This window comes from Herbidospora solisilvae (assembly GCF_009901565.1).
Classification (GTDB): domain Bacteria; phylum Actinomycetota; class Actinomycetes; order Streptosporangiales; family Streptosporangiaceae; genus Herbidospora; species Herbidospora solisilvae.
The window spans coordinates 166,750-224,420 of the sequence record NZ_WXEW01000012.1 but is presented as its reverse complement, the minus strand read 5'-3'; the positions used below and the strand labels follow the sequence as shown (position 1 = coordinate 224,420).

General features: G+C 73.6%; 13 protein-coding genes (2 of these 13 only partly in view). 4 read left to right on the top strand and 9 right to left on the bottom strand.

The window, feature by feature from the left end; all coding sequences use genetic code 11:
- The 4 genes from GT755_RS35130 to GT755_RS35115 all read right to left on the bottom strand — a co-directional run.
- A protein-coding gene (locus tag GT755_RS35130) for a non-ribosomal peptide synthase/polyketide synthase (RefSeq protein ID WP_235968119.1) crosses the window boundary here: on the bottom strand, positions 1-12,533 show its 5' portion. The gene continues 12,808 nt to the left of window position 1, outside the view; only the first 12,533 of its 25,341 coding nucleotides appear in the window; it begins with the start codon at positions 12,531-12,533; its stop codon lies off the left edge, out of view.
- On the bottom strand, positions 12,533-46,399 hold the full coding sequence (locus GT755_RS35125) for a non-ribosomal peptide synthase/polyketide synthase (RefSeq protein WP_161483873.1): 33,867 nt from the start codon (positions 46,397-46,399) through the stop codon (positions 12,533-12,535). The genes GT755_RS35130 and GT755_RS35125 overlap by 1 nt, the downstream gene beginning before the upstream one ends.
- 184 nt (positions 46,400-46,583) lie before the next feature.
- Positions 46,584-48,881, bottom strand: a complete 2,298-nt coding sequence (locus tag GT755_RS40250) for an ABC transporter permease (RefSeq protein WP_161483872.1) — start codon at positions 48,879-48,881, stop codon at positions 46,584-46,586.
- A complete protein-coding gene (locus GT755_RS35115; RefSeq protein WP_030455527.1) occupies positions 48,866-49,579 on the bottom strand; it encodes an ABC transporter ATP-binding protein in 714 nt (237 codons plus the stop codon). The genes GT755_RS40250 and GT755_RS35115 overlap by 16 nt, the downstream gene beginning before the upstream one ends.
- A 99-nt stretch (positions 49,580-49,678) precedes the next feature.
- Between GT755_RS35115 and GT755_RS35110 the strand changes: the two genes are divergently transcribed.
- Positions 49,679-50,473, top strand: a complete 795-nt coding sequence (locus GT755_RS35110) for a sulfotransferase domain-containing protein (RefSeq protein WP_161483871.1) — start codon at positions 49,679-49,681, stop codon at positions 50,471-50,473.
- Positions 50,470-51,279, top strand: a complete 810-nt coding sequence (locus tag GT755_RS35105) for a sulfotransferase domain-containing protein (RefSeq protein WP_161483870.1) — start codon at positions 50,470-50,472, stop codon at positions 51,277-51,279. The genes GT755_RS35110 and GT755_RS35105 overlap by 4 nt, the downstream gene beginning before the upstream one ends.
- A 5-nt stretch (positions 51,280-51,284) precedes the next feature.
- Here the strand turns inward: GT755_RS35105 and GT755_RS35100 are convergent, their stop codons facing one another.
- The 5 genes from GT755_RS35100 to GT755_RS35080 all read right to left on the bottom strand — a co-directional run bounded on the left by GT755_RS35100 (position 51,285) and on the right by GT755_RS35080 (position 56,874).
- Entirely contained in the window at positions 51,285-52,478 is a 1,194-nt protein-coding gene (locus GT755_RS35100) for an ABC transporter permease (protein WP_161483869.1), read from the bottom strand.
- Positions 52,475-53,176 carry an ABC transporter ATP-binding protein gene (locus GT755_RS35095; protein ID WP_161483868.1) on the bottom strand — a complete coding sequence of 234 codons (702 nt, stop codon included), beginning with the start codon at positions 53,174-53,176 and terminating at the stop codon, positions 52,475-52,477. Before GT755_RS35095 ends, GT755_RS35100 begins: the two co-directional genes overlap by 4 nt.
- Positions 53,173-54,315, bottom strand: a complete 1,143-nt coding sequence (locus tag GT755_RS35090; RefSeq protein WP_161483867.1) for a peptidoglycan-binding protein — start codon at positions 54,313-54,315, stop codon at positions 53,173-53,175. Before GT755_RS35090 ends, GT755_RS35095 begins: the two co-directional genes overlap by 4 nt.
- Positions 54,316-54,474: 159 nt before the next feature.
- Positions 54,475-55,275 carry an alpha/beta fold hydrolase gene (locus GT755_RS35085; protein ID WP_161483866.1) on the bottom strand — a complete coding sequence of 267 codons (801 nt, stop codon included), beginning with the start codon at positions 55,273-55,275 and terminating at the stop codon, positions 54,475-54,477.
- Positions 55,276-55,281: 6 nt separating this feature from the next.
- The gene (locus tag GT755_RS35080; RefSeq protein WP_161483865.1) at positions 55,282-56,874 is read right to left on the bottom strand and encodes an MBL fold metallo-hydrolase; all 1,593 of its coding nucleotides are present in this window, start codon (positions 56,872-56,874) and stop codon (positions 55,282-55,284) included.
- A gap of 201 nt (positions 56,875-57,075) precedes the next feature.
- On the opposite strand from GT755_RS35080, the gene GT755_RS40245 reads away from it, so the two are divergent.
- Both GT755_RS40245 and GT755_RS35070 read left to right on the top strand, forming a co-directional pair.
- Entirely contained in the window at positions 57,076-57,288 is a 213-nt protein-coding gene (locus GT755_RS40245) for an MbtH family protein (protein ID WP_030455519.1), read from the top strand.
- 81 nt (positions 57,289-57,369) lie between these two features.
- A protein-coding gene (locus GT755_RS35070; RefSeq protein WP_161483864.1) for a TauD/TfdA family dioxygenase crosses the window boundary here: on the top strand, positions 57,370-57,671 show its start. The gene runs 634 nt beyond the window's last position; only the first 302 of its 936 coding nucleotides appear in the window; its start codon is at positions 57,370-57,372; the stop codon falls past the right edge of the window.

Sequence of the window (57,671 nt, the reverse complement as noted above, 5' to 3'; positions counted from 1 at the left end):
TGCTCGCGGGCCGCCGCCACCGCCGCTGGGTCGAAGGGCTGCACGTTCAGCGTCCAGTCGAGCTCCGCCGGGTCGAGGATGTGCTGATACGGCTCGCCGTCGACCGCGGGGAAGACCGTCCGGAGCGACTCGTGGCGGGTGACGACGTCGCGCAGGGCGGCGTCGAGAGCGGCCACGTCCAGGTCACCGGCCATGGGGATGGTCGTGGGCATGTTGTACGTCGGGCTCGGCCCGTCGAGCTGGGCGAGGAACCACAACCGGCGCTGGGCGAACGACAGCGGCACCCGCTCCGGCCGCGTCTCCGCCCGCAGCGGCGCCCGGGCCGGTTCGGCCTCGGCCAGGTGGGCGGCCAGTTCGGCCACCGTGGGGGCCTCGAAGACCATGTGGAGGGGGATCTCCGCGCCCAGGACCACCCGGACGCGGGACACCAGCCGCACGGCGAGCAGCGAGTGGCCGCCGAGCGCGAAGAAGTCGTCGTCGACGCCGACCGACTCCAGCCCGAGGACGTGGCAGAAGGCGCCGCAGAGCAGCTCCTCCCTGACGTCGGCGGGGGCGCGGCCCTCCCCGGCCGCCGCGCCGGGCACGGGGAGCGCGCGGCGGTCGAGCTTGCCGTTCGGGGTGAGCGGCAGCGCGTCGAGGGTGACGAAGGCGGCGGGCACCATGTAGTCGGGCAGCCGCCGTGCGGCGAACTCGCGCAGGCCGTCGGTCTCGCCGACGACGTACGCGACGAGTCTCTCGCCGTGGGCGGCCACGGCGGCCTGCACCACCGCGGGCGAGGCCAGGAGCACGGCCTCGACCTCGCCGGGCTCCACCCGGAACCCGCGGATCTTGACCTGCTCGTCGACCCGGCCGGCGAACACGAGCCGCCCGTCGGGGGTCCACTTCGCCAGGTCCCCGGTCCGGTACATGCGCTGCCCGGCGTCGAAGGGCGAGGCGGTGAACCGCTCCGCGGTCAGCCCGGGGCGGCCGACGTAGCCCCGCGCGAGGGGCGTGCCGGCGACGTACAGCTCGCCCGCGACGCCCGGCGGGACCGGCCGCAGGTCCTCGTCCAGGACATAGGCGCGGCTGTTGGCGATCGGCGTGCCGATGACCGGTTCGGCGCCGGGGTCGAGCGGCGGCGACATCGACGCGCACACCGTGGTCTCGGTCGGGCCGTAGGCGTTCACGAACCGCCGTCCCGCCGACCACCTGGCCGCCAGACCGGCGTCGATCGCCTCGCCCGCCGAGACGAGGGTGGTCACCGAGGCGAGGTCCTCCTCTCGGAGGGTGGCCAGCACGGCGGGTGGCAGGGTCGCGTGCGTCACCCCCGACAGATCACCCGCCAGCACCTCATCGGTGGACGTCATGACCAGCGTCGCGCCCGAGCACAACGCCATCACGATCTCCGACACCGCCGCGTCGAACCCGATCGAGGCGAACTGCAACACCCGCGAACCTGGCGTCACCGCGAAATGGTCCATCTGCGCGACGGCCAGGTTGAGCAGCCCGGAGTGCTGGACCGACACGCCCTTGGGCGTCCCGGTCGAGCCCGAGGTGTAGATCACGTACGCCGCCGACGCGGGCAGCGGCCCACCCAGTTCCGCCGAGGCGTCGCCGATCTCGTCGAACCAGACGACGGGCCCGGTCAGTGCCGCGCCGGTGTCCCTGGCCGCGACGACCAGCGACGCCCTGCTGTCGGCCAGCATGAACCCGATCCGCTCCGGCGGCAGATCCGGGCCGATCGGCAGGTAGGCCGCGCCCGCCTTCCACACGCCCAGGATCGCCGTGACCAGGTCGAGGCCGCGCGGCAGGCACAGGCCCACCACCGTTTCCGGGCCCGCGCCCGCGGCGCGCAGGTGTCGGCCGACGCGGTCCGCCGCGGCGTCGAGTTCGGCGTAGGTCAGCGTGGCGTCTCCGGCGGCGACCGCGACCGCCTCGGGGCCGGCGGCCACCCGCCGGGCGAACAGGTCGAGGACGGTCCCGGCCGGGAGCGTGGTCCCGGGGCCGTTCCAGGCGCGCAGCAGCAGGTCACGGTCGGCGTCGTCGAGGACGTCCACGGTCCGGAGTTCGCGGTCGCCCGGCAGCGCGGCGAGGAGGTTCTCCAGCGTGACGAGGACCAGCCGGGTGACCATGTCGGCCGCGACGTGGCCGCCGGCGTTGACGTTGACGCTCAGGTCGCCGGTGCCGGGGTCGTTGACGGCCACGCTCAGCGGATAGTTCGTGTGCTCGTGGGTGCTGAGGGTGCGGACACCGGTGACCTCCCCGCCCTCGGCGCGCTCGGCCCGCCCGCCGCCGGTGTGACGGTAGTTGAACAACGAGGTGAAAAGCGGCGTTCCGCCCTCGAGTCCGGCCGCCTGCTGCGCGAGGGCGAGGGGCGCGTGCTCGTGTTCGAGCAGGGCCGCGAGTTGTGCACGCATGTCCTCCACGGCCTGTTTCGTTCTGGTGCGGCCGGATCGCACCCGTACCGGAAGGGTGTTGATGAACGGGCCGACCACCCGATCGGAGCCCGCGCCCGCGTTCATCCGCCCGAAGAGCACCGTGCCGAAGACGACGTCGTCGCGGCCGGAGACGGCGGCCAGCACCCGCGCCCAGACGACGTGCATGATCGTCGCCGTCGTCACGCCGAGCCGCCGCGCGGCCTCCCGCAGCGCGGCGGCCGTCTCACGCGGCACGGGGACCAGCGAGGTGGTCATGCCGGTGCCGTCGCCGTGCACGTTCATCAGGCCGAACGGCGCGGTCGGCTCCGTCACGCCGTCGAGCAGGGCGGCGAAGAACTCCTCGTGCGCCGCCCGCGAGACACCGCCACGCGCCTGCGCGACGAAGTCACGGAACGGCGGCGCGGGGGCCGGCTCCCCGCCCAGGAGAACCGTCCGCAGATCCCTGACCAGCACGTCCATGCCCTGGTGGTCGGAGACCATGTGGTGCATCCGCAACACGCCCAGCCAGCGGCCGTCGGCGCCGGGGGCGACGTGCAGGTCGGTCAGCGGGGCCCGGCTCAGGTTCATGGCGGTGCCGACGACCTGGGCCAGCGCCTCGCCCGACTCCTGTGGCGCGTGTTCGGCGACCGGCAGGTCGGCCCGCCGCCACACGACCTGGACGGGCTCGCGCAGGCCGTCCCAGACGATGCCGGTGCGGTAGATGTCGTACCGGTCCACGACCTGGCGCAACGCCGCGGCGAAGGCGTCCAGTCTGGTTCTGGAGTCGAACTCCAGGACGTGGACGGTGACGTAGGCGTCGACGCCGTCTCCGGCCAGCAGGTGGTGGAAGAGCATGCCCTCCTGGAGGGGGGCCAGCGGGTAGACGTCCTTGACGTTGGCCGCGCCGCCGTCGACCGAGGCGACGACCCGGGCGAGTTCGGCCTCGGTGAGGTCGATCAACGGGAGCATGTCCGGGGTGATGTGCTCCGCGCCCTCGGGGATGCGGTTCGGGGGAACCTCGACCGTGGCACCGCCGGTGGTCAGCGCCAGGCGGGCGGGGGTGGGGGCTTCGAAGAGTGCCCGTACGAGGACCTCGACGCCGCGCCGCCGCAGCAGTTCGACGAGGCGGACCGCCAGCAGGGAGTGCCCGCCCAGACGGAAGAAGTCGTCGTCGACGCCGACCCGCTCCAGGCCCAGGACCTCGGCGAACGCCGCACAGAGGACCTCCTCTCTGAGCGTGGCCGGAGGACGGCCCTGGCCGGCGGCGAACTCGGGGGCGGGCAGGGCCCGCCGGTCGAGCTTGCCGTTCGGGGTGAGCGGAAGCTCGTCGAGCGGGACGAAAGCCGCGGGGACCATGTAGTCGGGCAGCCGCTCGGCGGCGAACTCCCTGAGGCCCTCCACTCGGCCCACCACATAAGCGACGAGGCGGTCCTCGCGGGCGACCACGGCGGCCTGCGAAATACCCGGACTCTTCAGCAGGACAGCGGCGACCTCACCCGGTTCGACGCGGAACCCGCGGATCTTGACCTGGTCGTCGGCGCGGCCCTGGAAGATCAGGCGGCCGTCGGCGGTCCACTTCGCCAGGTCGCCGGTACGGTACATGCGCTGACCGGTGTCGAAGGGTGAGGCCACGAACCGCTCACCGGTGAGATCAGGGCGGCCGAGATACCCCCGCGCCAGACCCAGACCGGCGACGTACACCTCCCCCGCGACACCAGGCGCGACCGGCGCGAGCCGATCATCAAGCAGATACAGCCGCGAGTTCGCGATGGGCCGCCCGAACGAGATCGGCCCCTCATTGTCAGCCTCGACCTCACCGGCGGCGACGATCACCGTGGCCTCAGTGGGTCCGTAGGCGTGCACCAGCCGCCGGCCTTGAGCCCAGCGGCGGGCGACGGTCTCGGTGATACCTTCCGCGCCGACCACGATCGGCCCGATGTGCGAGAAGTCGGCCGGGTCGAGCACGTTGAGCAGCGAGGGGACGACGCTGGCCGCGCCCACACCTGTCAGGTGCTTCAGCGCCTCCGGTTGGTGGCGCTCCTCCTCGCCCGGCACCCACAGGGTCGCCCCGGTGCCGAGGGCCACCACCACGTCCAGCACCGAGGCGTCGAACCCGAACGAGGCGAACTGCAACACCCCCACACCCGGCCCCGCACCCAGCAGAGGGCCGAACACCTCGACCAGGTTGACCAGACCCCGATGGCTGACCGCGACACCCTTCGGAGTCCCCGTCGACCCCGAGGTGTAGATCACATACGCCAGCGAGTCCGGCTCCACCCGAACGCTGAGCGGACCCTCCTCGCCCGACTCATCCCCTGCAGAGGTCGACACCACGGAATCCCACATGCCCGCGAGCTCAACCACCTCCATCCCGGCGGGGACCAGATGCCGGGTTTCCGCACAGGCCAGCACACACGCCACCCCGGCATCGGCCAGCACCGCCCCCACCCGCTCAGCGGGATTGCCGGGGTCGACGGGCAGGTAGGCCGCGCCCGCCTTCCACACGCCCACGATCGCCGTGATCATGTCCGCGCCACGCGGCAGACAGACCCCGACGATCGACTCCGGACCGACGTTCAAGGCCTGAAGGCGCCGCGCCAGCCGGTTCGACCGACGATCCAGCTCGCCATAGGTCAGCTCGCCCTCGACCGCGAAGGCGTCAGAGGCCTGCCGGCTGATCAGGTCCACGATGCTCAAAAAGGGCACCTCGCGGGCCGTGTCGTTCCAGCCGCGCAGAACCCGCTCCCGCTCGCCCTCCTCCAGCACGTCCACCGCGTGAACCCGCACGTCAGGGTCGGCCGCCACCTGCGCGAGCACCGCTGCGAAGCGGCGGGCGAGCAGTTCGACGGAGTCGGTGTCGAACAGGTCCACGGCCGCGTTGACCGCCCCGCGCAGCCCGGCCGGACGGCCGTGCTCGTCGAAGGTCTCCACGAGGGCCACGTCGAGGTCGAACTTCGCGGTCGACGGGCCGCCCACGTCGGCGCGGTCGTCGGCCGGTTCGGCGCGTTCGATGTTCTGCATGGTCAGCATGACCTGGAACAGCGGGTGCCGGGCGAGGGACCGGACCGGCGCCAGGGTCTCCACCAGGCGTTCGAACGGCACGTCCTGGTGCGCGAGCGCCCCCAGGCTCGCCTCCCTGACCCGGTCGAGCGCCTCCCGGAACAGCGGATCGCCCGAGAGGTCGGTCCGGATGACCAGCGTGTTCACGAAGAAGCCGACCAGGTCGTCGAGCGCCTCGTCGGTCCGGCCCGCGACGGCCGAGCCGATCGGGATGTCGGTCCCGGCGCCGAGCCGCGACAGCGTCACGGCCAGCGCCGCCTGGACGACCATGAACACCGTCGCCCCCTCGGCACGGGCCAGGTCGGCCAGCCGTTCGTGCACGTCGGCGGGGATCCGCACGGGGGCCGCGTATCCGGCGTGGGTGGCGACGGGCGGGCGCGGGCGGTCGACCGGCAGGGTCAGTTCCTCGGGCGCGCCCGACAGCGTGTCGCGCCAGTAGCCGATCTGGTCGGCCAGCAGTTCCTCGTCGAGGAGTTCCCGCTGCCAGAGGGCGTAGTCGGCGTACTGGACGGGGAGGGGGGTCCATTCGGGGGCCCGGCCCTGGAGGCGGGCGGCGTAGGCGGTGGCGACGTCGCGGCTCAGCGGGCCCATCGACCAGCCGTCGCCCGCGATGTGGTGGATCACCACGACCAGGTTCCGGCCGCCGGACAACCATGCCCGGATCGGGACCTCGTTCGCCAGGTCGAAGGTGTACGAGGTCGCCACGTCCTCCGCATCCGCCACTTCGAGGGCCCAGTCGAGGTCGTCCAGGTCCAGGACCCGCTGATACGGCTCGCCGTCCACCGACGGGAAGACGGTGCGCAGCGACTCGTGCCGGCCGATCACGTCGCGCAGGGCCGCGTTCAGCGCCGTGACGTCGGCGTCGGCGGGGAGGCGGACCGGGATCGGGATGTTGTACATCGTGTTCGGCCCGTCGAGCTGGGCGAGGAACCACAGGCGCCGCTGCGCGAACGAGAGCGGCACCCGCTCGGGGCGGTGTCCCGCCCGGACCAGCGGGCGGGCCGCTCCGGCGCGCGGCAGCCGCACGGCGAGCTCGGCCGCGGTCGGCGACTCGAACAGGGTGCGCAGCGGCAGTTCCACGCCGAGGGTGGCGCGGATGCGTGACACCAGCCGGACGGCGAGCAGCGAGTGCCCGCCCAAATCGAAGAACCCGTCGTCGACCCCGACGCTCTCCAGCCCGAGGACGTGCGCGAACGCGGCGCAGAGCAGCTCCTCCGTGAGCGTCGCCGGCGCCCGGCCCGGCCCGGCCGCGAACTCGGGGGCGGGCAGGGCGCGGCGGTCGAGCTTGCCGTTCGGGGTGAGCGGCAGCGCGTCGAGCGGCACGAACACGGCCGGGACCATGTAGTCGGGCAGCCGCTCGGCCGTGAACTCCCGCAGGCCCTCGGTCCCGCCGACGACATAGGCGACCAGGCGATCGTCCCGCGCGATCACCGCGGCCTGTGAGACATCCGGGTACTTCACGAGAACGGCCGCGACCTCGCCGGGCTCCACCCGGAAGCCGCGCACCTTCACCTGGTCGTCGGCCCGGCCCTGGAAGACCAGGTGGCCGTCGGAGGTCCATCGGGCCAGGTCGCCGGTGCGGTACATGCGCTCCCCGGCGTCGAAGGGCGAGGCCACGAAGCGCTCACCCGTGAGACCCGACCGGCCGAGATAGCCCCGCGCCAGGCACCGACCGGCGACGTACAGTTCCCCGGTCACACCGGCCGGGAGCGGCTGGAGGTCCTCACCCAGGACGTAGGCGCGGCTGTTGGCGATCGGCGTGCCGATGACCGGTTCGGCGCCGGGGTCGAGCGGCGGCGACATCGACGCGCACACCGTGGTCTCGGTCGGGCCGTAGGCGTTGACGAACCGGCGTCCCGCCGACCACCTGGCCGCCAGGCCCGCGTCGATCGCCTCACCGGCCGACACGAGGGTGGTCACCGAGGCGAGGTCCTCCTCTCGGAGGGTGGCCAGCACGGCGGGCGGCAGGGTCGCGTGCGTCACCCCCGACAGATCACCCGCCAGCACCTCATCGGTCGACGTCATGACCAGCGTCGCACCCGAGCACAACGCCATCACGATCTCCGACACCGCCGCGTCGAACCCGATCGAGGCGAACTGCAACACCCGCGAACCCGGCGTCACCGCGAAATGCGCCATCTGCGCGACGGCCAGGTTGACCAGACCCCCGTGCTGGACCGCGACGCCCTTGGGCGTCCCGGTCGAGCCCGAGGTGTAGATCACATAAGCCAGCCCAGGGGGAACCGGGTCGTGCTCGACCCGGGTCGCCGGGCTCATGGCCAGCAAGGGGTGATCGATCGGCACCATCCGGACCCGCCCGGCCGGAAGGTCGCCGAGAGAGTCGTCGGTGCCCAAGACGAGCTGGGCGCGGCTGTCGGCCAGCATGAACGCGATCCGCTCCACCGGCAGCCGCGCGTCCAGCGGCAGGAAGGCCGCACCCGCCTTCCACACCCCCAGGATCGCCGCCACCAGATCGCCGCCACGCGGGAAACACAACCCGACCACCGACTCGGCGCCCACCCCCGCCCCGCGCAGATAGTTCGCCACCTGGTTGGCGCGGGCGTCCAGCTCGGCATAGGTGAGCGAACCGGCCACCGCGACCGCGCCGGGAGCCTCGGTCACCCGACGCTCGAACAACTCGACCACCGTCGAGGCCGGGATCTCGGCCGCCGTGGAGTTCCAGCCGGTGACGACCTGCTCGCGTTCACCGGCGTCCAGCAGGTCTACGGCGTGCAGGCGGGTCGCCGGGGACGCGGTCACCTGGTCGAGCACGCGCCCGAACCAGCCCATGACCCGTGCCACGGTCGCGGCCTCGAAGAGGTCGGCCGAGCCGGTCAGCGTGCCGCGCAGCCCGGCCGGACGCCCCTGCTCGTCGAAGGTCTCCCCGATCATCACCTCGAGGTCGCACTTGACCGGCGCGAGTCCCGCGCCGTCCGCCGCGGGCGCCGTCCCCGGCCGCACGCCGGGCATGCCCATCCCCGCCCGCTCGACGTTGTGCAACGTCAGGATCGCCTGGACGAGCGGATGCCGGGCCAGCGACCTGACGGGCGCGAGCTCCTCCACGAGCCGCTCGAACGGCACGTCCTGATGCTCCAGCGCCCCCAGGCTCACCTCACGCACCCGCGCCAGCACCTCGCGGAACTCCGGATCACCCGACAGATCGGTCCGGATCACCAGCGTGTTCACGAAGAACCCGACCAGATCGTCGAGCGCCTCGTCGGTCCGCCCCGCCACCCCCGACCCGATCGCGACGTCGATCCCGGCGCCGAGCCGGGACAGCGTCACCGCCAGCGCCGCCTGCAGGGCCATGAACACCGTCACGCCCTCGGCCCGTGCCACGTCCAGGAGCCGCTGGTGGACCTCGGCGGGAACGTGCAGGTCGGTGGCGTGCCCCAGGTGGCTGGGCGCGGCCGGGCGCGGCCGGTCGACGGGCAGCGCCAGCTCCTCGGGCAGCCCCGCCAGGGTCTCCCGCCAGTAGCCGACCTGCTCCGCGAGCAGTTCCTCACCGAGCAGGTCGCGCTGCCAGAGGGCGTAGTCGGCGTACTGGACGGGCAGCGGCGACCACTCGGGCGCGCGGCCCGCGAGCCGGGCGGTGTACGCCGCCGAGAGGTCCCGGCCGAGAGGCGTCAGCGACCAGCCGTCGCCCGCGATGTGATGGATGACGATGACGAGGGTGCGCCCGCCCACGAGCCAGGCCCGGATCGGCACCTCGTTCGCCAGGTCGAAGGTGTACGAGGTCGCCACGTCCCCCGAGTCCTCCAGCTGAAGGGCCCAATCGAGGTCGTCCAGGTCGAGCACGTGCTGGTAGGGCTCGCCGTCCACCGACGGGAAGACCGTGCGCAACGCCTCGTGGCGGCCGATCACGTCCCGCAGCGCGGCGTTCAGCGCGGTCGCGTCCACGTCGTCGGCGAGCCGGAGGACGACGGGCACGTTGAACGTCGGGCTGGGCCCTTCGAGGCGCTCCAGGAACCACAAACGCCGCTGGGCGAACGACAGCGGCACCCGTTCCGGCCGCACGGCGGCGCGCAGCGGCGGACGGGCCGGGCCGGCGCCGATCTCGGTGAACCGGGCGGCCAGGCCGGCCGGGGTGGGCGTCTCGAACAGGACCTTCAGCGGCACCTCGACGCCGAGCGCCGCGCGGATGCGGGAGGCCAGCCGCACCGCGAGCAGCGAGTGGCCGCCCAGCCCGAAGAAGTCGTCGTCGGCGCCGACGTAGTCGAGTCCGAGGACACCGGCGAACGCCTCGCAGAGCCGCCTCTCCTGGATGGTGGCGGGGGCGCGCCCGGTCCCGGCGGGGAGCTCCGGGTCGGGCAACGCCCTCCGGTCGAGCTTCCCGTTGGGGGTGAGCGGGAGGGCGTCCAGGGAGATGAAGACGGCCGGGACCATGTAGTCGGGCAGCCGCTCGGCCGCGAACTCCCGCAGGCCCGCGGTCCCGCCGACGACATAGGCGATCAGACGGTCATCCCTGGCGAGGACCGCGGCCTGGGAGACATCCGGGTATCTCAGGAGGACGGATTCGACCTCGCCGGGCTCGACCCGGAAACCGCGCACCTTCACCTGTTCGTCGGCCCGGCCCAGGTACACCAGCCGCCCGTCGGCGGTCCATCGGGCCAGGTCGCCGGTACGGTACACGCGCTCCCCCGCCTCGATCGGCGAGGCCACGAACCGTTCGGCCGTCAGGCCGGGGCGGCCGGTGTAACCGCGGGCGAGTCCGGCCCCGGCGACGTACAACTCCCCGATCACGCCGACGGGGACGGGCTGGAGGGCGTCGTTCAGCACGTACAGGCGGGTGTTGGCGATGGGCCGCCCGATGGGCACCAGACCGTCGAGGGGCTCACCGGCGCGTATCTCGTGGACCGCGCAGCCGACCACGGTCTCGGTGGGGCCGTACTCGTTGACGACGACGGTGTCGGGGGCGGCCGCCAGGAGCCGCGCCACGTCGGCCGGGGGCAGCGCCGCGCCGCCGACGATCCAGCGGCGGGCCGCGCCCGCGATCCGGGCGCCGGGCACCGTCTCGGCGAGGATCGGCAGGTGGGCCGGGACGACCTTGACCAGGTCGAATCCTTCATGCCGGGAGAGCAGACCGGCCAGCCCGTCGGGGCCGCCGGCCGGGTCGGCCACGACGGTCGCCCCGGCCGCGAGCGGCACCAGGAGGCTGGTCACGGTCAGGTCGAACGCGGGCGAGGAGAACAGCGGCGCGCCGCCCCGGCCCACCTCGTAGGCCTCGGCGGCCCAGGCCACGTAGTTGGCCAGCCCGCCGTGGGTGACCGCGACGCCCTTGGGCGTGCCGGTCGAACCCGAGGTGTACATGACGTAGGCGAGGTCGTGCGGGTGCGTCCGCGGTACGGGCTGATCGGCGACCGGAGGCAGGTCGGCGACGGCCACGCCCCCGTCGCCGACCAGCACCGAGGCGCCGCTGTCGGCCAGCAGGAACGCGGTCCGCTCGGCCGGGTCGGCGAGGTCGATCGGCAGGTACGCCGCCCCCGCCCGCCACACGCCCAGCACCGCCGCGACGAGGTCGGCCCCGCGCGGCAGCCGGACGCCGACGACGTCGCCCCGGCCCACCCCGAGGCCGGTGAGCAGCCCGGCGACCCGTTCGGCGCGCTCGTCGAGGTCGGCGTAGGTGAGGGTCCGGGCCTGGTCGACGACGGCGGTCGCGCCCGGCGTGCCGACGGCACGGCCGCGGATCATCTCCGGCACGGTGGCGGCGGGCGGCGGGGCGGCGGTGTCGTTCCACTCCCGCAGGACGAGATGCCGCTCGTCCTCCTCGACCACGTCGACCCGGCTCACCCGCACCCCGGGATCGCCGGCGACCAGGTCCAGGACCCGCCGCCACGCACGCCCGATCCGCTCGGCGGTCGCCGCGTCGAACAGGTCGTCCGAGGCGATCACCGACCCCCGCATCCCCGCGGGCCCCCGCTCGCCGACCGTCTCGTAGACCGCCACCTCCAGGTCGAACTTCGCGGGCACCATGCTGAGCCTGACCCCGTCGCCGCCGCCCCCGCGCGCGCTCTGCTGCACGCTCAGGGACACCTGGAAGAGCGGGTGCCGCGCCGTCGACCGGGCCGGGGCGAGCTCGGCGACCAGCTTCTCGAACGGCACGTCCTGGTGGTCGAGCGCTTCGAGGGTGCGCTCCCGCACGCGGCGCAGCACCTCGCGGAAGCCGGGGTCGCCACCCAGGTCGGTGCGGATCACCAGGGTGTTGACGAAGAAGCCGACCATGTCGTGGAGCGCCTCGTCGGTGCGGCCCGCGACGACGGCGCCGATCGGCAGGTCGCTGCCGGCGCCGAGCCGCGACAACGTCACCGCCAGCGCCGCCTGCAGCACCATGAAGGTGGTCGCCCCTTCGGCGCGGGCCAGCTCCACCAGCCGCCGATGGGTCGCGGCCGGCACCTGGAACGGCACCTCGTGGCCGCGGTGCCCGGCCGTCGCCGGGCGCGGCCGGTCGGCGGGCAGCGTCAGCTCCTCGGGAATGCCGGCGAGCGCCCGCCGCCAGTAGCCGACCTGGACCGACAGCAGGCTCTCCGGGTCCGACTCGGCGCCCAGCAGTTCGCGTTGCCAGAGCGCGTAGTCGGAGTAGCGCACCGGCAGCGGCTCCCACTCCGGCGCCCGGCCGCGCGCCCGCGCCGCGTACGCCGCCGACACGTCCCGCGCGAGCGGCGTCAGCGACCACCCGTCGGCGGCGATGTGGTGCACGACGAGCACGAGCACCCGCTCGCCCGATTCGGCCCGTAGCAGCCACGCCCGGAAGGGCACCTCGGCCGCCACGTCGAAGGTGTGCCACACCAGCCGGTCGGCCGTCCCGGCGAGATCGCCGTCCGGGACGTCGCGCACCTCCAGCGCCCAGTCCAGGTCCGCCATGTCCAGCACCCGCTGATGGGGCTCGCCGTCCACGGCCGGGAACACCGTGCGCAGCGACTCGTGGCGGGTCATCACGTCGCGCAGGGCGGCGCCCAGGGCCACGGCGTCCACGTCACCCGGCACCGGCACGATCACCGGGATGTTGTAGGTCGGGCTCGGTCCCTCCATCTGGCCGAGGAACCACAACCGGCTCTGCGCGTACGACAGCGGAATCATCACGGGGTCTCCTTACGCATCGGGCGCAACGCCGGACGTGCCGACTTCTGGGTCCCAAGGGCCGCTGCGAGCAGCGCCGGGGTCGGTGCCTCGAACAGCATTCGGATCTTGACCTCCACGCTGAACTCGGCCCGGATCCGCGACAGCAGCCGGATCGCGAGCAGCGAGTGCCCGCCGAGTTGGAAGAAGTCGTCGTCGACCCCGACCGAATCCCGGCCGAGGACGTGCGCGAACACCGCGCACAGCGCCGCCTCCCGCTCGTCGGCGGGCTCCCTCCGGACGACGGGGCGATCGGGCTCGGGGAGGGCCCGGCGGTCGAGCTTGCCCGAGGCGGTCAACGGGAGCTCGTCCAAGGCGACGAAGGCGGCGGGGACCATGTAGGCGGGCAGGCGCTCGGCGGCGAACTCCCGCAGCCCCTCCGTCCGGCCCACCACATAGGCGATCAGCCGGTCGTCATGGGCGATCACCGCCGCTTGGGAAACATCCGGATGTCTCACCAGAACGGCCGCGACTTCACCGGGCTCGACGCGGAAGCCGCGCACCTTGACCTGGTCGTCGGCCCGGCCCTGGAAGACCAGCCGGCCATCTGGGGTCCACTTGGCCAGGTCGCCGGTACGGTACATGCGCTCCCCCGCGTCGAAGGGCGAGGCCACGAACCGTTCGGCGGTCAGAGCGGGCCGGGAGACATACCCCCGCGCCAGACCGGCCCCCGCCACGTAGAGCTCCCCGGCCACGCCGGGCGGGAGCGGGCTGAGGGTGTCGTCCAGCACATACAGGCGGGTGTTGGCGATCGGGGTGCCGAGCGCCATCTCACCGGTCAGTTCGGCGGTGGTGACGCCGATGGTCGTCTCGGTCGGCCCGTAGTGGTTGAACACCCGCCGGCCCGTGGCGACCAACTCGGCCACCCAGTCGGCCGAGGCCGCCTCTCCACCCAGGACCAGCGAATCGGCCGGCATCAACCGCTCGACCCCCGCCACCGAGGTGAGCGCGGCCAGGTGCGAGGGCACCGCCTTGAACGCGTCGATGCGATGCTCAGCCAGATACGCGGCCACCGCCTCGGGATCGGTGACAGCCTCCTCATCCAGGATGTGGAGCTGACCGCCGGTGGCCAGGCTGATGAACACCACCGTGTTCCCCAGGTCGGTCACCTGCGGCTGAAGCAACGCATACCGGGTACCCGGCTCACTCCAGCCCAGCCGCTGCGACACCGAAGCGACATAGTTGGCCAGTCCTGTTTGGGTGACCGCCACCCCCTTGGGAGTCCCGGTCGAACCCGAGGTGAAGATCACATACGCCAGGTCACCCTCACGATGCCCAGCCCCGGTTTCGGGCAGATCGGACAGGTCGTCCAGCACGATCTCAACCCCGGCGTCGGCCAGCATCGCCTCCACCCGTGAGCCGGGCAGTTGCGGATCGATCGGCAGATAGGCGGCGCCCGCCTTCCACACGCCCAGAATCGCCGCGATCATGTCCGCGCCACGCGGCAACCGCAACCCCACCACGGGCGCGTCCGCCACTGCGTCCGCGACCCTCCGGGCCGACTCGTCGAGCTCTCGGTAGGTCAGCTCGCGGCCGTCGGCGACCACGGCCACCGCGTCCGGACGCAGTGCCACCTGCCGCTCGAACAACCGCAGCACCGGCTCCGCCACCCCGTCGGAAGCGGTGTCGTTCCAGGTGCCCAGGAGCGCGCGGACCTCCTCGCCGAGCACGTCCACCGAGCTCAGGGCCGGGTCGGGGGCACCGTCCAGGGTCTCGACCAGGGCGGCGGCCACGTTCGCGGCCGCCACGCACATCAGCCGCCCGACCTCGCGCCCGTCCGTCTCCCCCGAGGTGAGCACGCTCAGGCTGAGCCCGGCCGGGCCCCGGTCGTTCACGGACACGGTCAGCGGGTAGCTGTTCTGGACCCGCGAGTAGACGTTGCGCACCCCGTCGATCGAGACCCGCCGGTCGGCGGCGTCGGCCTCCGTCCCGCCGATGTGCCGGTAGTTGAACAACGAGGTGAACAGGGGCGTGTTGCCCTCCAAGCCCGCCGCCTGCTGGGCCAGGGCCAGCGGCGCGTGCTCGTGTTCCAGCAGCCCCGCCAACTGCGCCCGCATCCCCTCCACGGCCTGCCGGATCCCGGCACGACCCGAACGCACCCGCACCGGAAGGGTGTTGATGAACGGCCCCACCACCCGGTCGGAACCCTCACCCGCGTTCATCCGCCCGAACAACACCGTCCCGAACACCACGTCGTCCCGGCCCGACACCACCGACAACACCCGCGCCCAGGCCACATGCATGATCGTCGCCACGCTGACACCGAGGTCACGGGCGGCCGCGCGGAGCGCGGCCGTCGTCTCGGCCGGGATCGGGACCTGTTCGGCGACGACGTCGCCGCCGTCGCCGTGCACGTCGGTCAGGCCGTAGGGGGCCGTGGTCTCGGTGACGCCGTCGAGCAGGTCGGCGAAGAAGCGTTCGTGCTCCTCGCGGGAGACCCCGCCGCGCGCCTGGGCGACGAAGTTGCGGAACGGGAGGGCCGGGGCGAGTTCGCCGCCGCCTTCCAGAACCGTCCAGAGCTCCTGGACCAGCACGTCCATGCCCTGGTGGTCGGAGACCATGTGGTGCATCCTGACCAGCCCCAGCCAGCGGCCGTCGGCCGACGGTGCGACGTGGAGGTCCATCAGGGGCGCCCGGCTCAGGTCCATGCCCGGCCCGGCCGCCGCGAGCAGGGCCTCCACCGGCTCTCCGGTCAGCGTGTGCTCGGTCACGGCCAGGGAGGCCCGCCGCCACACGACCTGGACGGGTTCGCGCAGCCCTTCCCACACCACACCGGTCCGGTAGACGTCGTGGCGGTCGACGACCTGCTGAAGTGCGGCGGCGAAGGCGTCGAGCCGGGACCGCGTGTCGAACTCCAGCATCTGGACGGTCACGTAGGCGTCGACGCCGTCTCCGGCGAGGAGGTGGTGGAAGAGCATGCCCTCCTGGAGCGGGGCCAGCGGATAGACGTCCTTCACGTTGGCCGCGCCGCCCTCGGCCGAGGCGACGACCCGGCCCAGCTCGGCCTCGGTCAGGTCGACCAGCGGCAGCATGTCGGGCGTGATGGTCTCCGCGCCGTCGGGGATGCGGTTGGCGGGCACCTCGACCGTCTCGGCTCCCGCCGTGCGTGCCAGCCGGGCCGGGGTCGGCGACTCGAACAGCGCCCGGACCGACACCGAGACGCCGTGCGCCCGCAGCGCCTCGACGAGGGAGACGGCCAGCAGGGAGTGGCCGCCGAGCTGGAAGAAGTCGTCGTCGACGCCGACCGTCTTCAGGCCCAGGATCTGGGCGAACGCCGCGCACAGCAGCTCTTCCTGCGCGGTCTCCGGGCCGCGTCCCCCGCCTGAGGTGTATTCGGGGGCGGGCAGGGCGCGACGGTCGAGCTTGCCGTTCGGGGTGAGCGGCAGCTCGTCGAGCCCGACGAACGCCGCCGGAACCATGTAGTCGGGCAACCGCTCGGCGACGAATTCCCGCAGCCCGTCGGCCTCGCCGACGACGTAGGCGACCAGGTTGCCGTCACGGGCGACGACGACGGCCTGCGAGACGGCCGGATGCCTGACCAGGACGGCGGCGACCTCGCCGGGCTCCACGCGGAACCCGCGCACCTTCACCTGCTCGTCGGCCCGGCCCAGGAAGACGAGCTGACCGTCGGGGGTCCACTTCGCCAGATCGCCGGTACGGTACATGCGCTCCCCCGCGTCGAAGGGCGAGGCCACGAACCGTTCGGCGGTGAGAGCCGGGCGGCGGAGGTAACCGCGGGCCAGCGGTGTGCCGGCGACGTACAGTTCCCCTGTCACGCCGGGCGGGAGCGGCTGGAGGTCTTCACCCAGGACGTAGGTGCGGCCGTTGGCGATCGGCGTGCCGATGACCGGCTCCGCGCCGGGTTCGAGCGGCGGCGACATCGACGCGCACACCGTGGTCTCGGTCGGGCCGTAGGCGTTGACGAACCGGCGTCCCGCCGACCACCTGGCCGCCAGAGCGGCGTCGATCGCCTCACCGGCCGACACCAGCGTGGTCACCGAGGCGAGGTGCTCTTCCCGCAGCGTGGCCAGCACGGCGGGCGGCAGGGTCGCGTGCGTCACCCCCGACAGATCACCCGCCAGCACCTCATCGGTGGACGTCATGACCAGCGTCGCGCCCGAGCACAACGCCATCACGATCTCCGACACCGCCGCGTCGAACCCGATCGAGGCGAACTGCAACACCCGCGAACCCGGCGTCACCGCGAAATGGTCCATCTGCGCGACGGCCAGGTTGACCAGACCCCCGTGCTGAACCGCGACGCCCTTGGGCGTCCCGGTCGAGCCCGAGGTGTAGATCACATACGCCGATCCCCGCGGATCGACGCCCCCCTCCACCGGTGTGGCCGGGCCCATGGCCAGCAGAGGATGGTCGATGGAAACCAGCCTGATCCGGCCCGCCGGAAGGTCCCCGAGCACGTCGTCGGTGCCCAAGACGAGCTGGGCGCGGCTGTCGGCCAGCATGAACGCGATCCGCTCCACCGGCAGCCGCGCGTCCAGCGGCAGGAAGGCCGCACCCGCCTTCCACACCCCCAGGACCGCCGCCACCAGATCGCCGCCACGCGGGAAACACAACCCGACCACCGACTCCGCGCCCACCCCCGCCCCGCGCAGATGATGCGCCACCTGGTTGGCGCGGGCGTCCAGCTCGGCATAGGTCAGCGAACCGGCCACCGCGACCGCGTCCGGAGCCTCGGTCACCCGACGCTCGAACAACTCGACCACCGTCGAGGCCGGGATCTCGGCCGCCGTGGAGTTCCAGCCGGTGACGACCTGCTCGCGTTCACCGGCGTCCAGCACGTCCACCTCGTGGAGCCGGACGTCCGGCCGGGAGGTCACCGTGTCGAGCACCCGTCCCCAGCGCCGGATCAGGCTCTCGGCCGTGGCGGCGGAGAACAGGTCGGCGGAGGCCGTCAACGAGCCGCGCAGCCCGGCCGGACGCCCCTGCTCGTCGAAGGTCTCCCCGACCATCACTTCGAGATCGGCCTGTACGGGCGCGAGCTCCGCCCCGTCCACGACGATCGCGGACTCCCGCCGGACCCCCGGCAGCTCCAGCCCGGCCCGCTCGGTGTTCTGCAGGGTGAGGATGACCTGGACGAGCGGATGCCGGGCCAGCGACCTGACGGGCGCGAGCTCCTCCACGAGCCGCTCGAACGGCACGTCCTGGTGCCCGAGCGCTTCCAGGCTCACCTCACGGACCCGCGCCAGCACCTCGCGGAACTCCGGATCACCCGACAGATCGGTCCGGATCACCAGCGTGTTCACGAAGAACCCGACCAGGTCGTCGAGCGCCTCGTCGGTCCGGCCCGCCACCCCCGACCCGATCGGGATGTCGGTGCCCGCGCCGAGCCGGGACAACGTCACCGCCAGCGCCGCCTGGACGACCATGAACACCGTCACCCCCTCGGCCCGCGCCAGCTCGGTCAGCCGCCGATGGGTCTCGGCCGGCAGCCTGACCGGGAGCCGGTGCCCGACGTGGCTCAGGGTCGCCGGACGCGGCCGGTCGACCGGAAGCGCCAGCTCCTCGGGCAGCCCCGCCAGGGTCTCCCGCCAGTAGCCGACCTGCTCCGCCAGCTCCCCGCCGAGGAGGTCGTGCTGCCAGAGGGCGTAGTCGGCGTACTGAACCGGCAGCGGCGACCACTCGGGGGCCCGGCCCTCGACGCGGGCCGCGTAGGCCGTGGACAGGTCACGGGCGAGCGGCGCCGACGACCAGCCGTCGCCGGCGATGTGGTGGATGACGACGACGAGGGTCCGCCCCTGGAAGAGCCAGGCCCGGATCGGCACCTCGTTCGCCAGGTCGAAGGTGTAGGCGTCCGCCAGGGCCGTGTCCCCCGACTCCTCCAGCTGGAGCGCCCAGTCAAGTTCGTCCAAGTCGAGGACGTGCTGGTAGGGCTCCCCGTCCACCGACGGGAAGACCGTGCGCAACGCCTCATGGCGGCCGATCACGTCCCGCAGCGCCGCGTTCAGCGCGGCCACGTCGAGATCGCCGGCGAGATGGACGGGCATCGGGATGTTGTAGGTCGTGTTCGGCCCCTCAAGCTGATCGAGGAACCACAACCGTCTCTGCGCGAACGACAGCGGCGGCCGCTCGGGCCGCTCCCCCGCCACGAGCGGTGCCCGCGTCCGTCCGGTGGCGGTGGCCACGATGCCCGCCAGCCTGGCCGGGGTCGGCGACTCGAACAGCGCCCGCAACGGCACCTCGACCCCGAGGACGGTTCTGATGCGGGAGACGAGCCTTGCGGCGAGCAGGGAGTGCCCGCCCAGGTCGAAGAAGTCGTCGTCGACCCCCACGGACTCCAGGCCCAGGACCTGCGCGAACGCGGCGCAGAGGATCTCCTCCTGGACGGTGGCGGGCGCCCTGCCGGAACCGGTGACCTGCTGGGGTTCGGGCAGCGCCCGGCGGTCGAGCTTGCCGTTCGGGGTGAGGGGCAGTTCGTCCAGCGTGACGAAAGCCGCGGGGACCATGTAATCGGGCAGCCGCTCTGCGGCGAACTCCCTGAGGCCCTCCACTCGGCCCACCACATAAGCGACGAGGCGGCCCTCGCGGGCGATCACGGCCGCCTGCGCGACATCCGGACTCTTCAGCAGAACGGCGGCGACCTCACCGGGCTCGATGCGGAAGCCGCGGATCTTGACCTGGTCGTCGGCGCGGCCCTGGAAGATCAGCCGGCCGTCGGCGGTCCACTTCGCCAGGTCGCCGGTACGGTACATGCGCTGACCGGCGTCGAAAGGCGAGGCCACGAACCGCTCGGCGGTCATACCCGGCCTGGCGACATACCCCCGCGCCAGACCCAACCCGGCGACATAGACCTCACCCGCGACCCCAGGCGGAACCGGCGAGAGCCGGTCATCGAGCAGATACAGCCGCGAGTTGGCGATCGGCCGCCCGAACGAGATCGGGCCCTCCTCATCGGCGTCGATCTCACCGGCGGCGACGATGACCGTGGCCTCGGTCGGCCCATAGGCATGCACCAGCCGCCGGCCTTGAGCCCAGCGGCGGGCGACGGTCTCGGTGATGCCCTCCGCGCCGACCACGATCGGGCCGATGTGCGAGAAGTCGGCCGGGTCGAGCACGTTGAGCAGCGAGGGAACCACACTGGCCGCCCCCACCCCGGTCAGTTCCCGCAGCCGCTCAGGCTGGGCCCGCCTGCCCTCATCGGCGATGACCAGCGTCGAACCGGTCGCCAACGCCACCGCGACATCCAGCACCGAGGCGTCGAACCCGAACGAGGCGAACTGCAACAACCCCACACCCGGCCCCGCACCCAGCAAAGGCCCGAACATCTCGACCAGATTGACCAGCCCGCGATGACTGACCGCGACCCCCTTCGGAGTGCCCGTCGACCCGGACGTGTAGATCACATACGCCAGCGAATCCGGCTCCACCCGAACGTTGAGCGGACCCTCCGCGCCCGACAGGCCCGGCCCGTCCCCGGTCCCCGCAGAGACCGGCACCGCGGAATCCCGCATGCCCGAAAGGTCCGACTCATCCCCGGTCTCCGCAGAGGCCGACACTGCGGAATCCCCCGCGCCCGCGAGGACGATCTCCATCCCGGCGGGAACCAGGTGCCGGGTTTCCGCACAGGCCAGCACACACGCCACCCCGGCATCGGCCAGCACCGCCCCCACCCGCTCAGCCGGGTTACCGGGATCGACCGGCAGATACGCCGCACCCGCCTTCCACACACCCACGATCGCCGTGATCATCTCCGCGCCACGCGGCAGACAGACCCCGACGATCGACTCCGGACCGACACCCACGGCAAGCAACCGCCGCGCCAGCCGGTCCGACCGGCGATCCAACTCGCCGTAGGTCAACTCACCCTCGACCGCGAAGGCTTCAGAGGACTGCCGGCTGATCAGGTCCACGATGCTCGAAGAGGGCACCTCGCGGGCCGTGTCGTTCCAGCCGCGCAGAACCCGCTCCCGCTCGCCCTCCTCCAGCACGTCCACCGCGTGCACCCGGACATCCGGTTCCGCCGTCACTTGTTCCAGCACCCGCAGGAACCGGTCGACCAGGCTCTCGGTCGTCGTGGCGTCGAACAGGTCGGTCGCCGCGGTCACCGAGCCGCGCAGGCCGCTGGGCCGCCCCTCGTCGTCGAAGGTTTCCGCCAGGGCCAGGTCCAGGTCGAACTTGGCCGCGGCGACGCCGCCGCCCACGCCCGCCCCGCCGACCGTGACGCCCGGGAGCTCCACCCCGGCCCGCTCGACGTTCTGCAACGTCAGCGCGACCTGGAACAGGGGATGCCGCGCCAGTGACCGGGCGGGCGCCAGGCTCTCGACCAGCCGCTCGAAGGGGACGTCCTGGTGCGCCAGCGCTCCGAGGCTCGCCTCCCTGACCCGGTGGAGGACATCCGCGAAGGCCGGGTCGCCGGACAGGTCGGCCCGGACGACCAGGGTGTTCACGAAGAACCCCACCAGGCCGTCGAGCGCCTCGTCGGTCCGCCCGGCCACGACCGTGCCGATCGGGATGTCGGTCCCGGCGCCGAGCCGGGACAGCGTCACCGCCAGCGCCGCCTGCAGGGCCATGAACACCGTCGCGCCCTCGGCGCGGGCCAGCGAGGCCAGCCGTTCGTGCACTTCGGCGGGGACGCGCACCGACACCGTGTGACCGGCGTGGCTGCTCACCAGGGGGCGCGGGCGATCGGCGGGCAGGGTCAGCTCCTCGGGGGCGCCGGCCAGGGCGTCGCGCCAGTAGGAGATCTGGGCGGCGAGTTCGGTCTCGCCCAGCAGGTCGTGCTGCCAGAGGGCGTAGTCGGCGTACTGGACGGGGAGCGGTTCGAAGCGTGGCGCCACGCCGGTGACACGCGAGGCGTAGGCGGTGGACAGGTCGCGGCCGAACGGGCCCATCGACCAGCCGTCGCCCGCGATGTGGTGGATCACCACGACGAGGATCCGGCCGCCGAACAACCACGCCCGGATCGGGACCTCGTTCGCCAGGTCGAAGGTGTGGGAGGTCGCCGCGGCCACGTCCTCCGAATCCACCGGTTCGAGGGCCCAGTCGAGGTCGTCCAGGTCCAGGACGTGCTGGTACGGCTCGCCGTCCACCGACGGGAAGACCGTGCGCAGCGACTCGTGCCGGCCGATCACGTCGCGCAGGGCCGCGTTCAGCGCGGCCACGTCCAAATCGCCGGTCAGGCGGGCCACGAGCGGGATGTTGTAGGTCGCGTTCGGGCCCTCGATCTGGTCGAGGAACCAGAGCCGCCGCTGGGCGAACGACAGCGGGATCCGCTCGGGGCGGGCCGCCGCCCGTACGGGCGGGCGGGCGGTGCCCGAACCCGGCAGCCGGGCGGCCAGCCCGGCCGCGGTCGGCGTCTCGAACAGGGCGCGGAGGGGGAGTTCGACGCCGAGCAGGGTCCGGATGCGGGACACCAGGCGTGCGGCGAGGAGGGAGTGGCCGCCGAGCCGGAAGAAGTCGTCGTCGACGCCGACCGACTCGCGGCCCAGCACGTCGGCGAACGCACCGGCCAGGATCTCCTCGCCGGGCGTCGCCGGGCGGCGTCCGGCCGTGGTGGTGAACTCGGGGGCGGGCAGGGCGCGGCGGTCGAGCTTGCCGTTGACGGTCAGCGGGAGCCGGTCGAGCAGGACGACGGCCGACGGCACCGCGTAGGCGGGCAGCCGTCCGGCGAGGTGGTCCCGCAACTCGGAGGGCAGGTCCTCGCGCGGGCTCTCCGGCACCACGTAGGCGACCAGGTGGCCGTCCCGGGCGACGACGGCGGCCGACACGACGTCGGCCGAGGTCAGGAGGGCGGCCTCGACCTCGCCGGGCTCGACCCGGAAGCCGCGGATCTTCACCTGGTCGTCCGCGCGGCCGAGGAAGGCGAGCCGGCCGTCGGCGGTCCACTTCACCCGGTCGCCGGTACGGTACATGCGCTCGCCCGGCTCTGCGGGGCAGGCGACGAAACGTTCGGCGGTGAAGGCGGGGCGGCCGACGTAGCCGCGGGCCAGGCCGGCGCCGGTGACGTAGAGCTCTCCGGGAACGCCGGCCGGGACGGGGCGCAGGTGCGCATCGAGGACGTGCACGCCGCCGTTGGCGACCGGGCGGCCGATGGAGACACCGCCGTCGAGGCCGTCGGGGCCGACCGGGCCCGTGGTGGTGAAGACGGTGCACTCGGTCGGGCCGTACACGTTGGTGAGCACGGTCCCGGGCAGTTCGGCCAGCACGCGGGCGCAGTGGGCGGGCGACAGCACGTCGCCGCCGGCCCAGATCTCGCGCAGTCCGGCGAGCGCGCCGATGTCCCCGTCGACGACCTCGTGGAACAGGCCGGCGGTCAGCCAGGCGGTGGTGACGCCGAACGCGCCCATGAAGTCGCGCAGCTCGGCGGGGGACGCCTCGCCCGCCGGCGGGATCGCGAGGGTGGCGCCGTTGAGCAGCGCGCCCCAGACCTCCAGCGTGGCGGCGTCGAACGACACCGAGGCCAGCTGGCTGACGACGTCGCCGAGGGTGACGTCCACGTGCCGGGCGACCCGGTCGACGCCCTGGTGGAGGATGACGGCGCCCTTCGGAACGCCGGTCGAGCCCGAGGTGTAGACGACGTGGGCCGGATGCCCGGGGAGCAGGTTCCGCGCGGGCGGGCCGGCGGGCGCGGCGAGCACGGCGGGGTCGCCGAGCGTCACGACCGGCAGCCCGAAGTCCTCGGTGGGCGCGTCGGCGATCACCGCGACCGCGCCGGAGTCGCGCAGCATCAGGGCGACCCGTTCGGCCGGGTAGGCGGTGTTGACGGGCACGTACGCGCCCCCGGCCTTGAGCACCCCGAGCCAGGCCGCCACGACCCCGGGCCCGCCCGCCACCGCCACGCCGACGGCCGACTCCGGCCCCACTCCGAGGCCGACGAGGTGGTGGGCCAGCCGGTTGGCCTGTTCGTCCAGGTCCCGGTACGTCGTCGCGAAGCCCGGCCCGACCAGGGCGAGGGCGTCGGGGGTGCGGGCGGCCTGCGCCTCGAACCGGTCGGGGACCGTCTCCGGCCCGCCGACGAGGGGTCCGCGGCTCCAGTCGCGGGCGATGCGCTCGCGCTCGCCGGGGTCGGCGACGTCGACCCGGCTGAGCCGGACGCCGAGGTCGCCGGTCATCGTCTCCAGCACGTGCCGCCACGCCCGCACGACCCGCTCGACGGTCACGGGGTCGAACAGGTCGGCCGCGCCCACGATCACCCCGCGCACCCCCGCAGGGGCTCCTTGGGGATCGGTGACCTCGTCGACGAGCACGTCGAGGTCGAACTTGACCGCCGAGGCGCCGCCCGCGGGCCGGGTCTCCCCCGTGCCGACGACGTTCTGCAGCGCGAACACGATCTGGAACAGCGGATGCCGCGCCGCCGACCGGTCGGGCGCGAGCTCCTCGACGAGCCGCTCGAACGGCACGTCCTGGTGCTCGTACGCCGCCATCCCTGCCGCCCTGACCCGGCCGAGCAGCGTGCCGAGGGTCGGGTCGCCGGACAGGTCAGCCCGGACGACCAGGGTGTTGACGAAGAACCCGACGAGTTCCTCCAGCGCCTCGTCGGAGCGCCCGGCCACGGCGACGCCGATCGGGATGTCGGTCCCGGCGCCGAGCCGCGACAGCGCCGCGGCGAGGGCGGTGTGCAGGACCATGAACAGGGTCGCGCCCTCGGCCCGCGCCACGTCGATCAGGCGGCGGTGCAGGTCGGCCGGGATGTCCACGGGCACGCCGTGCCCCTGGTGGCCGGGCTCGGCGGGACGCGGCCGGTCGTAGGGCAGGTCGAGCTCCTGCGGGACGCCGGCGAGCGCCTCCCGCCAGTGGGCGACCTGCGCGGCGAGGGTCTCCTCGCCGAGCGTCTCGCGCTGCCAGAGGGCGTAGTCGGCGTACTGGACGGGCAGCGGCGACCACTCGGGGGCCCGGCCCTCGATGCGGGCGGCGTAGGCGGTGGCCAGGTCGCGGGAGAAGGGGGCGTTCGACCAGCCGTCGGTGGCGATGTGGTGGGTCAGCACGACGAGGGTCCGCCCCCGCAGCAGCCACGCCCGGATCGGGATCTCGGCGGCCAGGTCGAACGTGTGGGCGGTGACCGCGTCGACGTCGTCCGAGTCCTCCAGCCGCAGGGCCCAGTCGAGCTCGCCGAGGTCGAGGATGCGCTGGTAGGGCTCCCCGTCGACCGAGGGGAAGACCGTGCGGAGCGACTCGTGGCGTCCGATGACGTCGAGCAGGGCGGCGTTCAGCGCGGTGACGTCGACCTCGCCGGTGAGCTGGGTGACCAGCGGGATGTTGTACGTCGTGTTCGGCCCGTCGAGCTGCCCCAGGAACCAGAGCCGTCGCTGCGCGAACGACAACGGGATGCGGCCGGGCCTGGCGACCGGCCGGATCGGCGGGCGGGCCGCCCCCGTGTCGGCCAGCCGCGCCGCCAGCGCGGCCACGCTCGGCGCCTCGAAGAGGGTGCGCAGCGGCACCTCCACGCCCATCACCGTGCGCAGGCGCGACAGCAGCCGGACGGCCAGCAGCGAGTGGCCGCCGAGGTCGAAGAACCCGTCGTCGACGCCGACCGACTCACGGCCGAGAACCTGGGCGAAGATGCCCGCCAGCACCTCCTCGCGGGGCGTCGAGGGCGCCCGGCCGCCGCCAGCCGGGGTGCCGGGGGCGGGCAGCGCGCGGCGGTCGAGCTTCCCGTTCGGGGTCAGCGGCAGCGCGCCGAGCGGCACGACGTCGGCCGGGACGAGGTGCGCGGGCAGGCGCGCGGCGGCGAACCGGCGAAGGCCGCCGGTCTCTCCCACGACGTAGGCGATCAGCCGCTCGTCGCGCACGGCCACCGCCGCCGCGCTCACGCCGGGAGCCGTCAGCAGGACGGCCTCGACCTCGCCGGGCTCGATCCGGAACCCGCGCAGTTTCACCTGGTCGTCGGCCCGTCCCGCGAACACCAGCTCACCTTCGGGCGTCCACCACGCCAGGTCGCCCGTCCGGTACATCCGCAGGCCGGGGTCGAACGGGGAGGCCGTGAACCGTTCGGCGGTCATGCCGGGACGGCCGGCGTAGCCCCGGGCCAGGCCCGGTCCGGTCGTGTAGAGCTCGCCGGTCACTCCGGGCGGCACCGGGTTGAGCGCGGCGTCCAGCACGTAGGCGCGGGTGTTGGCGATGGGAGTGCCGATCGGCACGACGGCGGAGGCGGCGTCCAGGGGGCGGCTGATCGTGGCGTCGACGGTCATCTCCGTGGGCCCGTAGGCGTTGACCAGACGTCGGCCGGGCGCCCAGCGGGCCACCAGCGCGGGCGGGAGCGCCTCGCCGCCGACCACGACGGTCTCCACCGTGGCGGGGAGGTCGTCGAGGCCGGCCAGCACGGCGGGCGGCAGCGTCACGTGCGTCACCGCGCGGCCGGCGATCAGGTCGGGCAGCCCGTCGAGCCGTCCGCCGGCCGGCACCAGGACGGCCCCGGCGGTCAGCGCCATCAGGACTTCGGAGACGGCCGCGTCGAACCCGAACGAGGCGAACTGGAGCACCCGCGATTCCGCGCCGACCGCGAACCGCTCGCGCTGCGCGGCGATCGTGTTCACCAGGCCGCCGTGGGTGACGGCCACGCCCTTGGGCGTGCCGGTGGAGCCCGAGGTGTAGATCACGTAGGCCAGCCCGGCCCGCCCGACGGGCACGTCGGGCGCGGCCACCGGCTCTTCGCCGAGGTCCGGCAGTGCGGTGAGCACCGGCGACGCGCCGCTGTCGGCGACCAGGAAGGAAACCCGCGCCTCCGGCAGCGCCGGATCGATCGGCAGGTAGGCCGCGCCGGCCTTCCACACGCCCAGCATCGCGGTGACCATGTCGGCGGCGTCGGGGAGCGACAGCCCGACCACCGACTCCGGGCCGGCCCCTTGGGCGCGCAGGTGGCGGGCCAGCCGGTCGGCCCGTTCGTGCAGTTCCCGGTACGTGATCCGGGCGTCGCCCGTGTCGACGGCGACGGCGTCGGTGCGCGGGATCAGGTCGAGCACCGTGGCGGGTCCGGCCGGCGCCTCGGTGGCGTTCCAGCGGCGCACGACCGTGTGGTGGCCGTCGGCGTCGAGGACCCTCACGCGGGCCAGCGGGGTGTCCGGGGCCGCGGCGAGGAGGTCGCCGAGGGCGGTGACGAGCAGGCGGCCGATCAGGCCGGGGTCGATGGCGGTGACGGTCTCGACGCTGAGGCTGAGCCCGGCCGCGCCGAGGTCGTTGACGGACACCGACACCGGATAGTTGGTGCGCTCGCGGATGTAGGCGGTCCGCACCCCTTCCAGCGCCTGCCGGGGCCCGCCCTGCCGCGCCATGTGCCGGTAGTTGAACAACGAGGTGAACAGCGGCGTGTTGCCCTCCAGCCCGGCAGCCTGCTGGGCCAGGGCCAGCGGCGCGTGCTCGTGTTCGAGCAAGCCGGCAAGTTGCGCCCGCATCTCCCCCACGGCCTGCGTGATCCCGGCACGACCGGAACGCACCCGTACCGGAAGGGTGTTGATGAACGGCCCCACCACGCGGTCGGCACCCTCACCCGCGTTCATCCGCCCGAACAACACGGTTCCGAAGACCACGTCGTCGCGGCCCGACACCACCGACAACACCCGCGCCCAGGCCACATGCATGATCGTCGCCACGCTGACGCCGAGATCACGGGCCCTCTCGCGGAGCGCCGCGACGGTCTCGGCGGGCACCGGGACCAGCGCGGAGACCGCGTCGCCGCCGTCGCCGTGCACGTCGAGCACGCCGAAGGGGGCGGTCGGCTCGGTGACGTCGCCGAGCAGGTCGGCGAAGAACCGCTCGTGCTCCTCGCGGGACACCCCGCCGCGGGCCTGGGCGACGAAGTCGCGGAACGGCGGCGCGGGGGGCGGCTCCTCGCCGTCGATGATGGCCCGCAACTCCCTGACCAGCACGTCCGTGCCCTGGTGATCGGCGATCATGTGGTGCATCCGGAGCAGGCCCAGCCAGTGCCCGTCGGGCGCGGGGGCGACGTGCAGGTCCATCAGAGGCGCCCGGCCGAGGTCCATCACGGCGCCGACGGCGCGGGCGAACGCGGCGCCCGACTCCTGCGGCCCGTGCTCGACGACCGGCAGGGCGGCGTCCCGCCACACGGCCTGGACGGGTTCGCGCAGTCCCTCCCAGACGACGGCGGTCCGGTAGATGTCGTGCCGGGCCACGACCTGCCGCAGCGCGCCGGCGAAGGCGTCGAGGCGGGCGCGGCCGTCGAAGTCGAGCACGTGCATGGTGACGTAGGCGTCGGCGCCGTCCCCGGCGAGGAGGTGGTGGAAGAGCAGGCCCTCCTGGAGCGGGGCGAGCGGGTAGACGTCGGCCAGGTTGGCCGCGCCGCCCTCGACCGTGGCGACGACCCGCTCCCGTTCGGCCTCGGTCAGGTCGGCGAGCGGGGCCGTCGTCTCCGGCCGTCCGGGGGCGGCGGCGCGGGCCAGGCCCGCCGGGGTCGGCGACTCGAACAGCGCCCGGACCGACACCGGGACGCCGTGCGCCCGCAGCACCTCCACCAGCCGGACCGCCAGCAGGGAATGCCCTCCGAGGCGGAAGAAGTCGTCGTCGACGCCGACCGTCTCCAGGCCCAGCACCTCGGCGAACGCGGCGCAGAGCCGCTCCTCGCGGGCCGACTCGGGAGCCCGGCCCGATCCGGCGGCGAACGTGGGCTCGGGCAGGGCCCGGCGGTCGAGCTTGCCGTTCGGGGTGAGCGGCAATTCGTCGAGCCCGACGAACGCCGCCGGGACCATGTAGTCGGGCAACCGCTCGGCGGCGAACTCCCGCAGGCCCTCCGGCTCGCCGACGACATAGGCGACCAGGTTGCCGTCACGGGCGACGACGGCGGCCTGCGAGACGCCCGGATGACCCTGCAGAACGGCGGCGACCTCGCCCGGCTCCACCCGGAACCCGCGCACCTTCACCTGCTCGTCGGCCCGGCCCAGGAAGACGAGCTGACCGTCCCGGGTCCACTTCGCCAGGTCGCCGGTACGGTACATGCGCCCGCCCGACCCGAACGGGCAGGCCACGAAGCGCTCCGCCGTCAGCCCCGGCCGCCCGGCGTACCCGCGCGCCAGTTGCACCCCGGCGACGTACACCTCACCCGCGACCCCGGCCGGGACGGGCCCGAGCCCGTCGTCCAGCACGAACAGCCGGGTGTTGGCGATCGGGCGGCCGAACGGCACCGGGCCGGGACGGTCGGGGTCGACCGGGGAGGCCGCCACCATGACCGTGGCCTCCGTCGGGCCGTAGGTGTTGATCAGCGCCCGGCCCCGCGACCAGGCCCGCGCGGTCTCGGTGCCGATCGCCTCGGCGCCCACCAGGATGGTCTCGACGTGCGGCAGCCGATCCGGGTCGAGCACGCCGAGCAGCGACGGCACCACGCTCGCGGCGGTCACCCCGGTCAGCTCGCCGAGCCGTTCGGGCTGGCGGCGCCGGGGCTCGTCGGCCACCCACAACGCCGCGCCGTGGGTGAGCGCCACCGCGACGTCGAGCACGGAGGCGTCGAACCCGAACGAGGCGAACTGCAGCATGCCGGCGCCGGGCTCGACACCGAGGATCGGCCCGAAGACCGACACCAGGTTGACCAGGCCCCGGTGGGCGACTGCGACGCCCTTCGGCGTCCCCGTCGACCCCGAGGTGTAGATCACGTACGCGAGCCCGCGGGGGTCGATCGCCACGTCCGGCCGGGTGTCGTCCTGGGGCAGGTCGCGCAGGTCGGCCGGGGTGAGCACGCAGGCGGGCGCCGCGTCGGCCAGCACCGCCGCCACCCGTTCGGCCGGGTTGGCGGGGTCGATCGGCAGGTACGCCGCCCCGGCCTTCCAGACGCCCAGGATCGCCACGACCATGTCGGCGCCGCGCGGCAGCCGCAGCGCGACCAGCGACTCGGCGCCCACGCCCTGGCCGCGCAGCCGGTTGGCCAGGCGGTTGGCCCGCGCGTCGAGGTCGGCGTAGGTCAGGCTCTCGCCGTCGGCGACCACGGCGACCGCGCCGGGGACCAGCGCGGCCTGCCGCTCGACCATCGCCACGACGTCCGTGTCCGGGACGTCGGCGGCGGTGTCGTTCCAGACGTGCAGGACCTGGTCGCGTTCCCGCTCGTCGAGCACGTCGACCGCGTGGAGCCGCACGTCGGGGTCGCCGGTCACCTGCTCGATCACCCGGGTCAGCCGGCGGGCGAACACCGCGACCGACTCGGCGTCGAAGAGGTCGGCCGAGCCGATCACCGATCCGCGCAGCCCGGCCGGACGGCCCCGGTCGTCGAACGTCTCCGACAGCGTCACGTCGAGGTCGAACCGGGCCGTGGTCGTGCCGGTGAGGTCGGCGGCGCCGTCACGCACGGCCGTGCCGGGCAGCGCGAGCCCGGCCCTGGCGGTGTTCTGAAGCGTCAGCATGACCTGGAACAGCGGGTGGCGGGCCAGCGAGCGCTGCGGGGCGAGCTCCTCGACCAGCCGCTCGAACGGCACGTCCTGGTTGGCCAGCGCGCCGAGGCTCGCCTCCCTGACCCGGCCGAGCACCTGCCGGAACCGCGGGTCACGGGCCAGGTCGGTCCGGACGACCAGCGTGTTCACGAAGAACCCGACCAGATCGTCGAGGGCCGCGTCGGTCCGCCCCGCGACCGCCGAGCCGATCGGGATGTCGGTCCCCGCGCCGGTCCGCGACAGGGTCACCGCGAGCGCGGCCTGCAGCGCCATGAAGACGGTGACGCCCTCGGCCCGCGCGAGGTCGGCCAGCCGCCGGTGGGTCTCGGCTGGGATCCAGGCGGCGACCCGGTGCCCGGTGTGCCCGGCGACGGCGGGCCGGGGCCGGTCGGCGGGCAGCGTGAGCTCCTCGGGTATCCCGGCCAGGGCCCTGCGCCAGTAGCCGACCTGTTCGGTCAGCAGGTCGCCGGAGAGGAGGTCGCGCTGCCAGAGGGTGTAGTCGGCGTACTGGACCGGCAGCGGCGCCCACTCGGGGGCCCGGCCCTCGACGCGGGCCGCGTAGGCCGTGGACAGGTCACGGGCGAGCGGGCCCGACGACCAGCCGTCACCCGCGATGTGATGGAGGGTCACGACGAGAACGTGGTCGGCCGGCCCGTTCGTGAAGAGGGCCGCCCTGATCGGCACCTCGCTGGTCAGGTCGAACGGCTCGTTCCCGGTCCCGGCGGGATCGACGGACAGGGCCCAATCGAGCTCCTCCGGTTCGATGACCCGCTGGTAGGGCTCCCCGTCCACCGACGGGAAGACGGTCCGCAGCGACTCGTGCCGGACGATCACGTCGCGGAGCGCCGCGTCGAGCGCCTCGACGTCGAGCGGCCCGGACAACCGGACCGTGGTCGGCACGTTGTAGACCGTGTTCGGCCCGTCGAGCCGCGACAGGAACCACAGACGCCGCTGCGCGAACGACAGCGGAACCCGCTCCGGCCGGGGCCGGGGAGCGAGCTGCTCCCTGGCCCGCCCCGTCTCGGCCAGCCGCGCGGCCAGCCCCGCCACCGTGGGCGCCTCGAACACCATCCACAACGGCACCTCGACACCCAGGACGACCCGGATCCGCGACACCAGGCGCGCCACGAGCAGCGAGTGCCCGCCGAACTCGAAGAAGTCGTCGTCGACGCCGACCGACTCCAGGCCCAGGAGCTGGGCGAACTCCCCGCAGAGGATCTCCTCCTGGACGGTGGCGGGCGGCCTGCCCGCGCTCGCGAACTCGGGGGCGGGCAGGGCGCGGCGGTCGAGCTTGCCGTTCGGGGTGAGCGGAAGCTCGTCGAGGACGACGAAGGCGGCGGGGACCATGTAGTCGGGCAGCCGCTCTGCGGCGAACTCCCTGAGGCCTTCCGCCCGGCCCACCACATAAGCGATCAGCTGGTCGTCACGGGCGATCACGGCGGCCTGCGCGACATCCGGACTCTTCAGCAGGACGGCGGCGACCTCACCGGGCTCGATGCGGAAGCCGCGGATCTTCACCTGGTCGTCGGCCCGGCCCTGGAAGATCAGGCGGCCGTCGGCGGTCCACTTCGCCAGGTCGCCGGTACGGTACATGCGCTCCCCCGCCGCGAAGGGCGAGGCCACGAACCGCTCGGCGGTCATGCCCGACCTGGCGACATACCCGCGCGCCAGACCGAGACCGGCGATGTACACCTCCCCCGCGACCCCCGGCGGAACCGGCGCGAGCCGATCGTCGAGCAGATAGACCCGCGAGTTCGCGATCGGCCGCCCGAACGAGATCGGCCCCTCCTCATCGGCGTCGACCTCACCGGCGGCGACGATCACCGTGGCCTCGGTCGGCCCATAGGCATGAACCAGCCGCCGGCCTTGGGCCCAACGGCGGGCGACGGTCTCGCTGATGCCCTCCGCGCCGACCACGATCGGACCGATGTGCGAGAAGTCGGCCGGGTCCAGCACGTTGAGCAGCGAGGGAACCACACTGGCCGCCTCCACCCCGGTCAGCTCCCGCAGCCGCTCAGGCTGGGCCCGCCTGCCCTCATCGGCGATGACCAGCGTCGAACCGGTCGCCAGCGCCACCGCGACATCCAGCACCGAGGCGTCGAACCCGAACGAGGCGAACTGCAACAACCCCACACCCGGCCCCGCACCCAGCAGAGGGCCGAACACCTCGACCAGGTTGACCAGACCCCGATGGCTGACCGCGACTCCCTTCGGAGTCCCCGTCGACCCGGAGGTGTAGATGACATACGCCAGCGAGTCCGGCTCCACCCGAACGTCGAGCGGACCCTCCTCGCCCGACGGGCCCGGCCCGTCCCCGGTCCCCGCAGAGACCGGCACCGCCGAATCCCACGTGCCCGTGAGCTGAACGATCTCCATCCCGGCGGGAACCAGCTGCCGGGTTTCCGCACAGGCCAGCACACACGCCACCCCGGCATCGGCCAGCACCGCCCCCACCCGCTCAGCCGGGTTGCCGGGGTCGACCGGCAGATAGGCCGCACCGGCCTTCCACACGCCCACGATCGCGGTGATCATGTCCGCGCCACGCGGCAGGCAGACGCCGACGATCGACTCCGGACCGACACCCACGGCAAGCAACCGCCGCGCCAGCCGGTCCGACCGGCGATCCAACTCCCCATAGGTCAGCTCACCCTCGACCGCGAAGGCGTCAGGGGCCTGCCGGGTGATCAGGTCCACGATGCTCGAAGAGGGCACCTCGCGGGCCGTGTCGTTCCAGCCGCGCAGCACCCGCTCCCGCTCCTCCTCCGCCAGCACGTCCACCTGCGAGAGGGCGACGTCGTCGGAGGTCAGCGCCGTGACCAGGTTCTCCAGCGCGGTCCGCATGAGCACGGTCACGCCGGTCGCGCTCACCGAGCCCGCCGCGCGCACGTTGAGGCTGAGGCCGCCCCCGCCCCAATCCGTCACGGTCATCGTCAGCGGGTAGTTGGTCCGTTCGTGGATCCCCGCCGCCCTGATGCCCTCGACCTCCCGGCCGCCGGTCGTGGCGGCGTAGCGGTAGTTGAGCAGGGACGTGAAGAGGGGGGTGTTGCCGTCCAGGCGGCTGGCCCGCTGGGCCAGCGCCAGGGGCGCGTGCTCGTGCTGGAGGAGGGCGGCGAGCTGGGAGCGCATCTCCGCCACCGCGGTCCGCACGCCGACTCGACCGGTCCGCACCCGGACCGGGAGGGTGTTGATGAACGGGCCGAGTACCCGGTCGGAGCCGGCGCCGGCGTTCATCCGGCCGAACAGGAGCGTGCCGAACACCACGTCGTCGCGGCGCGAGACCACCGACAACACGCGGGCCCAGGCCACGTGCATGAGCGTCGCCGGACTGACCCCGAGCGTGCGGGCGGTGTCCCGCAGCCCGTCCACGAGGTCGCCGGGCAGGGGCAGGACGGCCGAGCCGACGTCGCCGCCGTCGCCGCGCACGTTCATCAGGCCGAACGGCGCCGTCGGTTCGGTCACGTCGCCGAGCAGGTCGGCGAAGAAGCGCTCGTGGTGCTCGCGGGGCACGCCGAGCCGGGCCTGGGCGACGAAGTCACGGAACGGCAGGGCGGGCGGGAGGTCACGGCCGTCGAGGACCGCTCGCAGCTCCTCGACCAGGACGTCCATGCCCTGGTGGTCGGAGACCATGTGGTGCATCCGGATCAGGCCCCGCCACCGGCCGTCCTCCGCCGGGGCGGTGTGCAGGTCCATGAGCGGGGCCCGGCCCAGGTCCATCGCCGAGCCGACGGCCCGGACGAACGCGGCCTCGGACTCGTGCGGACCGTGCTCGACGACCGGCAGGGCGGCGTGCCGCCACACGACCTGGACGGGCTCGCGCAGCCCGTCCCAGACGATGCCGGTCCGGTAGATGTCATGCCGGGCCACCACCTGGCGCAGCGCGCCGGCGAACGCGTCGAGGCGGTCGCGGGAGGAGAACTCCAGCACGTGCATGGTCACGTAGGCGTCGACGCCGTCGCCGGCGAGGAGGTGGTGGAAGAGCATGCCCTCCTGGAGGGGGGCCAGCGGATAGACGTCGGCCACGTTCGCCGCGCCGCCCTCCACGGAGGCCACGACCCGGCCGAGTTCGGCCTCGGTCAGGTCGGCCAGCGGCAGCATGCCGGGGGTGAGGCGCTCGGCGCCCTCGGGGATCGCGGTGGGCGGGACCTCGACCGGTTCCACCCCGGCCGTCCGGGCGAGACCGCCCGGGGTGGGCGACTCGAACAGCGCCCGGACCGACACCGAGACGCCACGGGCCCGCAGCACCTCCACCAGCCGGACGGCCAGCAGCGAGTGCCCGCCGAGCCGGAAGAAGTCGTCGTCGACGCCGATCAGCGGCCGGTCGAGCACCTCCGCGAACGCGGCGCAGAGGATCTCCTCCTGGACCGTCGCGGGCGCCCGCCCGGAACCGCTCGCGAACTCCGGCTCGGGCAGGGCCCGCCGGTCGAGCTTGCCGTTGGGGGTCAGCGGCAGCTCGTCGAGCGGGACGAAGGCCGCGGGGACCATGTAGTCGGGCAGCCGGGCGGCGGCGAACTCACGCAGCCCGTCGGTCTCGCCGACGACATAGGCGACCAGGTTGTCGTGCCGGGCCACGATCGCCGCCTGCGAGACACCCGGAGACCTCAGGACGACGGCCGCGACCTCACCGGGCTCGACCCGGAAGCCGCGGATCTTGACCTGGTCGTCGGCCCGACCCTGGAAGATCAGGCGGCCGTCGGGGGTCCACTTCGCCAGGTCGCCGGTACGGTACATGCGCTCCCCCGCCGCGAAGGGCGAGGCCACGAACCGCTCAGCGGTGAGATCGGGACGGCCGAGATACCCCCGCGCCAGGCCCAGACCGGAGACGTACACCTCACCCGCGACACCGGGCGGAACCGGTGCGAGCCGGTCGTCGAGCAGATACAGCCGCGAGTTGGCGATCGGCCGCCCGAACGAGATCGGCCCCTCCTCATCGGCCTCGACCTCCCCGGCGGCGACGATGACCGTGGCCTCGGTCGGCCCATAGGCATGGACCAGCCGTCGGCCTTGAGCCCACCGCCGGGCGACGGTCTCGGTGATGCCCTCCGCGCCGACCACGATCGGCCCGATGTGCGAGAAGTCGGCCGGATCGAGCACGTTGAGCAGCGAGGGGACCACACTGGCCGCCCCGACCCCGGTCAGCTCCCGCAGCGCCCGGGGCTGCAGCCGCTCCTGCTCGCCGGGCACCCACAACGTCGACCCGGTCGCCAGCGCCACCGCGACATCCAGCACCGAGGCGTCGAACCCGAACGAGGCGAACTGCAACACCCCCACACCCGGCCCCGCACCGAGAACGGGCCCGAACACCTCGACGAGGTTGACCAAGCCGCGATGGCTGACCGCGACACCCTTGGGAGTGCCCGTCGAACCGGAGGTGTAGATCACGTACGCGAGGGAGTCGGGGTCGATCCCGATCTCGGGTGCGGTCGCCCGCAGGTCGTCCAGGCGCAGCAGGTCGAGCACGACCACCCGGTCGGCCGTCACCAGGTCGCGGAGCTCGTTCGCGGTCAGCACGCACGCCACGTCCGCGTCGGCGAACACCGCCGCGATCCGCGTGGCCGGGTTGGCCGGGTCGACCGGCAGATAGGCCGCCCCCGCCTTCCACACGCCCATGATCGCCACGATCATGTCGGCGCCGCGCGGCAGGCACACGCCCACGACCGACTCGGGCCCGATGCCCAGCCGGCCCAGGTGGCGGGCCAGCTGGTTGGCGCGCCGGTCGAGTTCGGCGTAGGTCAGTTCGTCTCCCACGGCGAACGCGCCGGGGTCGGCGGCGGCCCGCCGCTCGAACAGGGCGACGACGTCGCCGTCGGGCAGGTCGGCGGCGGTGTCGTTCCATTCGCGCAGGAGCCGGTCGCGTCCGGCGGCGTCGAGCACGTCGACCGCGCCGAGTGCCCGGCCGGGCTCGGCGTCGAGGGCCTCGACCAGGTTGGCCACGGCGGTCTCGAGCAGGCGGCCGACGGCGGCCGGGTCGATGGGGCTGACCGCGTCGACCTTGAAGGCCAGGTCGTCGGGCCCGGCGTCGTTGACGGCCACGTTCAGCGGATAGTTGGTGTGCTCGACCACCCGGACGGTCCGGATGCCGGCGAACGACCCGGTCTCCTCGTCGCCCGGCAGGACGTGCCGGTAGTTGAACAACGAGGTGAACAGCGGCGCGCCGCCCTCCAGCCCGGCGGCCCGCTGGGCCACGGCCAGGGACGCGTGCTCGTGTTCGAGCAGCGCGGCCAGTTGCGACCGCATCCCCTCCACGGCGGCCCCGACCCCCTGGCGGGCGTCGCGGACCCGTACGGGAAGGGTGTTGATGAAGGGGCCGACCACGCGGTCGGAACCCTCGCCGGCGTTCATCCGCCCGAACAGCACGGTGCCGAACACCACGTCGTCACGGCCGGAGACCGCGGAGAGCACCCGCGCCCACGCGACGTGCGTGATCGTCGCCGCGCTGACCCCCAGCCGCCGTGACGTCTCCCGCAGGGCGCGGGCGGTGTCCACGGGGAGGGGCACGAGGGCGGTCCGCACGCCGGAGCCGTCGCCGTGCACGTCGAGCAGCCCGTAGGGCGCGGTCGGCTCGGTCACGTCGCCGAGCAGGCCGGCGAAGAAGTCCTCGTGGCCGGCCGGGTCGAGGGTGCGCGCGACGAAGTTGCGGAACGGCGCGACCGGCGCCAGGTCGGCGGGCTCGCCCGACAGGAGCGTGCGCAGCTCGTCGACCAGCACGTTCATGCCGTGGCGGTCGGAGACCATGTGGTGCATCCGGAGCAGCCCGAACCAGCGGCCGCCGGTCCCCTCGGCGATGTGCAGATCCATCAGGGGCGCCCGCGCCAGGTTCATGGCCGGGCCCGCCGCCGCCAGGAGCCCGTCGGCGGGGTCGCCGTCGAGCACGTGCGCGGTCACCGGCATGACGGCGTGCCGCCACACCACCTGCACGGGTTCCCGCAGGCCGCGCCAGACGATCGCGGTGCGGTAGATGTCGTGCCGGTCGACGACCCGCTGGATCGTCGAGACGACGGCGTCGAGCAGGTCCCGCGACGCGAACTCCAGCACCCGCGCGGTCACGTAGACGTCCGCGCCGTCGCCGGCCAGCAGGTGGTGGAAGAGCATGCCCTGCTGGAGCGGGGTCAGCGGATAGACGTCGGCCACATTGGCGGCGCCGCCGTCGACCGACGCGACGACGGTCGCGATCTCCTCCTCGGTCAGGGCGGCGAGCGGCACCATGTCCGGGGTGATCTCACGCGCGTCGGCGGGGATCAGGTTCGCCGGCGCCTCCGGGGCCGTGACGCCGGCCGCGCGGGCGAGCCCGGCGGGGGTGGGCGACTCGAACAGCGCCCGCACCGGCACCGGCAGCCCGCGTGCCCGCAGCCGCTCCACCAGCCGGACGGCCAGCAGCGAGTGGCCGCCGAGCCGGAAGAAGTCGTCGTCGACGCCGACCGACTCCAGGCCGAGGACCTGCCCGAACACCTCGCACAGCAGCTCTTCCCGGACGTTCTGGGGCGCCCGCCCCGTCCCCGTCCGGTAGACCGGGTCGGGCAGCGCGCGGCGGTCGAGCTTGCCGTTCGGGTTCAGCGGCAGCGCGTCGAGCGTGACGAACGCCGCCGGGACCATGTACTCGGGCAGGCGGGCGGCGGCGTACTCGTGGAGGCCGTCGGCGCGGCCGACGACGTAGGCGACGAGCCGGTCGTCACGGGCGACCACCGCGACCTGGCCGACGCCGTCGTGCCCGGACAGGACCGCCTCGACCTCGGCGGGCTCGATCCGGAAACCGCGGATCTTCACCTGGTCGTCGACCCGGCCGCCGTACAGGACCTGCCCGTCGGCGGTCCATCGGGCCAGGTCGCCGGTACGGTACATGCGCTCGCCGGTCTGGAAGGGCGAGGCGACGAAACGTTCGGAGGTGAGCGCGGGGCGGCCCGCGTAGCCGCGGGCGAGCTGCACCCCGGCCAGGTAGAGCTCCCCGGTGACGCCGGGGGGCACCGGGGCGAGCCGGTCGTCCAGCACGTAGAGGCGGGTGTTGGCGACGGGCGCGCCGATCGGCACCGGGCCCTCGGTCTGGGCGGGGTCGCAGCGCCAGGCCGAGACGTCGACGGCGGCCTCGGTCGGGCCGTAGAGGTTGTGCAGCTCCGCGCCGGGGAGCACGGCGGTGAAGCGGTTCTGGGTCGCCAGCGGCAGCGCCTCACCGCTGCTGACCACGAGCCGCAGCCCGGTGAGCCCGGCGGCCGCGGGGTCGAGCAGGAAGGCGTCCAGCATCGACGGCACGAAGTGGGCGATCGTGACACCGGCCTCGCGCACCAGCCCGGCGAGGTAGGCGGGGTCGCGGTGCCCGCCGGGACGGGCCACCACCAGCGTCGCGCCCGCGACGAGCGGGCAGAACAGCTCCCACACCGAGACGTCGAACACCGTCGGCGTCTTCTGGGCGACCCGGTCGTCCGGCCCGATGCCGAAGTGGCGGCGCATCCACTCCAGCCGGTTGACGATGCTCCGGTGGGAGACGACGACACCCTTGGGCCGTCCCGTGGATCCGGAGGTGTAGATCAGGTAGGCGGCGGAGTCGGCGGCGGCCCGGCGCGGGGCCACGCCGCCGTCGGTCGTGGCGAGCCGGGCGACCTCGGCCGGGTCGTCCAGCACGACGACCGGCGCCGCGTCGGCGAGCAGCAGCGCGATCCGGTCGGCCGGGTTGCCGGGGTCGACCGGGAGATAGGCGGCCCCGGCCTTGAGCACGGCCCAGAGGGCGACGATGAGCTCGATCCCCCGGTCGAGCACGACCGCGACGACCGTGTCGGGGCCGGCGCCCCGCGCGGCCAGGTGCCGGGCCAGCCGTTCCGCGCGGGTGTCGAGGTCGGCGTAGGTGACCTCCGCGCCCTCGAAGACGACGGCGACCGCGTCGGGAGTGCGGCGGGCCTGGGCCTCGAACAGCTCGTGCAGCAGGAGGGGCGGCATCTCCTCGGCCGTGTCGTTCCAGCCGGTGACGACCTGGGCCAGCTCCCCCTCACTGAGCACGCGCACGTCGTGGAGCCGGACGTCCGGATCGGCGGTGACCTGGTCGAGCACCCGGGTCCAGCGCTCGGCCAGGGTGTGGGCGGTGGCCGGGTCGAACAGGTCGAGCGCCACGTCGAGGGTGCCCCGGAGCCCGTCGGCGGTCTCCCTGAGGTGGATCTCCAGGTCGAAGCGGGCCGAGGGCGGCCCGGCGGGCAGCGGCTCGGCGGTGACGCCGGGCAGGTCCAGGGCGGCGGTCCCGGTGTTGCGCAGCGTCAGCATCACCTGGAACAGCGGGTGGCGGGCGAGCGAGCGTTCGGGCGCCAGCTCCTCCACGAGCCGTTCGAACGGCACGTCCTGGTTGGCCAGCGCCCCCAGGCTCGCCTCCTTCACGCGGGCGAGCACCCGCCGGAAGTCCGGGTCGCCCGCCAGGTCGGCCCGGATCACCAGCGTGTTCACGAAGAAGCCGACCAGGTCGTCGAGCGCCTCGTCGGCACGGCCCGCGACGGCCGACCCGATCGGCACGTCGGTGCCCGCACCGAGCCGCGACAGCGTCACCGCCAGCGCCGCCTGCAGGACCATGAAGACGGTCGCGCCCTCGGCCCTGGCGAGGTCGGCGATCCGCTCGTGGACGTGCTCGGGCACGTGCAGCGGCACGCCGTATCCGGTGTGCCCGGCGACGGGCGGGCGAGGGCGGTCGGCGGGCAGGGGCAGCTCCTCCGGGATCCCGGCCAGCGCCTCCCGCCAGTAGGCGATCTGGGCCTCCTCGGCGAACACGTCGCGTTGCCAGAGGGCGTAGTCGGCGTACTGGACCGGCAGCGGCGCCCACTCGGGCGCGCGGCCCGCGAGCCGGGCCGTGTAGGCGGCGGACAGGTCGCGGCTCAGCGGCGTGTGCGACCAGCCGTCGGTGGCGATGTGGTGGATCACCAGCACCAGCACGTGGGCGTCGCCGTCGGGGTACAACCAGGCCCGGACCGGCACCTCGGTCCCCAGGTCGAAGGCCACGTCCGCGGGCTCCCCCCGAAGGAGCGACCAGTCGATCTCGTCCTGGCCGAGGATCCGCTGGTACGGCTCGCCGTCGACCGAGGGGTAGACGGTGCGCAAAGGCTCGTGCCGGGCGATCACGTCGCGCAGGGCCGCGTCGAGCGCGGCCACGTCGAGGTCGCCCGCCAGCCGGATCGCCAGCGAGATGTGGTACGTCGCGCTCGGCCCCTCCAGCCGGTCGAGGAACCACAACCGCCGCTGCGCGGAGGAGAGCGGCGGCCGTCCGGGGCGCGGCCCGGCCGTCAGCGGCGGCCTGACCCGGTCGGCCCGGGTCAGCCGGGCCGCCAGCCCCGCCGCCGTCGGCGTCTCGAAGAGCGTGCGGATCTTGACGTCGGCGCCGAGCCGGGCCCGGATGCGCGACAGCAGCCGGATGGCCAGCAGCGAGTGGCCGCCCAGGTCGAAGAAGTCCTCGTCCGGCCCGACCGCGTCACGGCCGAGGACCTGGGCGAACACCTCGCACAGGGCGGCCTCGGCCTGAGTGGCCGGGACGCGGGTGACCGCGACGGTGGCGTCCGGGTCGGGCAGCGCGGCCCGGTCGAGCTTGCCGTTGGAGGTCAGCGGCAGCGCGGGCAGCGTCAGGAACGCCGACGGAACCATGTATTCGGGCAGCCGCCCGGCGGCGAACTCCTTCAGCCCGTCGGCCACGCCGACCACGTAGGCGACGAGCCGGTCGCCGCGGGCGAGCACCGCCGCCTGGGTGACGTCGGGATGGCTCAGCAGGACGGCCTCCACCTCGCCGGGCTCGACCCGGAAGCCGCGGATCTTCACCTGGTGGTCGGCCCGGCCCGCGAACACGAGCCGGCCGTCGGGGGTCCATCGGGCCAGGTCGCCGGTGCGGTACATGCGCTCGCCCGACCCGAACGGGCAGGCGACGAACCGTTCGCCGGTCAGGCCGGGGCGGCCGACGTAGCCGCGGGCCAGGGGGGCGCCGGCGGCGTACAGCTCGCCGGAGACGCCGACCGGGACCGGCGACAGGCCGTCGTCGAGCACGAACAGGCGGGTGTTGGCGATCGGCGTGCCGATCGGCGGCGTCCCGGTCCCCCCGAGTTCGGCGGTGGCGACGCCGATTGTGGTCTCGGTCGGGCCGTAGTGGTTGAACACGCGGCGGTCCCCGGCCTCGGCGAGGAGCGCGGCCACCCAGCCCGGGTCGGCCGCCTCGCCCCCGAGCACGAGCGACCGGGCCGGGAGCACGGCCGCGCTCCCGCCGCCCGCCGACAGCGCCGCCAGGTGCGACGGCACGCCCTTGACGTGGTCGATCCGGTGGTCGCGCAGGTAGGCGGCGACGGCGGCCGGGTCGGTGACCGCGTCGGCGGCCAGGACGTGCAGTTCCCCGCCCGTCGCGAGGCTCGTGAACAGCACCGTGTTGCCCAGGTCGGTGACCTGCGGCTGGAGCAGCGCGTAGCGGTCTCCGGGCGCCGCCCAGCCGAACCGTCCCGACACCGAGGCCACGTAGTTGGCCAGCGACCCCCGGGTCACCGCGACGCCCTTGGGCGTCCCGGTGGAGCCCGAGGTGTACATGACGTACGCCAAACCGGCCGGACCGACCGGCGCGGACACGGCGGCGGGGGACGTCGTCAGGGCGTCCTCGACCCAGACCACCGGCACTCCCAGCGGCCCGGGGGCCGGGTCGTCGCGGGAGGCCAGCAGGAGCCCGGCACGGCTGTCGGCCAGCATGAACGCGATCCGTTCGGCCGGGAGCCGCGCGTCGATCGGCAGGTACGCCGCCCCCGCCCGCCACACGCCGAGGATCGCGGCGATCGTCGGCGCACCCGGCGGCAGGCACAGGCCGACGACCGACTCCGCGCCCACGCCCAGCTCGCGCAGGCGCGCGGCGATCCGGGACGCGACGTCGTCCAGTTCCGCGTACGTCAGCCGCGTCCCCCCGGCGACGAGCGCGACCGCACCGGGGGTCCGCGCGACCTGCCCGGCGAACAGTTCGAGCAGGTCGGCGGCCTCGGCGGCGGTCGCGGTGTCGTTCCACCCGGCCAGGACGCGTTCGCGCTCCTCGGCGTCGAGCACGTCCACGGCGTGCAGCCGCACGTCGGGCGCGGCGGTCACCTGCTCCAGCACCCGGGTGAAGCGGGCGGCGACCTTCACGGCGGTCGAGGCCTCGAACAGGTCGGCCGACAGGTTCACGTAACCGCGCAGCCCCGCGGGCCGGCCGCGGTCGTCGAAGGTGTCCTCCACCATGACGTGCAGGTCGTAGCGGGCCGCCGAGAAGACCTCGCCGCCGGAGGCCGCCGTGCCCTCGCCGACGTGCACGCCAGGCAGGGTCAGCCCGGCCCGCTCGACGTTCTGCATCGTGAGCATCGTCTGGAACAGCGGGTGGCGGCTCAGTGACCGCGTCACGGCCAGCTCCTCGACCAGCCGCTCGAAGGGCACGTCCTGGTGGGCCAGCGCGCCGAGGGTGGCCTCCCTGACCTGGGTCAGCAGTTGCCTGAAGGCGGGGTCGCCGGAGAGGTCGGTGCGGATCACCAGCGTGTTCACGAAGGTGCCGACCAGGTCGTCGAGCGCCTCGTCGGTCCGGCCGCCGACGGGGGCGCCGATCGGGACGTCGGCGCCCGCGCCGAGCCGCGACAGCAGCACCGCGAGCGCGGCCTGAAGGATCATGAACGGCGTGACGCCCTCGGCCCGCGCCAGCCCGGCCACCCGCTCGTGGACGTCGGCCGGGACCCGGAACGGCACCCGGTGACCCCGGTTCCCGGCCAGGACGGGCCGGGGGTGGTCGAGCGGCAGCCGCAGCTCCTCGGGCGCCCCGGCCAGGGTGTCGCGCCAGTAGGCGACCTGCCGCGACAGCGGGCTGTCCGGGTCGTCCCGATCGCCCAGCAGGTCGCGCTGCCAGAGGGCGTAGTCGGCGTACTGGACCGGCAGCGGGGCCCAGCCGGGCGCCTCACCCCTGGTCCGGGCGGCGTACGCGGCCGAGATGTCGCGGCCCAGCGGGGTCATCGACCAGCCGTCGCCCGCGATGTGGTGCAGGACCAGCACGAGCGTGTAGTCGTCGCCGGCGGTCTGGAACAGGAAGGCCTTGATCGGCGGCTCGGCCGACAGGTCGAAGGTGTGCCGCGCGGCCTCGGCGACCGCCTCGGTCAGCCGGTCGGGGGCCACGTGGGCCACCTCCAGCTCCCATCCGGCCGCGTCGGCGTCGAGCACGAGCTGGTAGGGCTCGCCGTCCGCGCTCCGGTAGACCGTGCGCAGCGGCTCGTGGCGGCCGATGACGTCGCGCAGCGCCGCCGCGAGGGCGGGCACGTCGAGGTCGCCGGTCAGCCGGAGCGAGGCCGCCTGCGTGTACGTCCGGCTGGGCCCCTCGACCTGGTCGACGAACCACAGGCGGCGCTGCGCGAACGACAGGGGCGGCCGTTCGGGGCGCTCCCGCGGCGCCAGCTCCAGCCGCACGGGCCCGGTGCCCGACCCGGCGAGCCAGGCGGCCAGCCCGGCGACGGTGGGCCGCTCGAACAGCACCCGCAGCGGCAGTTCGGCGTCCAGCACCGCCCGGATGCGCGACACGAGTCGCACGCCGAGCAGGGAGTGCCCGCCGAGCTGGAAGAAGTCGTCGTCGACGCCCACGCGGGCGAGGCCGAGCACCTCGCCGAACGCGCCGCAGAGGATCTCCTCCTGCACACTGGAGGGCCCCCGGCCCGGCCCGGCCGGGTATTCGGGCACCGGCAGCGCCCGCCGGTCGAGCTTGCCGTTGACGAGCGTCGGCAGCTCCGGCAGCGGCACCACCGCCGACGGCACCATGTACGCGGGCAGCCGCGCGGCGACGTGCTCGCGCAGCACCTCGGGCAGCGCGGTGGCGTCGGGCCCGGCCGCGACCACGTAGGCGACGAGCCGCTGGTCGCCGGGCACGTCCTCGCGGACCACCACGGCCGCCTGGGCGACGTCGGCGCGGGCGCGGAGCACCGCCTCGACCTCTCCGGGCTCGACCCGGAACCCGCGCAGCTTCACCTGGTCGTCGGCCCGGCCCGCGAACACGAGCTGCCCGTCGGCGGTCCACCGCACCAGGTCGCCGGTGCGGTACACGCGCTCCCCCGGTTCGAAGGGCGAGGCCACGAACCGCTCGCCGGTCAGGCCGGGCCGCCCGGCGTATCCCCGGGCCACGCAGACGCCGCCGACGTAGAGTTCCCCGGCCACGCCGACAGGGACCGGGTCGAGGCGCTCGTCGAGCACGTACACGCGGGAACCGCCGATCGGCCGCCCGATCGGCACCGGGCCGGGGCGGGCGGGGTCGAGTTCGGCGACGGTCATGGTGACGGTGGCCTCGGTCGGGCCGTAGGTGTCGAACAGCCGCCGCCCGGGTGCGGCCCAGGCGCGGACCACGTTCTCGTCGACCGGTTCCGCACCCATCTGGAGGGTCCGCAGGCCGGGCAGGTCGGCGGGGTCGAGCAGCCCGAGCACCGAGGGCAGCAGGAACGCCGACCGCAGTCCGGGCAGCCGGGAGAGCAGCCTCGGCTGGGCGCGCTCCTCGGCGGTGGCCACGAGCAGCGTCGCGCCGGCCGCCAGCGCGACGCACGTCTCCTCGACCGAGACGTCGAAGCTGAACGAGGAGAACTGGAGCACCCCGACGCCGGGCGCCGCGCTGTAGACGGGCTGGAGGGCGATCACCAGGTTGGCCAGCGACCCGTGGGTGACCGCGACGCCCTTCGGCCGCCCCGTCGACCCCGAGGTGTAGATGACGTAGGCCAGCCCGAGCGGGTCGGGCGCCTCCTGTGCCACGGGCCCGGTGTGGGGGCCGGTGTGCGGCGCGAGGGTGGCGGGGTCGTCGAGCCAGGCCACGGGCGCGGGCGTGGCGGCGGCCAGGTCGCCGAACTCGGCGCGGTCGGCCAGCACCAGCCGGACGCCGCCGTCGGCCAGCATGAACGCGACCCGGTCGGCGGGGAGCTGCCCGTCGATGGGCAGGTAGGCCGCCCCCGCCTTCCACACGCCCAGGATCGCGGCGATCATCCCCGCGCCGCGGGGCAGGCAGAGCCCGACCACGTCCTCGGCGCCGACGCCGCGGGCGCGCAGCAGTGCGGCCACGCGGGTGGCGCGGGCGTCCAGGTCGGCGTACGAGACCTGCTCGCCGCCGCAGGCCACGGCCACCGCGTGGGGGGTGCGCCGGACGTGCCCGGCGAACATCTCGGGGAACGAGTCGGGCACCGCCGGCGCGCGGGTGGTGCTCCAATCGGTCAGCATCCGCCGCCGCTCGTCGGGGCCGAGCACGTCGAGGGCGTGCAGCCGCACCTCAGGGGCGGCGCTGACCTGGTCGAGCACCCGCACGAACCAGCCCGCGATCCGCCGCACGGTCTCCTCGTCGAACAGATCGGCCGCGCCGACGAGCTCACCGGCCAGCCCGTCGGCGCTCTCGCGCAACGTCACGTCGAGGTCGAACTTGGCGACCGGCAGGTTCGAGGAGAGCGGCCGCACCAACACCCCGGGCAGGTCGAGCACGCCCTCGGCGGTGTTCTGCAGGCTGAGCATGACCTGGAACAGCGGGTTGCGGGCCAGCGACCGGGCCGGGGCCAGCTCCTCGACGAGCCGCTCGAACGGCACGTCCTGGTGGGCCAGCGCCTCGACCCCGGCCCGCCGCACGCGGGCCAGCACCTGGCGGAAGTCCGGGTCGCCCGCCAGGTCGGTGCGGATGACCAGCGTGTTCACGAAGAAGCCGACCAGGTCGTCGAGCGCCTCGTCGGTCCGGCCCGCGATGGTGGAGCCGATCGGGATGTCGGTCCCGGCGCCCAGCTTCGACAGCAGCGTCGCCAGGGCGGCCTGGGCGACCATGAACAGCGTCACGCCCTCGGCCCGCGCCACGTCCAGGAGCCGCCGGTGGACCTCTCCCGGCACGTGGAACGGAACTCGGTGCCCGCGATAACTCGCCGCCGCGGGCCGCACCTTGTCGGCGGGCAGCGGGAGTTCCTCGGGAATTCCCGCGAGAGTACGCCGCCAGTAATCCATCTGAACCGCGCCGCGGCTGCCCGGATCGGAATCCGCGCCGAGTAGTTCACGCTGCCACAAGGCGTAATCCGCGTATTGCACGGGAAGCGGTTCCCAGCCCGGTTCCGCGCCTTGCGAACGAGCCGCATAAGCGGCCGAAAGGTCGCGCGCGAGCGGGCGGTTCGACCAGGCGTCGGTGGCGATGTGGTGGACCACGATTATCAGCAGATGGTCGCCGGGAGAACGGCGTAAGAGCGACGCCCGGATCGGCACGTCGGCCGACAGGTCGAACGCGTGCTCGCCCGCCCGCCGCACCTCCGCGTCGGTCGCGTCCGCGTCGACGTCCCGTACGTCGAGCTCCCACCGCAGCTCATCAAGGGTGAGGATGTGCTGGTGGGGCTCACCGTCGACGGTCGGGAAGATCGTGCGGAGCGGCTCGTGGCGCCCGATGACGTCACGCAGCGCGGCGCCGAGGGCCGCCGCGTCGAGCGGCCCGCGCAGCTCCAGCGCGATGACGTTGTTGTAGGTGGCGCTCATTCCCTCCAGTTCGGCGATGAACCAGAGCCGGCGTTGCGCGAACGACAACGGGATCATTTGTGCGTCTCCTTAAGCAGCGAACGCCGCGCCGAAGAAACGCCCGGTTGTCGATTCGAATTACCCCGTACGTTTCGGCAGCCCCCGGTAGACCTCGACATTCCAACGCACGACCGGCGGGAACACAAGAAAGACGACCTTGTTCAACCACGGCATCGCCGCAGTTGAACAAGGCCGGAGGAGGTCACTCGCTGCGGAGCACGGAGGCGGTCGGCATCGCCGCCGCCCGCCCGGCGGGCGGCCACGCGCCCACGACGGCCAGCAGCGCGCCGGAGGCCGCCAGCGGCACGAGCAGCGGCCAGGAGTAGACGTCGATCCACGAGCGGGCCATCCCGCTGCCGAGCAGGCCGCCGGTGTAGTCGACCACCACGTGGTGCGCCAGCACGCCGAGCGGCACGCCGGCGACGCCCCCGGCGAGGCCGAGGGAGGCCATGGAGACCAGCATCATCAGCACGACCTGGCCCGGAGCCATCCCGATCGCCTTCAGCACGCCCAGGTCCCGGCTGCGCTCCCGGGTGCTGAGCACGACGCTGTTGACCACCCCGATCGCGGCGGCCACGCAGATGACCACGGAGAAGACCAGGAAGAGGGTGCTCAGCACGGCGCCGTTGCCCAGGTCGGGGGCGCTGATCCTGGCCCGCATCCCGGGCGGCATGACGGCGTTGGCCCGCGCGACGTAGGCGGCCGGGTCGAGGCCGGGGTCGACGATCACCGAGACCGCGGCCGACATGGAGAGCAGGCCGGGCTGGGGGAAGGTGGCGGCGTCGAGCATCAGCCGGTCGATGTCGGGGTGGGCGAACGAGCCGACGATCCGGACCTTCGTCTCCGTGCCGCCCGCCGACAGGACGAGCTCGTCGCCGACGTCGAGCCCGTGGAGCCGGAGGAACCCCTCGGCGGGCACCACCTCGCCGGGAGCGGCGAACCACCGCCCGCGTACGAGGTTGTCGCCCAGGAACGGGCCGTAGTCACCGAGATAGCCCTCGACGGTCATCTCCGACGGCAGGCCGGGGATCGTCGCGGTCAGGTTGCCCTGGCTCATCACGGCGGCGGTGCCGGGCAGCGACCGCGCGAACGCGGTCACCTCCTCCTGGCCGGGGCGCCTCTCTTCGGGCACGCCCGGGTCGACGCCGACCTTCACCGAGGTGTGCCCCTCGGTGTCGGCCAGCCCGATCCGCGTCACCGTCTGGTGGAGGCCCAGGCCCATCGTCACCGCCGTCACCCCGAGGCAGAGCCCCGCGAGCGTGAGCGCGGTCCGGGCCGGCCGGGCGAACGGCAGGCTGAGCCCGAGCGCGACCGGCGCGGGCAACCGGGTGCGGGCCAGCCGGCGCTGGGGACCTCGTCCCCGTCCGGCGCGCGAGACGGTCCCGGCGCTGATCGCCTGCACGGCCGGGAGCCGCCCGGCCCGCGACGCCGGGACCAGCGCGGCGAGCGCGACCAGGGCGAGCACGCCCGCCCCCGCCGCCACGGCCAGGAGGGCGGAGATCCCCCCGGCCGAAGGGAGCTGGAAGCTCCCGGCCAGCCCGGCGGCGGTCCGCGCGGCGACGACCCCGCCCGCGACCACGCCCACCAGACAGCCGGCCGCCGCCGGGACGGCCACCATCAGCACGTAGCCGGAGGTGACCTGGGCCGGGGTGAACCCGAGCGACTTCATCACGCCGATGTGCCGGAAGCCGGCGACCACCGCGCCGCTGACCACGTTGCCGACGATGAACACCGACACGGCCACGGCCAGCAACCCGAAGACCCCGACGAACGGGATCATCTCCTGGAACCGCTCCTGGAACGCCTGCCGGGTGGCGATGTAGGACTCGTTGCCCGTCATCGGCAGCCCGGCCGTCGCCTGGGCCAGACTCCGCTGCACCTCGGGTGAGTCGGCGGCCCGCTCGAACCGGTACAGCATCTGGTACGCCTCGGGGCGGACGGTGTCGAACTGCGCGGGCGTCACCCATCCGCCGACCCCGCCGGTCGCCGACGTGGCGAACCCGACGACGGTCAGCTCGGGCAGCCCGGACGAGCGCAGCACCGTCCCGAGCCCGAGCCCGGCCGCCGGGGAGCCGCTGAGCACGACCTCCCCCGGCGCGCTCGCCCAGCGTCCCGCGGTCACGCTGAGCCGGTCGACGGGACCACCGGGGTCCTGCCGCCCCGCCACGACGAGGCTGAAGGCCCGGCCCGGCCCGCCGATCCCGGGGAACGTCGCGACCGGGAACGGCCCGGCCGCGGCCGTGACGCCCGGCGCGGTCGCCGTCGCGGCCAGTTGTCCGGCGCTCACCTCGGCCGGGTCGAAACGCGCGGTGGCGTGGGCGCCCGCGGCCCGCTCGAACGCGTCGTCGAAGAGGGAGCCGGCCCGGGTCACCAGGCCGAGGCCGAAGATGAGGGTGGTGGTGGCCAGTGCGACGACCAGGGCGATGCTGACCGTCTGGAGGCGGCGGCGCCGCACGCCCGCGCGCGCGACCGTCCAGACGGCGCTCAGCGGGCGTGCCACGACCGGCCCCTGTCGAGCTCGGTCTGGCCGACGATGCGGCCGTCCATGAAGTCGACCTGCCGGGTCGCGCACCGGGTGACCAGCCACTGGTCGTGGGTGACCAGGAGCAGGGTCTGGCCGGTGCGGTTGAGGTCGAGCAGCAGGTCCATGATCTGCTCGCCGGTCCGGCTGTCGACCGCGCCGGTCGGCTCGTCGGCCATGAGCAGGGCGGGCCGGTTCATCAGGGCGCGGGCCACGCCGACCCGCTGACGTTCGCCGCCGCTCAGCGTCGCCGGGTAGGCATCGCGCCGGTCGGCGATGCCGAGCCCGTCGAGCAGCTCCAGGGCACGGGCCCGGGCGCCGCGCGCGGGCACGCCGACGAGCCGCGCCGCCAGCGCGACGTTCTCCAGCACCGGCAGGTCGTCGAGCAGGTTGAAGAACTGGAAGACGATCCCGATGTGCCGGCGGCGGAACCGCGCGAGCGCCGCCTCGCCCATGGCGGTCAGGTCCTCGCCGTTGACCACGACCGAGCCGGACGTGGGCCGGTCGAGGCCCGCCACCATGTTGAGCAGCGTCGACTTGCCGCTGCCCGACGGCCCGACGACCGCGACCGCCTCGCCGGGGGAGATCTCCAGAGTCACGTCGTGCAGGGCGGCGACGCCGCCGTAGACCTTGCGGACCGCGTCGAGCCGGATCACCGCTCCCTCGCCTTCGTTCATGCTCCCACCATGGTCGCCGGAAGGTTGCATCCGAGTGACCGTCCGCGTTAACCCTGTCCTTATCCGGCGCGCTCCCCCACCGTGGAAAGAGGACTCATCATGCCGCTGGCCTGGGTCGCCTCCTATCCCAGATCGGGCAACACCTGGACGCGCATATTGCTGGCGAGTTACCTGAGGGACGCGGCCATCAGTTTCACGGTCGCCGAACTGGGCGTGCTCGACGAGGCGGTCACCGACCTGATCGACGTCTTCGAGCACGGCCGGGCCCTCCCCCTCGACCGGCCCGGCACCCTGGCGGTGAAGACCCACTTCCTGCCCGGCGCCGACGTCCACCGCCCCTACCGGGACGCGGTCGGCAAGGTGCTCTACCTGATCCGCGACCCGCGCGACGTGCTGCACAGCGCCGAACGGTTCCTGCGGGTCGGCCCCGGCCACCGGGAGGCGTTCGCCCACCACTTCGTCGCCCATCGGGGCGCGCGGGCGTGGGAGAAGGTCGGCTACGGCTCCTGGCCGGCCAGCGTCCTGGAGTGGACCTCGCCCGACCGGCTGCACCGCCACTTCCCCGGCGCCGAGATCAGCGTCGTCCGCTACGAGGACCTCAGACGCGATCCCGTCACGGTGCTGCGCGAGATGATCGTCTTCCTGGGGTTCGACGACGACCCCGACGCCGGGCGGGTCGAGCGGGCCGTCGCCAACTCGCGCCTCGACGTGCTGCGCGGTGTCGAGAAGAAGGACGGCACGCGCGGCGCCCCGGCCGAGCCGTTCTTCGGCGACGGCCTGACCAGGCGCAGCCTCGCGGGCTACGGCCCCGACGTCGAACAGGCCTACGCCCGCCTGCTCGACGGCGACGCGGAGTTCGCCGGCCTGGCCCGCGACCACGGATACGCCTCATGAGCCCGCTCGCCTGGATCTCGTCGTGCCGCCAGTCGGGCTCGGCCACCGCCCACCTGCTGCTCGTCGGCTACCTGTTCGACGCGCCGCCGCACGAGGTCTCCCAGGAGGCGGCGCTGGCCGCGGCCCCCGACCTCTTCCAGCTCTGCAACTGGGGCCGGACGGTGCCGCTCGACGAGCGCCGCCCCCACGTGGTGCGCACCTACGCCCTGCCCGGCGAGGAGATCATCGCGCCCTACCGTGCGGCCACCGGCAAGGTCGTCTACGTGGTCCGCGACCCGCGCTCCCTGATCTCGGCCATCGTGCACGGCGGGCGGGTGAAGCCCGGCGACCGGGCCAGGACGGCCGTCGAACTGGTCGGCGCCCTCGGCGCGATCCCCGGCTTCGGCCCGTCGAGGGCCACCTGGGAGGACCACGTCGCCGAGTGGACGACGCCCGAACGGGCCCGCGCCCACTTCCCCGGCCTGAGCGAGATCTGCGTGGTCCGCTACGAGGACCTGACCAGAGATCCGGCCGCGGCCCTGCGCCGTCTCGTCGCCTTCCTCGGCACGATGGGCCCGGTCGACGACGACCGGATCAAGCGGACCTTGGCCGCATGGACGCCCGACGCCGTCAGGGAGGCCCCGATCTCCTCGCCCCTCCCGGGCATCGAGGCGTTCCGGGACCCCCGTCCCCGTCCGGGGAAGGCGCCGGACGAGCCGCCGCCGCTGGCGGAGATCAGCCCCGAGGCCGAGGAGGCCTACCGGCGGCGGATCGCCGGCGACGCCGCGTTCGCGGCGCTGGTGAAGCGGTTCGGCTACCTGCCCTAAGGGGTCTAAACGGTCGCGAGCGCCTCGGTGGGGGTGAGGCGCGCCGCCCGTCTGGCCGGGTAGAGGCCGGCGACGGCGCCGATGGCCACCGAGGCGAGCGCGCCGCCCGCGATGGCCTGGACCGGCAGTTCCAGCGGCCAGCCCTTGAACGCGGCGTACCCGAAGCAGATGACCAGGCCGATGCCGACCCCGGCCGCGCCGCCGAGCGCCGACAGCGTGACCGCCTCGGTGAAGAACTGCATGCGGATCTGCCCCCGGGTCGCCCCCAGCGACCGGCGCAGGCCGATCTCCTGGCGGCGCTCCAGCACCGAGATCACCATGATGTTGGCGATGCCGACCCCGCCCGCCACCAGCGCCACCGCGCCCAGACCGAAGAACAGGGCGTTGAAGGCGTTGTTGGCCGCGGCCTCGGCGGTCAGCGCGTCGGACGGGCGGCTGACCTTGACCTCTTCGGGGTGTGCCGGGTTAACCGTGTGACTGAGCCGGTCACGGACGTATTGCACGGACTCGTTGCTGGAGCGTTCGTACAGGGTGGTGGCGTAGCCGTCGAAGCCGAGCTGGCGGGCGTAGTCCCACCCGATCAGCGCCGACCGGTCGATCTCGGGCGCGAGCTTCACCGCGTCGAGGATGCCGACCACCATGAACCAGCGCCCGGCGATGTAGACGTGGCCGCCCGCCTCGCCGATGCCGAGCCAGTTCGCCGCGCTGGCGCCTAGGACGACGGTCGGATAGCGGCCGGTGGCCTCGTTGAGGAACGTGCCCGACTTCACCGTGCCGCCCAGCGCGCCCAGCAGGTCGGTACGGGCGGCCTGCACCGCCACCCCGCTGGTGTTGGACGACGGGATCTTGTCGGTGCGCCGGACGGTGGCGTCGTCGACCAGGCCGACCGCCGTGACGCCCTCGACTCCGGGGATCCGGGCCACCATGCTCTCGGCCTCGGCGGGCAGCCGGGCCTCCTCGCCGAGCAGGGTGGTGCCGGCCTCGACGGTCAGCATGTTGGTGCCGAGCTGCCGGATCTCCTCCATGAGCCCGGCCATGCTGATCGTGCTGATGCCGACCAGGCCGACCATCGACGCGACGCCGATGGCGATGCCCAGCGCCGACAACACGGCCCGCGTCATCCGGCCGCGCAGCCCTTCGAGGCCGACCGCCACCAGGTCGCCGCCGCGCAGCCGGACCGGCTCGGGAAGAGTGATCATGCCGGGACCCCCGTCTCCACTCCGCGCACGTCGGCCTGGATCCGGCCGTCGCGAACCTCCAGCCGCCGCGGCAGGGCGGCGGCGACCTCCATGTCGTGGGTGATGACCACGATGGCGGTGCCGTCGCGGTTGAGCTCGGCCAGGAGTTCGAGCACCCCGGCGCCCGAGACCGAGTCGAGGTTGCCCGTGGGCTCGTCGGCCAGCAGCAGCGGCGGGTCGCTCACCACGGCCCGCGCGATGGCGACCCGCTGCTTCTCGCCGCCGGACATCTGGTTGGGCCGGTGGTCGAGACGGTGGCCGAGGCCGACCCGCTCCAACGCCACGCGGGCCCGCTCGCGGCGGTGCCGCGGGGCGACGCCGTGGTAGAGCAGGCCGGTGGCCACGTTGTCGACGGCCGACAGGTAGGGGGTGAGGAAGAACTGCTGGAAGACGAACCCGATCCAGCGCGCCCGTACGGCCGCCAGCTGCCTGTCGGCGAGCTTGGCGACGTCGTGGCCCTGGATCAGGACCCGGCCGGTGGTCGGCCGGTCGAGCGTCCCCATCAGGTTGAGCAGGCTCGACTTGCCCGACCCGGACGGCCCGACGATCGCCGCCAGCTCCCCCGGCCCGATGGTGAGCGAGACGTCGCGGACCGCCTGCACCCCGCCGGGGTAGTTCTTGGTGACGTGCTCCACCTCGATGACCGGTGTCGGGCTCATGTGCGGGCCACCTCGACGTTCATCCCCGGCTCCAGGTCGCCCTTGACCTCGACCTTGTCGCCGTCGAAGATGCCGAGCTCGACCGGGACCGAGCGGACCGCCCCCGAGGCGTCCCTGACGTTCACCGAGTAGGCGCCCTCGCCCGAGGCGAGCAGGGCGTTGACCGGCACGACCAGCACGTCTTCGTGGACGGTGCTGGAGAAGCCGACCGTGGCGGGGGCGCTGTCGAGACGCCCGGCGCTGCTCGCCTTGTCGAGCGTGATGGACACCGGGATCGTCGCGTTCTCGGTGCCCTCGCCGGTCTGCGACTTGGCGTTGGTGGTACCGGCGGTGGCGACGGTCCCGATCGAGGTGATGTGGCCCGTGGTGGCCTTGCCGCCGGGCAGGGTGACCCTGACCTCGGCGCCCTTCTTGGCCAGCCCCTGGTCGTTGACCGGCAGGTCGACGGTGACCGTGCGGCCCAGGCCGCTCGCGGTCAGGACGGTGCCGCCGGCGTCGCCGCCCAGCAGGCCCTTCACGTCGGTGACCCGGATCGCGCCGGGCTGCACCACCGCCGTGTCGAGCGTGAAGACGCCGGTCTCCGGGAGGTTCACGTCGTCCTGCCAGGCCTTGACCGCCTGGGCGGTGGCCCAGGTGAAGGTGCGGTCGACGGTGACGTACTTCCCGTAGCCGAGCGCTTCGAGGTTGCGCTCCAGCTGGAGCACGTCACGGCCGGTGCGGCCCTGCTGGAGGTCCCGCCAGAACGGCGTCGCGCCGTAGAACAGCGGGACGGTCACCCCGTCCTTGCCGTAGACGCGGTCGCCGCGCCTGATCACGTCGCCGGCCTCGGGCAACCAGGTGATGCGGCCCTTGGCGCCCAGGACGGTGTAGGTCCCGGCGTAGCCGAGCGTGCCGTCGACCTCCCGCACGTTGACCATGTCGGTGCGCTCCACCGGGACCGTCGGCAGCGTCGAGACGACCGCGGGCGGGGGTTCGGCGCGGTTCTGCAGCGCGTAGACGGCGGCGGCCGCGCCGACCACCAGTACGACGGCTCCACCCATGAGCACACGCCGGCGGCCCCGGCGGTTCCGCGACGGGGCCTCCCCGGGTGGCGCCGGGGCCGTCCGCGCCGCCGATGCCCCGATCTCGGAATCCAGCATCATCGGCTCCCTCCGTTTGAACGAACTCCTGCCATCCGAACTCTGGCCTCCGGGCGGTTTCCCCCCGGTGACCGCAAGCGTTAACCACCGCCTTATGCGCGCGGCGGGGACACACGAAGCCCCCGCGCGGGCGTGCCGCGCGGGGGCCGGGACAGGCCGTCAGACCTTGTCGAAGAACTCCACGATCGCCTGGTTGACCTGGTCGGGCCGCTCCAGGTGGCCGAGGTGCCCGGCGCCGGGGATCTCGACCAGGTCGCAGTCGGGGATGAGGTCGGCCACCTCGGCGCCGAAGTGGGGCGGCGTGACGACGTCGTCGGCGAAGGCGATGACCCGGCAGGGCGCCGTGATCCGCCCCAGCACCGCGCGGCGGTCCTGGTCGGTGTCGATCCACTCCTGGCCGGAAACGCCCGGCCCGCCGCCGCTCAGCTCGAAGACCTCCAGCCACGACGCCACCGCGTGGTCGTCGTTCAGCGTGCGGGGGGAGAGCATGGTGAGCACCGAGTGGAGCGCCCGGTACTCCGGCGGCAGCGCGACCCCGTCGCGCCGGAGGCTCAGCTCGGCCGCCGTCTGGGCCCGGCGCAGCATGTCCGACCGGGCCCGGGTGGCCATGAGCACGGCCGAGTGGACGAGATGGGGCGCCCCGGCGGCCAGTTCCTGCGCCACCATGGCCCCCAGCGACGTGCCGACGATCCGGCACGGCGCCAGGCCGAGCGCCTCGATCAGGCCCCGCGTGTCGGCGACCATGTCGGCCAGGGTGTAGCGGCCGGGCGGGGCGTCCGACGGCGGGATGCCGCGGTTGTCGAAGGTGACGGTGGCGTAGCCCGCCGCCCGCAGGGCGGGGGTCTGGTGCATGTCCCACTGGGTGCTGGACGCGCCGGACCCCATGACGAGCAGGACGGTGTCGCCCTGTCCCGACCGCTGGAACGACAGCCGGATCCCGTTGGCGCGGACGAAAGGCATGCTCTCCTACCAGGTCCACTCACGGATGTTGAGCAGGTGCTCGGCGGCCACGTCGTGCTCCTTGCACCAGGTCATGAACTCCTCGATCTGCTTGATCTGGTAGGTGTCGGGCGTGTACGTGGTCGCCATGACGTGCCCCTGCCAGCTCTCCTCCCCCATGGCGTAGACGTAGGCCTCGCGGGAGCCGAGTTCGGTCATGATGGCGGCGGCCTGCTCGGCGTTGGAGCCCGACAGCTTGCGCGAGTCGCTCATCTTCTTGGTCACCGGCCGGGTCAGCAGGCCCTGGTAGAGCCAGGTCAGCGGGGCGCCGTCGCACTCCATGCCGAGGAAGGCGATGTCGACCTCGCCCAGGTGGGAGCGGATGTACCGGTAGAGCGGCGGGGCGATGCCCGAGGAGTCGGCGCCGATGAACACCGACTTCCCGGCGAGCTGGACCAGGTAGGTCGACTTGGCCCGGATGTCGAGGTCGGAGTGTTCGCCGAGGAACGGCGTCGCGACGACCTTGGCCCCGCCGGGCAGTGGGATCTCGTCGAAGTCGTCGACCTCGATCACGGTGAAGCCCATGGACCGCAGGTAGAGACCGATCGAGGGGTCGCACAGGTTGCCCCGCGACGAACGCGGCACGACGACCGCGCCGGTGCGCGAGCGCAGCTGGAGCAGCGTCTCCAGGACGATGTGGTCCTGGTGACCATGGGTGATCAGCACCAGGTCGATGCGGTCGGGCAGGTCGTCGAGGGTGTAGCGGTCGCCGTGGCGGTTGTCGGCGCTGATGAACGGGTCGGCGACGACGGCCGCCTCGGGCGTCTGGAGCACCAGGCAGGCGTGGCCGTAGTAGCGGATGCGGCCGCCGCCCTCGATGTGGCGGTCGGGCGACAGGCTCGGCCGGGTGTCGAGCAGGCCGCGCATCAGAGCGGCCTGGGCGTCGTCGAGGTCGAACAGCTCGCGCAGGCGGGCCAGGGTGGTGCCCTCGATCCGGGCGCGGAACAGCTCGTCGAGTCCCGGGTGGTCGAAGGCGATCGGCAGCTCCAGCACGCCGGGCATCGGCAGGCGCGGGGTGCTGAGGATGAACGGCCGCTCGACGCCGTCCTCCAGCGACAGCTGCACCGACTGGCGGCGGCGGTCGAAGGCCGGGCTGTGATAGAGCAGCGGCTCCATGACGTGGAGCGAGGCCTGGTTGCTCGTGTCGTAGGCGAGCTCGACCAGTCCGTGGAGCGACGGGTGGAGCTTCGGGTAGAGCGGGGTCAGGTCGAAGCCGGTCGCGTTCTGCCGCAGCAGTTCGTCGGCGTCCTGGATCGCGGCGGCGAAGGTGAGCATGTCGGCCCGGTCGCGCTTGATCGTGTCGAGCAGGTCACCGATCTCGGTGGCCCGCGACTCCTCGACGTTGACGAAGTAGCCGCCCCGCAGGGCGGGGTTGGTGCTGGCGGCGATGTGCACCTGCGGGGAGTGGAGATAGGACTCCAGCAGTGGCACCTGCACGTTCGCCAGGTTCATCGCCGCCTGGGCCGGCGCCACGATGTGCATCCAGGCGTAGAACCGGTCGACCAGCGGTTCGATGATCGCGTTCGAGCGGAGAAAGAGACGCTCGCTGCTGTCGGGCATTCTGACCTCTCCCATTCTGGAATAAGCGATAACGCATCACGGCGCCGGGCGGCGCGTCAACGAAAGGTGTTCAACCGCCGCACGGCCGCGGTTGAACACCGGCGCCGAAATCTTGAACGGCCTCGCGGCGCGTGCGATGGTGGGTCCCGCTGCGACGCGAATAGCGCATCGCCTTTTTCGCCGACAAGTGAGGACGGTCCGGTGCCGAATCCGTTCGAAGATCCCGACGCGAGTTATCTGGTCCTGGTGAACGACGAGAACCAGCATTCCCTCTGGCCGGTTTTCATCGACGTGCCCGACGGCTGGACCACCGTTTTCGGGGAGGCGTCGCGGGACGAGTGTCTCGAATACATCGAGAAGTCGTGGACCGACATGAGGCCGAAGAGCCTCATCGAGTCGATGAAACAGAAATAGCGACCGAGCCCGTTGTTCCCGGCCGGCGGCCATCTGGCCGCCGGCTTTCTCCTTTTCCCCGGCAGCGAAGGGACGACCGCGATGAACGGCGACTGGCGCCCCCACGAGATCACCGTCGAGGAGACGGGCACGCCCGACCTGGTCGGGTGGCTCGACGACCTCGGCCCCGACAAGCTAACCACCCTGCTCACCGAACGCCGGGGCCTGGTCTTCCGCGGCTTCGGCGTGACCCCCGGCTCGGTCGGCGCGGTGTTCGACCGGCTGGTGCCCGACCGGCTCGCGTACGTGCACGGGAACTCCCCGCGCACGCGCGTCGGCGGGAACGTCTACACCTCGACCGAGTATCCGCAGCAGTACACGATCTCCATGCACAACGAGCTCAG

Bases quoted from the DNA above. Each gene is read 5' to 3' on its own strand.
- GT755_RS35125 (WP_161483873.1), bottom strand. From the start codon at position 46,399: ATGATCCCGTTGTCGTTCGCGCAACGCCGGCTCTGGTTCATCGCCGAA.
- GT755_RS35115 (WP_030455527.1), bottom strand. From the start codon at position 49,579: ATGAACGAAGGCGAGGGAGCGGTGATCCGGCTCGACGCGGTCCGCAAG.
- GT755_RS35110 (WP_161483871.1), top strand. From the start codon at position 49,679: ATGCCGCTGGCCTGGGTCGCCTCCTATCCCAGATCGGGCAACACCTGG.
- GT755_RS35105 (WP_161483870.1), top strand. From the start codon at position 50,470: ATGAGCCCGCTCGCCTGGATCTCGTCGTGCCGCCAGTCGGGCTCGGCC.
- GT755_RS35100 (WP_161483869.1), bottom strand. From the start codon at position 52,478: ATGATCACTCTTCCCGAGCCGGTCCGGCTGCGCGGCGGCGACCTGGTG.
- GT755_RS35095 (WP_161483868.1), bottom strand. From the start codon at position 53,176: ATGAGCCCGACACCGGTCATCGAGGTGGAGCACGTCACCAAGAACTAC.
- GT755_RS35090 (WP_161483867.1), bottom strand. From the start codon at position 54,315: ATGCTGGATTCCGAGATCGGGGCATCGGCGGCGCGGACGGCCCCGGCG.
- GT755_RS35085 (WP_161483866.1), bottom strand. From the start codon at position 55,275: ATGCCTTTCGTCCGCGCCAACGGGATCCGGCTGTCGTTCCAGCGGTCG.
- GT755_RS35080 (WP_161483865.1), bottom strand. From the start codon at position 56,874: ATGCCCGACAGCAGCGAGCGTCTCTTTCTCCGCTCGAACGCGATCATC.